The sequence below is a fragment of the Oerskovia merdavium genome (assembly GCF_014836755.1).
Taxonomy (GTDB): Bacteria; Actinomycetota; Actinomycetes; order Actinomycetales; family Cellulomonadaceae; genus Oerskovia; species Oerskovia merdavium.
Genome location: NZ_JACSQF010000011.1, coordinates 129,230 through 172,009 on the forward strand (window position 1 = coordinate 129,230; position 42,780 = coordinate 172,009).

Below are 42,780 nucleotides of genomic sequence, written 5' to 3' on the forward strand. Positions count from 1 at the left end.
GGGGGCCCCCCCCCCACGAGCGCGGCCCGGTGCGGTCCCACGGAGATCCGTCGGACCGCACCGGGCCTCATGACCGGACAGGTGGTGGTCAGGGCCCGGGCAGGCGGCCCCGCGAGAGCCTCGTCAGGAGTGCATGTCCATGACGACGCGGCCGTCGATCTTGCCCGCCTCCATCTCGCTGAAGATGTCGTTGATGTCGCTCAACGGGCGCACGGTGTACGTCGGGTTGACCTTCCCGCGGGCGAAGAAGTCGAGCGCCTCGGCCATGTCCTTGCGCGTCCCGACGATCGAGCCGCGGACCGTGAGGCCGAACAGGACGGTCGTGAAGATGTCGAGCGGGAACTTCTCGGGCGGCAGCCCGACGAGGGCGACCGTGCCACCGCGGCGCAGCGCACCGACGGCCTGCGGGAAGGCGTGGGCGTTGACCGCGGTCACGAGCGCGCCGTGCACGCCGCCCCCGGTCTTCTCCTGGAGCTCGGCCGCAGGGTCTGCCGAGGTGGCCGCGTTGACCGTGACCTCGGCGCCGTGCTTGCGGGCCAGGGCCAGCTTCTCGTCGTCCACGTCGACCGCGGCGACGCGGCGCCCCATGGCCACGGCGTACTGGACCGCGATGTGCCCCAGGCCGCCGATGCCCGAGATCAGGACCCACTCGCCGGGCTTCGTGTCCGTCTGCTTGAGGCCCTTGTAGACCGTGACTCCCGCGCACAGGATGGGGCCGACGGCCGCGTCCTCGACGCCCTCGGGGATGATCGGGGCGTAGCGCGAGTCGACCAGCATGTACTGGCCGAACGAGCCGTCGACCGAGTACCCGCCGTTCTTCTGCTGGGGGCAGAGCGTCTCCCACCCGGTCTCGCAGTACTCGCACTCGCCGCACGCGCTCCACAGCCAGGCGTTGCCGACCTTGTCGCCGACCTTGACGCGGGTGACCTGGTCGCCGACCGCGACCACGGTCCCGACGCCCTCGTGCCCGGGGACGAACGGGGGGCTGGGCTTGACGGGCCAGTCGCCGTGGGCGGCGTGCAGGTCGGTGTGACACACGCCCGTGTAGTCGACCTTGACGAGTGCTTCGTGGGGTCCGGGGGTGGGGACCTCGATCTCGTCGATCGTGAGCGGCTCGGCGAACGTGTGGACGACGGCTGCCTTCATGGTGCTCATGGCTCTCCTCCAGGAGCGGACACCGGGCGGGGTCCACCCGCGGGTCGACGGGTGCGACGGGACGCGCTCCGCGTCCTGTGGTGTCCGACGACTCGACCGTAACCGAGGGGGCGGAGGGGCGCCCGTCCAGCGTCGGACAGAAAGGACGAACTCCGTTGTGAAAACTGTCACAAGCGATGTCTGCGCAGGTCAGGGGGTGCTTCTGGACCGCCCCGTCGCCCGGCGGCGCTCGACCACGAGCGCCAGCAGCGCACCGACGAGCGCGACCCACTCGCTGACGGCCGCCGTGACCTGCTGGACCCCGCCGGCCGTCTCGTTCACGCTGAAGAACCCGACCGTCGTCGAGAGGTAGAACGCGCCGAGCGTCGCGACCGAGAACCCGATCGCCCCCAGCAGCGGCAGCCAGTGGCGCCAGACCAGCACGAGCAGACCGAGCACGAACCCCGCGACCGCGTTGAGCAGGAACAGCGGTCCGACGACCTCGATGTCCTGGTACCCCTGGACGTAGAGGAACAGGTGGACGTCGGCCGAGAGCAGCAGCCCCGCGGCCGTCACGCCGCGCAGCAGCCACGCGCCGCGCGGCAGCGGCGGGGGCACGGGCGGCGTGCCCGACGGCGGGGATCCCCCCGGGCTCGAGCCTGCGGCGGGCGGGGGTTCGGACGCGGCCATGGGGTGCTCCGAGTGCTCTGGTGCGGGTGGGCGGGATGCCCGGACGGGACGTCGCGCGCTCGCGCGTGGCGCCGGGCCCGATGCTTCAATTGAAAGACTTCTCGACCCCGGACGCACGGCGGAGGGTGACCATGAGGACCTCGACCACGCAGGCGACCTCTCTCGCGACGCAGGCGGGGGCGCCCGCCACCACGCCGGCGACCACGCCGGCCAGGGCGCCCGGCCCGGAGCGGCCGCCCACGGCCGCTCCGCCGACAGCTAGCCCGGCTCCTGCTCGGAACGTCGGCCGTCCGGCGTGCGACCTCCTCTCGCGGCGCTCGCTCCTCGTGTCGGCGGGAGCGGGCGCAGGCGCCCTGGTGCTCGCGGCCTGCTCGGGCGGCGGGGGCGGGGGCGGTACTACCGGGACCACGGGCGGGGGCAGCGGGACGAGCGGGACGGCAGCCGCGCCGTCGGGCACCGTGGTCACCGCCACGGGCGACGTGCCCGTGGGCGGTGCCGTGTCGGTCCAGGTCGACGGTGCGCCCTACCTCGTGACCCAGCCCGAGGAGGGGACGTTCGAGGCCTTCAGCGCGATCTGCACGCACCAGGGCTGCACGGTCGCGCCGGGAGACGGCGAGCTCGACTGCCCGTGCCACGGTTCCCGCTTCGACCTGAGCACGGGCGACGTGATCGCCGGCCCGGCGCCCACGCCCCTGCCCCGCCTCGCCGTCACGGTGAGCGGCACAGACGTCGTCACCGCCTGACGTGCTCACGGCGTGGTCGCGCCGTCGGCTCACTGCGTAGTCACGCCGTCGGCTCACTGCACGGTCGCGCCGTCGGACGACCGTCGGCACCGCCCGCGGCGGGCAGGTCCACCGACCGCCTGCCGGACGTCCACCCGTCCGGCACGGACGGCTTCGTAGACTGTCCTGGTGACCACTCCTCTTCTCGAGTCCCCGGACGACGCACCCCGGGCGGGTGCCTCCATCTCGCAGGCCCGCACGCACGCCGTGGCGCAGGTGCGCCTCCCGGTGCGACCCGAGCACGCGGGGATCGAGCCGTACGGGGCCCCGCAGCTCGACGTGCCCGTTCTGCTCAACGTCAACGAGAACCCCTACGCGCCCTCGGCCGAGGTCGTGGCGACCATCGCCGCGGACGTCGCCGAGGCCGCTGCCACGCTCAACCGTTACCCCGACCGCGACTTCCTCGGCCTGCGCCAGGACCTCGCCGACTACCTCGCGGGGGAGTCGGGCGTGCGCGTCGCCCCCGAGCAGGTCTGGGCCGCGAACGGCTCCAACGAGGTCATGCTCCACCTGCTCCAGGCCTTCGGCGGACCCGGGCGCACCGCGCTGTCGTTCGCGCCGACCTACTCGATGTACCCCGAGTACGCCCGCGACACCTCGACCGCCTGGGTGACGGGGCGGCGTGCGGAGGACTTCACGCTCGACCCCGAGGCCGCGCGCGCAGCGATCGTCGCGCACGCCCCCTCGGTGATCCTCCTGGCCAGCCCCAACAACCCGACGGGTACGGCCCTGACACGCGAGGTCGTCGAGGCCGTGTGCGAGGCGGCGCTCGCGGTCACCCCGCACGGCGCCGAGCCGGGGACCTCGGCCGTCGTCGTGGTCGACGAGGCCTACGGAGAGTTCCGCCGCGCGGGCGTCCCCTCGGCGCTCGAGCTGCTCGAGCGCTACCCCAACCTCGCGGTCTCGCGCACCATGTCCAAGGCGTTCGCGCTCGCGGGTGCACGCGTCGGCTACCTCGCCGCGTCGACCACGCTGGTCGACGCGCTGCGCGTCGTGCGCCTGCCGTACCACCTGTCGGCGGCGACCCAGGCGGTCGCGCGCGCTGCCCTCAAGCACTCGTCCTCGCTGCTGGCCCAGGTCGACGCGCTGCGGGCCGAGCGGGACGCGACCGTGACCTGGCTGCGGGCCCAGCGCCCCGCGGCCCTGGGCGGCGCCCCGCTGCAGGTCGCCGACTCGGACGCGAACTTCGTCCTGTTCGGTACCTTCCCGGACCGCCACGCGGTCTGGCAGGGCCTGTTGGATCGAGGCGTCCTCATCCGGGAGACTGGTCCCGAAGGTTGGCTGCGGGTGTCGATCGGCACACCGCAGGAGATGACGGCGTTCAAGGACGCCCTGGTGGAGGTGGCAGGACTGTGAAGCGCACCGCGCGCATCGAGCGCGCGACGTCGGAGTCGAGCGTGCTCGTCGAGCTGGACCTCGACGGGACCGGGAAGACGGACATCTCGACGACCGTCCCGTTCTACGACCACATGCTGACGGCCCTCGGCAAGCACTCGCTCATCGACCTCACGGTCCGGGCCACGGGCGACACGCACATCGACGCGCACCACACGGTCGAGGACGTCGCGATCACGATCGGCGAGGCGCTCAAGATCGCGCTCGGCGACAAGGCGGGCATCTCCCGCTTCGGCGACGCCATGGTGCCGCTCGACGAGGCGCTCGCGCTCGCGGTCGTCGACGTCTCGGGCCGCCCGTACCTCGTGCACGAGGGCGAGCCCGCAGGCCAGGAGTACCACCTGATCGGCGGGCACTTCACGGGGTCGCTCACGCGCCACGTGCTCGAGTCGATCGCGCACCACGCCGCGATCTGCATCCACGTGCGCGTGCTCTCGGGCCGCGACCCCCACCACATCGTGGAGGCGCAGTTCAAGGCCCTCGCCCGTGCGCTGCGCTTCGCCGTGGCGCCCGACGCCCGGGTCGACGGCATCCCGTCGACCAAGGGCGCGTTGTGAGCCCCGCGCCCACGAACCCCGCACAGCCCGACGGGTCCGAGGGCGGCCACGAGCCCAGCCACGGACCCGTCGACCAGCCCCGCGGCGACCACACGCCGCGGACGACCGAGACGGACGACATGACCACCCCGCAGAACCCCGAAGAGCCCGAGCTGGACCTGGTGATCCCGGACGACATCTCGAGCCTGCTCTCCCCGTCCTCCGACCCCGAGCTCGCGGTCCTCGTGACCCAGATCGCGGGTGCCGAGCCCCTGGCAGCCGCCTGCTCGCTCGCGCAGCTCGAGATCGACGCCGTGCCCACCGAGATCGGTGCGCTGGCGGTCCTGCGCGACCTGTCGGGCGACGCGCCGCAGCGTGCCGCGGCCGCCGTCTCGACCCTCGTCAAGGGCGTCCCGCTCATCCTGCTCACGCGCCGCGGCGAGCAGCTCAGCGCGACGCGCTGGCAGGACGGCGTCGAGGGCGACGTGCTCGCCCCGGGGCTCGTGCTCGGCGGTGCGCCCGAGGAGCTCGAGGACCTCGTCACGGGCCAGACGACCGTCGCCGAGCTCTCGGGAGTCGTCCCGAGCTCGGGGATCTCGCGCTGGAAGGCCATGCGCCTGCTGACGTCGACCGCCCGCAAGGCGCGCAAGAAGTGAGCGTCGGACCCGCGGTCGTCGTCCTCGACTACGGCTTCGGCAACGTCCGCTCGGCCGTCCGTGCGCTCGAGCGGGTCGGGGCGCAGGTCGAGCTCACGGCCGACCGGGCGCGCGCCTCGGAGGCCGACGGGCTCGTCGTCCCGGGCGTGGGCGCGTTCGCTGCCGTCATGGCCGGGCTCAAGGCCGTGCGGGGCGACCAGATCGTCGAGCGCCGCCTGGCCGGCGGCCGTGCGGTGCTCGGGATCTGCGTCGGCATGCAGGTCATGTTCGACGAGGGCGACGAGCACGGGACCCTCACCGAGGGGCTCGGCGAGTGGCCCGGCATCGTCGACCGCCTCGACGCGCCCGTCGTCCCGCACATGGGCTGGGACACGGTCCAGGTGCCCGAGGGTTCGGTGCTCTTCGACGGCATCGCCGACGAGCGCTTCTACTTCGTGCACTCGTACGCGGCCCGCCGCTTCCCGCTCGGGGTCGACGAGCCCGTGGGGCCCGCGTTCCGCGCCCCGCTCGTCACCTGGTCCGACCACGGGGGCCCGTTCGTCGCGGCCGTCGAGAACGGCCCGCTGAGCGCGACCCAGTTCCACCCGGAGAAGTCCGGCGACGCCGGTGCGGCCCTCCTGGAGAACTGGGTCCGCTCGCTCTGAACCGTCCCGGGTGGGGTCCACGACCCCGCCCGACCCTCCCTCTCGTCCATCGTTCTCGTGCATTCCCTCGGAAGGACCCCTCATGACCGATCGTCTCGTCCTGCTGCCCGCCGTCGACGTCGCCGCCGGGCAGGCGGTGCGCCTCGTCCAGGGGGAGGCCGGCTCGGAGACCTCGTACGGCGACCCGCTGTCGGCCGCTCTCGACTGGCAGGCCGGGGGAGCCGAGTGGGTGCACCTCGTCGACCTCGACGCGGCCTTCGGTCGCGGGTCCAACGCCGAGCTGCTGGCCGACGTCGTCGCGCGCCTCGACGTCAAGGTCGAGCTCTCGGGGGGCATCCGTGACGACGAGTCGCTCGCTCGCGCCCTGGCGACGGGTTGCTCGCGCGTCAACCTGGGCACGGCCGCCCTCGAGAACCCCGAGTGGACCGCGAAGGTCATCGCCGAGCACGGCGACGCGATCGCCGTCGGGCTCGACGTGCGCGGCACGACCCTCGCGGCGCGCGGCTGGACCCAGGAGGGCGGTGACCTCTGGGAGGTCCTCGAACGTCTCGACGCGGCCGGTTGCTCGCGCTACGTCGTGACCGACGTGACCAAGGACGGGACGCTGCGCGGCCCGAACGTCGACCTGCTGCGCGAGGTCGCCTCGCGCACCGACGCGCCCGTGATCGCCTCGGGCGGGATCTCGAGCCTGGCGGACCTCGAGGCGCTGCGCGCCCTGGTCGGCGAGGGCATCGAGGGTGCGATCGTCGGCAAGGCGCTCTACGCGGGTGCCTTCACGCTGCCGCAGGCCCTCGACGTTGCAGGCCGTCCGTGACCTCGGACCCGCACGCCGGTCACGCCCACGCGTCCGAGCACGGTGCGGCGCCGCTGTCGAAGGGCAAGGCGCTGCCGCCGTCCTCCGGTTTCTCCGGGGACGACGGCTCGGCCGACCCGGCGCTGACCGCGGTCCTCGCGGCGTTCGTCGAGGGCGGGGCGAGCCTGACCCAGGTCGTCGCGCAGCTCGGCCGCTCGCGCCTGCTGATCCCGATCCTCGCCGAGCTCGTCACGGCGGGCGAGGGTGAGCACGGGCAGAAGGTCGACAAGGAGGCCGCGGCCGGTGTCGTCGCGCTCGAGGCCCCCGACGGCCGGCGTGCGCTCCCGGTGTTCTCGAGCGTCGCGAGCATGGCCGCCTGGCGGCCCGACGCTCGCCCGGTTCCCGTGGACGCGCCGCGCGCCGCGCTGTCGGCCGTGAGCGAGGACTGGTCGCTGCTGGTCCTCGACCCGTCGGGCCCGGTCACGGTCCTGATCCCGCGTCCCGCGGTGTGGGCGCTCGCGCAGGGCAAGGAGTGGGCCCCGGCCGTGGCCGACGGTCAGGTCGTGGAGGACGTCGCGGACGCGATCGCGGGCGCGGTCTCGGGAGTCGAGCACGTCGCGGCCGTCCGCGCCGAGACGGGGCGCAGCGCCGAGGTCGCGGTCGTCCTGGCGATCGACTCGGGCCTGGACCGACGAGGTCTCGACGCGGTCCTGGCCCAGGTCAACACGGCCCTCGCGGGCAGCGACGTGATCTCCGAGCGCGTCGACTCGCTCGAGCTGCGCATCGGCCGCGCCGACTGACCCAGCCGTGCTGCGCCGTCGGGCCTCCTGCGAGCTGCCCGCCGGCGCGGACCGCGCAGCGGCGGCGTCCCAGGACCCAGCCGCCCACCAGGGCGAGCACCACGGCCACGACCTGACCGCCCAGGACGACCCTGTTGAGGTCGAGCGCGGGGTGCCACCGTGCACCGTCGGGGCCCACGACGTACACGCCCAGCGGGCGCACGCTCATGCCGTAGCCCCCGCCGCCACCGGCCCCCTCGCCTGCGTCGGGAGCGGCGGCCGCGCCCTCGTCGCCCGGCTTGCCGACGCCGTCCGCCGAGGATCCGACCCCGTACCCGTAGCCCGTGCCGGTGCCGCCCGACACCTTGGCCACCGGCACCACGAGCGTCCCGTCGCGCTCGTAGGCCTCACCGAAGACCTTGCGCACCGAGAAGGCGTCGTTCGCCGCTCGCGTGACGAACGTGGGGTCGGGCCGTCCTGCCGTGCTCGCGTCGTTGCTCATGCTTCGCAGCCTACGAGCAGGCGGGCACGGGTGCGAAGGCCGAGGTGTCGTCGAGCATCGACCGCAGCGTCGAGACCGGGACGAGCAGCGAGGCGTTGCTCGACTTCGCGTACACGACGCCGATCACCTCGCCGTCCGCGTTGAGCGCCGCGGAGCCCGAGCTGCCGGGCTCGACCTGCGCGTCGGTCACGAGGACCTCGCCGAGGTTCGAGTGCAGCGGGTCCGTGGTGGTGCCCACGACCGTGCCCTGCGTGACCGTGAGCTGCCCGCCCTCGGGGTACCCCACGACCGTCACGGCCTCGCCCTGGACCGGGTCCGCCGCGGCGAGGGTCGGGGCCGAGGGCAGGTCGTCGCTCGTGCGGACGATCGCGAGGTCCGCGAGACCCGCCGCGCTGGCGGTCTCGACCTTGATGTCGCGCCCGTCGTACGTCAGCACCTGGAGCGACTTGGAGCCCTCCACGACGTGCTTGTTCGTGATGAGCGTGCGGTCGTCGAGCGCGAACCCCGACCCGGTCGAGAGCGACGAGCACCCGACGTTGCGGATGCGCACGGCCATGCGCTTGACCGCGTCGAACCCGTCCGGGGAGAGGTTCTCCGAGCCCACGGGCTCGGCCTGCTGGGCGAAGCTGGGCACGACCGAGCTGGGCATGGGCTCGGGCAGCTCGGGCAGCACCCCGCAGCCCGTGACCAGGGCCGCGAGCAGCGGGACGCCCGCGAGCAGCGCGGCCGGTCGCCGCGGACGGCGCCGCCCGTCGGTCGTCGGCCTCACTTGTTGAGCTCCTTCTGGAGCTCGGTGTTCGCGTCGGTCGCGGCCTTGCACAGCCCGTCGACCTGGGTAGCGAACTGGGCGAGGTCGTCGGGGTTGTAGGCGTCACGGTTGTTGAGGTAGCCGATGAGCTCGTCCTGCGCCGTGGTGCACTGCCCGAGGGCGGCGGCGACCGTGCCGGCGGCCTCGGAGATGCGGGCCTGGTAGTCGAGGTACTGCTGCGAGGCCACGTTCTCGTCGCCGAGCTGCGCCTTCTCGTTCGCGAGCTCGGTGATGCGCTCCTGCGTGGTCGCGAGCTGCGTGCGGGCCGACTCGAGCTCGGTGTTGGCGCCGTCGAGGTCGGCCGTGAGCTGGGCGACGTCCTCGCCCAGCCCCCGCGCCTCGGACTCCCACTGCGCGCTGCGGTCCTGCCAGCTCAGCGTCGTGACCAGGAGGTACGCGCCGACGCCGAGCGACGCGAGCAGCGCGAGGCTCAGGACCACGATCGCGACGGTCTTGCCGCGCCCCGGGCGTTGGCCCTTCGTGCTGCCCGACGGGGTGCCGCCGGTGGGGCTCGCAGAGCCCGCACCGGGCAGCGTGGCCGCTGCCTGGTAGGCGGACATCTGCGGGGAGACGTCGTCAGAGGCCCAGGGGTGTGCCGGCGCCGGGGTCTGCGCCTGCGCCGGTGGGACACCGGGAGGTGCGGGCGGGGGAGGGGTCGCCTGACCGCCGGGCGGGGGCACGACGCCGTGGCCCCCGTGCGCGCTGGACGGCGGGGGAGGCGTCGGCTGCCCGCCCGACGGGGTGCTCAACTGACCGCGCCCGTGTACTTCTCGCCCGGGCCCTCGCCGAGGGCGTCGGGGTAGACCGAGGCCTCGCGGAACGCGAGCTGGAGCGTGCGGAGGCCGTCGCGCAGCGAGCGTGCGTGCTGGTTGCCGATGTCCGGGGCGGACGCGGTCACGAGGGCCGCGAGCGCGTTGATGAGCTTGCGCGCCTCGTCGAGGTCCAGGTGACCCTTCTCGGCGGCGTCCTCGGCCAGGCCGCACTTGACGGCCGCGGCGCTCATGAGGTGGACCGCGGCCGAGGTGATGACCTCGACGGCCGCGACGTCCGCGATGTCCCGGGTGGCGTCCTGGGTGGTGGGGTCGTTCTCGGTTGTCATGGCTCCATCCTTCCAGAGCATGGGCTGTGCGGGGACCCCGGGCGGACCGTCGCCGGCCCGGGCCCGGCCCAGGGGGACACGCGCGGTCGAGGCGGGCTGCGCCGTCGGGCCTCGCGCGCCTCGCGACAGGAATAGTGTGCCAAGCGCTGACCTGGAAGGTGCTCGCCACGGCGGGCGGGCGGCGGCCGCACGCCCGGAGGCCGGGCCCGCTGAGCGGACCCGGCCTCCGGGGTGGTGCACAGGGCTCCTGCCCGACGACGTCGCGCCGGTCAGGGGACCCGCGTCAGGAGTGCGCGGGCTCCGACGTGACGCCGTCCTCGTCCGCAGCGAGCGGAGCGGCCTCGAGGGCGCTGCGCAGGGCCGCCCCGAGGTTCGCGTCCACGTTCGTCCAGTACTGGATCGCGCGCTCACGGATCACAGGGCTCTGGACACCGCCGACGGCACCCGTGATGGTCTCGAGGAAGCGAGCCTTGGCCGCGTCGTCGAACACCTCGCGGTAGAGCGTGCCGGCCTGGCCGAAGTCGTCGTCCTCGGCGTGCAGCGTCGCCGCGGCCCGCGTCAGCTCACCGTCCGACTCCCAGGAGCCGACCCCGGCGCGCGCCTCGTCGGCCACGGGGCCGCCCAGGCTGTTGGGGGCGTAGACCGGCGTCGAGGGGGAGTTGAACCCGTGACGCTGGGCGCCGTCCTGCGAGTAGTTGTGCACCGGCGCGGCGTGCGGGGCGTTGACCGGGATCTGGTTGTAGTTGGTGCCCACGCGGTAGCGCTGCGCGTCCGGGTAGGAGAACACGCGGGCCATGAGCATCTTGTCGGGGCTGATGTCGATGCCCGGGACCGTGTTGGCGGGCGAGAACGCCGCCTGCTCGATCTCCGCGAAGAAGTTCTGCGGGTTGCGGTTGAGCGTGTGCGTCCCGACCTTGATGAGCGGGTAGTCGGCGTGCGGCCAGACCTTCGTCAGGTCGAACGGGTTGAAGCGGTACGTCTTGGCGTCCTCGTACGGCATGACCTGGACGTGCAGGTCCCACGACGGGAAGTTGCCGGCCTCGATGGCCTCGTACAGGTCGCGACGGTAGTAGTCGGCGTCGGCGCCCGCGATGAGCTCGGCCTCCGAGCCCTCCATCTCGACGTTGCCCTGGTTCGACGTGAAGTGGTACTTGACCCAGAAGCGCTCGCCCGCCGCGTTGATCCACTGGTAGGTGTGCGAGCCGAAGCCCGGCATCTCGCGCCACGAGCGCGGCAGGCCACGGTCACCCATGAGGTAGGTCACCTGGTGCGCGGACTCGGGGGACAGGGTCCAGAAGTCCCACTGCATGTCGGCGTCGCGCAGACCCGAGCCCGGCAGGCGCTTCTGCGAGTGGATGAAGTCCGGGAACTTGATGCCGTCCCGGATGAAGAAGACGGGGGTGTTGTTGCCGACGATGTCGTAGTTGCCCTCGGTCGTGTAGAACTTCACCGAGAAGCCGCGCACGTCGCGCCAGGTATCGGGGGAGCCCTGCTCGCCCGCGACGCTCGAGAAGCGCTGGAGGGTCTCGGTCCGCGCGCCCGGCTGGAACACGGCCGCACGCGTGTAGGCCGAGACGTCCTCGGTCACGACGAACTCGCCGAACGCGCCGCCGCCCTTGGCGTGGACGATGCGCTCCGGGATGCGCTCGCGGTTGAACTGCGCGAGCTTCTCGACCAGGTAGCGGTCGTGCAGCGCGGTCGCGCCGTCCGCCCCGGAGGTCAGGGAGTGGGCGTCGCTCGGGACGGGGGTGCCCGTCTGCGTGGTGGTGAAGGGGGTGTTCGTCATCGTCTTCTCCTTCAGGTGAGGGGCTCTGGGCCCGGTGCCTGCTCGTGGGTAGGGGGCGGTAGGGACAGGTGCTCCGGGGAGCGCTGGGGGGGCTCGGGGTGGCCGTGGTGCGGTGGCGGGCGTCAGGCCGCGCAGTCGGGGCACAGGCCCCAGTACGTGACCTCGGCCGTGTCGATCGTGAAGCCGTTGTTCCCGCTCGGCGTCAGGCAGGGTGCGTGACCGACCGCGCAGTCGATGTCGGCGACCGCACCGCACGAGCGGCACACGACGTGGTGGTGGTTGTCGCCCAGCCTGCGCTCGTAGCGCGCCGGGTGGCCCGCCGGCGCGATCCGCCGGAGCAGACCGTGGTCCGTGAGCGCGTTCAGGACGTCGTAGACCGCCTGGACGGACACCGACCCGAGGGCCTCGCGGGTGGCCCGCAGGACGTCGTCCGCGTCGGCGTGCTGCTGCCGGGTCACGACGTCGAGCACCGCCAGACGGGCAGCCGTGACGCGGAGCCCGCTGTCGCGGAGCTCGGTCTCGTGGTCCGCGGGGCGGAGCGTCTTGTCGATCGGCACGGTACTACTCTAACCACACTTTCTGGAATAGTTCCAACAATGGAGGATGTCCAGTGCGTGTCGTCGACGTGAACGCTCGTCGCGCCCCGCGGGGCGGCGCGGATCGTGGGTGGGTCGGGCGGGCCGGGCATCCGCCCTGCGGTGACGAAGGCTCCGGCCGGTGCGTGCTATTGTTGGTCGCTGACCGACCCGTAGGTTCTTGTCGAGGCTCCAGCAGGCGCTTCGAGAGACGTACGGGTGCGCAAAGTGGATTCCATCCCACCTGAGCTTCAACTGCTGACGATCGTCACGACAGAGGCCGGGTCTCGGTCCGGAGCGTCGCCGTTCTTCACGGTGACGCGACGGTGTGTTCGTCGCACCCGCGACGACCCGATCGATGGCCTCCTCCCTGCGCTCTGGGACGGGGGCCTTTCCCGTTCCTGGTGGTCTACCGACGACTTCCTAGGAGCATCACATCAGCGAGCCTCGCATCAACGATCGGATCCGTGTCCCCGAGGTCCGACTTGTCGGCCCAGGTGGGGAGCAGGTCGGCGTCGTCCGCATTGAGGTCGCCCTGAGCCTTGCCCAGGACGCTGACCTCGACTTGGTGGAGGTCGCCCCCGACGCACGCCCGCCGGTGTGCAAGCTCATGGACTTCGGCAAGTTCAAGTACGAGTCGGACATGAAGGCCCGTGAGGCTCGCCGCAACCAGGCGAACACGGTCCTCAAGGAGATCCGTTTCCGTCTGAAGATCGACCCGCACGACTACGGCACCAAGAAGGGCCACGTCGAGCGCTTCCTCGCAGCGGGCGACAAGGTCAAGGTCATGATCATGTTCCGCGGCCGTGAGCAGTCGCGCCCGGAGATGGGTATCCGTCTCCTGCAGCGCCTCGCGGAGGACGTCGCGGAGCTCGGCTTCGTCGAGAGCGCGCCCAAGCAGGACGGGCGCAACATGATCATGGTGCTCGGCCCGGTCAAGAAGAAGGCCGAAGCCAAGAACGAGCAGCGTCGTCGCGCCCAGGAGGCCGAGCCTCGTCAGACGAAGTCGGCCGCCAAGGCCGCCCCCGTCGAGGTCTCCGAGGAGCCCGCGGACGGCAACGACGTGCCTTTCGAGGTACAGGTCGCCGAGGCCGCAGAGATGGTCGCTTCCGCCGAGGCCGCTGCTGCGGTCAAGGCTGCCGCCGCTCCCGAGCCCGCACCGGCGCCCGTCGCCGAGGCCGCTCCCGCAGCAGCCCCCAAGGCAGCAGCGCCCCGCGCTTCTGCCCCCAAGGCCGCGCCTCGCACCTCGGCTCCCAAGGCTCCTGCAGCCCCCAGGACCGCTGCTCCGGCCGCACCGGCAGCCGCGCCCAAGCCCGTCTCGGCCCCCAAGCCGATCGCGGTGCCGAAGCCGGCCGCCATGCCCAAGCCTCCGGCCCCGCGGCCGGCAGCGCCCAAGCCCGGCACGGCTGCCAAGCCGAAGCCCGGCGGCAAGCCCAGCTGACCAACTGACACCGAGCCAGGCCCACCGGCCCCGGCCCGAACACGTCGGGTCCCTCCCGGGATCTCGACCAGACAAAGGAGAAACGGCAGCCATGCCGAAGAACAAGACGCACTCCGGCGCCAAGAAGCGGTTCCGCATCACCGGCAGCGGCAAGGTCATGCGCGAGCAGGCCAACAAGCGCCACCTGCTCGAGCACAAGTCGAGCACGCGCACGCGTCGCCTGTCTGCTGACCAGGTCGTCGCCCCCGCAGACGTCAAGAAGATCAAGAAGCTGCTCGGTAAGTGATCTGCCTGGTGGTCGCACCCCGGTGCTGATCATCGCTGAATCCCTACCTGAGCCCCGAACTGCAAGGAGCATCACGTGGCACGCGTGAAGCGGGCGGTCAACGCCCAGAAGAAGCGCCGTACAACTCTCGAGCGCGCTGCGGGTTACCGCGGCCAGCGTTCGCGTCTCTACCGGAAGGCGAAGGAGCAGGTCACCCACTCCCTCGTCTACTCCTACCGTGACCGCAAGGCGCGCAAGGGCGACTTCCGTCGTCTGTGGATCCAGCGCATCAACGCTGCGTCGCGCGCCCAGGGCCTGACGTACAACCGCCTCATCCAGGGCCTCAAGGCCGCTGGCATCGAGGTCGACCGTCGCGTGCTCGCGGACCTCGCGGTCAACGACGTGACCGTCTTCAACGCGCTCGTCCAGGCCGCCAAGGACGCGCTGCCTGCTGACGTGAACGCCCCCAAGGCTGCTGCCTGATCATCGAGCAGCGACTCTTCTCACCGGACGCCCGCACAGTGAACGATCTGTCCTCAGGTCGCCCCGTACCGTTCTCCCACCGCGTTCCCGAGGTCTGGAATCCTCGGAGCGACAGGGTCAAGGCGGTCCGGGCACTGTCCGGGCGTCCGGCGCGTCTGCGCCACCAGCAGTTCCTCGTCGAGGGACCGCAGGGGGTGCGCGAGGCCGTCCGGCACGGCGCGCACCTGGTGCGTGACGTGTACGTGACCCCGTCGGCGGCCGAACGCTACGCGGAGATCGTCGACGACGCCCTCGACCAGCGCCTGTACGTGCACCTCACGACGCCCGAGGCGTTCGAGGCCATGAGCCAGGACGCCCAGGGCATCCTGGCCGTGGTCCGGATCGAGCAGCTCACGCTCGACGACGTGCTCACGCGGCGCCCCCGGCTCGTCGCGGTCCTCGCGACCGTCCGCGACCCGGGCAACGCCGGGACGGTCGTCCGGGCGGCCGACGCCGCCGGGGCGGACCTGGTGGTGCTCGCAGGCGAGAGCGTCGACGTGCACAACCCCAAGGTCGTGCGCTCGACGGCGGGATCCCTGTTCCACCTCCCGGTCGTGACCGGTGCGGGTCTCGCGGAGACCGTCGACGCGCTGCGCGCCGCCGGGCTCACGGTCCTCGCAGCGGACGGCGGCGGCGACCACGACCTCGACGACCTCCTCGACGTGGCGGGCGCCGCGCCCACCGGCACGCCCGACCTCGCCCGTCCCACCGCGTGGGTCTTCGGCAACGAGGCCTGGGGGCTGCCGCCCGAGGACCGCGAGCTGGCCGACGAGGTCGTGAGCGTCCCGCTCCGCGGCCTGGCCGAGTCGCTCAACCTCGCCACGGCCGCGACGGTGTGCCTCTACGCCTCGAGCAGGGCGCACCGACCGCGCACCACGGACGGGAACGCGTGAGGGGACGGTCGGTGCGTCTCTTCGCCGCCCTGTATCCCTCGGACGAGGCCCTCGCCCACCTCGACCTCGCGCTGTCAGCGCTCGGTGCGGTCGCACCCGACGACGGTCGACCCTCGGTCCGCTGGACGCCGCGCGACCTCATGCACCTGACGGTCGCGTTCTTCGGCGAGGTCGCGGACGGTGCGGTCGACGATCTGGGGCGTGCCCTCGACGAGGTCGCGGAGGCGACCGAGCCCCTGACGCTGCACCTGCGCGGGGCCGGGACGTTCGAGGACCGCATCCTGTTCGCGGGGGTGGGTGGCGACGCGGAGGCGCTCCGTCGCCTGAGCGCCGCGACCGCGGAAGCGGCCTCCGACGTCGGGCTGCGCCTCGACCGGCGACCGCGCCAGCGCGCCCACCTGACCGTGGCGCGTGCCTCCGGGCCGCGCAAGAACGGCCGGCGCAAGACCGACCCGCGCCCCACGGGGCCGGGCCTCGCCGAGCTGGCGCACGCTCTCGCGGTCTACGAGGGACCGCGCTTCACGGCCGACGAGCTGTGCCTGGTCGAGTCGACCCCCGGGGCGGGGCGCAGCGGCGGCCCGCTCTACGAGGTCGTGCGGACGTCGCCGCTCGGCGTGCGTCGCTGACGAGCCGGGTCAGCCCTGGGCGCCGGCCCAGACGAACGCGGCGACCATGAAGCCGAGCAGCAGCCCGTACGCGCGGGTCCAGCCGCGCAGGGCGCCGGGCACAAGGAGAGCGTCCGTGCGACGGCGGGTCGTGACGTACCGGGCGACCCAGGCCACGACGACCGCGACCGTCGAGACGCACAGGGCCATGCCTCCGGCCCCGACGGGCAGGAACACCGCCGCGTCGTCGAGCGTCAGCCCGCGCGCCGAGCACGTCCCGAGGTAGACCGCGCCCACCACGGCGCCGAGCACGAGCGCCCACCGGGCCGTCCGCCAGAACCCGGCGGGCGGCTCGTCGTCCGTCGTCGGGCGAGGGTTCGTCCGCCTCGTCCGTGCGGCCGGGTCGGCGTCGGGCACGCGCGCCTCGTCCGAGCCCGACGGCGGAGCGTCCGGCGCACGGTGGAGTGCGGCGTCCGCGGGGCGCGTCTCGGGTGGGGCAGCCGCCGGGCCGGTGAGCTCCGCGTCCCGGGTCGCCGAGAGCGGGTCGGGCGGGCCGGGAGCACCGGCGGGGTAGGTCGGCCAGGCGTCGTCCGGACCGTCGCGGCCCGGGCCGTACCGGTGGTGGTCCGTGTCGTGCCGCCGTCTCACGTCGTCCAGTCTCTCACCGCCACCGCCGACCTCTCGGTCTGCGCCTGGCAGTGCCGATCTGCGCCGCGCCGCACTCTCGCTCGCGTCCGGACCGAGGCTCCGTCACGTCCGGACCGCGTGTGGGACGATGGGGACATGCAGCGCGATGATCGCCGATTTACGTGGCCCGCTCGAGGGCCGCGCGGCTGACGCTGCGCACGTCGACCACCGGTCGCCGCACGGCGGCCGCGGATCGACCGGTCGTGCCCCGGCGGGCGCTCTAGAATCTTCAGTTGGACGCGCGAGGTGACCTCTGCGCGTCCGGTCCCGATCCCGCCAGGAAGGCACGCATGTCCACCCCTGATCCGGTACAGCCCGCTGCGCCGTCGCCCCTCGACGGCCCCGCGCTCGAGGTCGTCCTCTCCGAGGCCCTCGCGGCCGTCGAGGCCGCCCGCGACCTCGACGAGCTGAAGTCGGTGCGTCTGCAGCACACCGGCGACCGCAGCGCCCTCGCTCTCGCCAACCGCCAGATCGGCCAGCTCGCCCCCGCCGACAAGGCTGCCGCGGGCAAGCTCCTCGGCCCGATCCGCGGGCGCCTCAACCAGGCGCTCGCCGCGCGCACCCAGGTCCTCGAGGCCGAGCGCGACGAGCGGGTCCTCGTCGAGGAGTCCGTCGACGTGACGCTGCCCGTCGACCGTGCCCCCTCGGGGGCACGTCACCCGCTCGAGACGCTCCAGGAGCGCGCGGCCGACTTCTTCACGGCCATGGGCTGGGAGATCGCCGAAGGCCCGGAGATCGAGGCCGAGTGGTTCAACTTCGACGCCCTGAACTTCGGTCCGGACCACCCGGCCCGTCAGATGCAGGACACGTTCTTCCTCCAGACCCCGGCGGGTCCGGACGGCGAGCCGGGCGAACCGTCGAACCTCGTGCTGCGCACGCACACGTCGCCGGTCCAGGCCCGTACGCTCCTCGAGCGCGAGCTCCCCGTGTACATCGCGTGCCCCGGCAAGGTGTTCCGCACCGACGAGCTCGACGCGACCCACACGCCCGTGTTCCACCAGGTCGAGGGCCTCGCGGTCGACAAGGGCCTGACCATGGCGCACCTGCTCGGCACCCTGGACCACTTCGCGAAGGCGATGTTCGGTCCCGAGGCCCGCACGCGCCTGCGCCCGTCGTTCTTCCCCTTCACCGAGCCCAGCGCCGAGATGGACCTGTGGTTCCCCCAGAAGAAGGGCGGGGCTGGCTGGATCGAGTGGGGCGGCTGCGGCATGGTCAACCCCAACGTCCTGCGCTCGGCGGGGATCGACCCCGAGGTCTACTCGGGCTTCGCGTTCGGCATGGGCATCGAGCGCACGCTCATGCTGCGCCACGGAATTGCTGACATGCACGACATGGTGGAGGGCGACGTCCGCTTCTCGACCCAGTTCGGAATGGGGATCTGATGCCGAACATCGTCATCGACTGGCTCGGCGAGCACGTCGAGCTGCCTGCTGACCTGACGGCCGAGACGCTGGCCGCCGCGCTCGTGAAGGTGGGCCTCGAGGAGGAGGCGATCCACGGGTCGTCCGTCACCGGCCCGCTCGTCGTGGGCCAGGTCGTCTCGGTCGAGCCCGAGGAGCAGAAGAACGGCAAGGTCATCAACTGGTGCCAGGTCGACGTCGGGGCGCACAACGTCGACGGCGTCCCCGTGGCTGAGGGCGGGACGCCGCGCGGCATCATCTGCGGCGCGCACAACTTCGGCCCGGGTGACCGCGTCGTCGTCGCCCTGCCCGGGGCCGTGCTGCCAGGACCGTTCCCCATCGCGAGCCGCAAGACCTACGGCCACGTCTCGGACGGCATGATCTGCTCGGCCAAGGAGCTCGGCCTGGGGCAGGACCACGACGGCATCATCGTGCTCGACCGCTACGGGTACTCCCCGGAGACGGGCTACGACACGACGCCCGGCACGGACGCGCTCGAGCTCCTGGGCCTCGGTGACGAGGTCCTCGAGATCAACGTGACGCCGGACCGCGGGTACTGCTTCTCCTACCGGGGCGTCGCGCGCGAGTTCTCGCACTCCACGGGCGCGGCCTTCACGGACCGCGGCCTCCCGTCGGGCGACCTGCCGGGCGTGACGCCCGACGGCTTCCCGGTCGAGGTCGAGGACGAGGCGCCGATCCACGGCGTGACCGGTTGCGACCGGTTCGTCACGCGCATCGTGCGGGGCATCGACCCGCAGGCGCCGACGCCGGCCTGGATGCAGCGACGCCTGACGCAGGCGGGCATGCGGCCCATCTCGCTCGCGGTCGACATCACGAACTACGTCATGCTCGACCTCGGCCAGCCGCTGCACGCCTACGACCTCTCGAAGGTCGCGGGCCCGATCGTCGTGCGCCGGGCGCACGCGGGGGAGCGGCTCACGACGCTCGACGGTGTCGACCGCGGCCTCGACGTCGAGGACCTGCTCATCACCGACTCGCCCGAGGGCTCTCGCGCGTCGCGGGTGCTCGGGATCGCGGGCGTCATGGGTGGGGCCTCGAGCGAGGTCGGCGAGAGCACGACCGACGTCCTGGTCGAGGCCGCGCACTTCGACCCCGTCACGGTCGCGCGCTCGGCCCGTCGCCACAAGCTGCCCTCCGAGGCGGCCAAGCGCTTCGAACGTGGCGCCGACCCCGCGCTGCCGCCCGTCGCGGCCCAGCGCGTGGTGGAGCTGCTCGTCGAGCTCGGTGGAGGCACTGCGGACCCGGCGGTGAGCGACCTCAACACGGTCGCCCCCGTCACGCCCGTCGTCTTCCCGATCGGCGAGGCCGAGAGGCTCGTCGGGGTGGCGTACACCTCGGAGCAGGTCCGCGGCGTCCTCGTCGAGATCGGCTGCACGGTCCGCGACCTCGACGGCGGCACGACCCTCGAGGTCACCCCGCCCACGTGGCGCCCGGACCTGACCGGGGCCGCCGAGCTCGTCGAGGAGATCGCCCGCCTCGTCGGCTACGACAAGATCCCGTCGATCCTGCCGCCGGCCCCGGCCGGTCGTGGGCTGACGACCGCGCAGCAGCTCCGCCGCTCGGTCGCGCGCGCCCTCGCGGAGGCCGGGTTCGTCGAGACGCTGAGCTACCCGTTCGTGAACCCCCAGGCGCACGACGACCTGCGCCTGCCCGCGGACGACGAGCGCCGTCGCGCGCTGCGGCTGGTCAACCCGCTCGCGGACGACCACCCCGAGATGCGGACGAACCTGCTCACGACGTTGCTCGGCACGGTCAAGCGCAACGTGGGACGAGGCAACGCGGACCTCGCGATCTTCGAGATCGGCCTCGTGACCCGTCCGGTCGCCGGTGCTCCCGCCGCCCCGCAGCTGCCGGGCGGTGCTCGCCCGAGCGAGGCCGACCTGGCCACGCTGCAGGCAGCGGTCCCGCCGCAGCCGCGCCGTGTCGCGGGAGTCCTCACGGGGCAGCGCGAGGCGTCGGGCTGGTGGGGCGCCGGCCGCGCCGCGGACTGGACGGACGCGCTCGCGGCCGCCGAGCTCGTGGCCGAGCGTGCGGGCGTCGACGTGGTCGTCGTCGCCGACCACGACCACGCGCCGTGGCACCCGGGCCGGACGGCGAGGCTCGAGCTGTCGGACGGGACCGTCGTCGGGCACGCAGGCGAGCTGCACCCCAAGGTGCTCGAGACGCTCGGCCTGCCCGCGCGGACCGTCGCGTTCGAGGTCGATCTGGACGCCCTGATCGCCGCCGCCCCGGAGCAGCCGGTCCAGGCGGCTCCCGTCTCGTCGTTCCCGCTCGCGAAGGAGGACCTGGCGCTCGTCGTCGACGCCTCCGTGCCGGCCTCGGCCGTGCGTGCCGCGATCGAGGAGGGGGCGGGCGACCTGCTCGAGGACCTCGCGCTCTTCGACGTCTACACCGGCCCCCAGGTGGGCGAGGGCAAGAAGTCGCTCGCGTTCTCGCTGCGCCTGCGGGGCGCCGACCGCACGCTGACCGCGGAGGACTCCGCGGCCGTGCGCGCTGCAGCGGTCGCCGCGGCGCACGAGCAGCTCGGGGCCGAGCTCCGTGGCTGACGTCACCACGGTGGCTCCCGCGCGCACCGCCCTCGTCACGGGCGGTACGCGCGGGATCGGCCGTGCGGTCGTGCGGGGGCTCGCCGCGGCGGGCCTCGACGTCGCGGTCCTGGGCCGGGACGCGTCCCGCGTGGACGACGTCGTCGCGGAGGTCCGCGCGCTGGGTCGCCGGTCCGTGGGCCTGGTCGCGGACGTCTCCGACGTCGCGGCGGTCGACGCGGCGGTCGCGCGCGCCGAGGCAGAGCTGGGAGGCATCGACCTCCTGGTCAACAACGCCGGGCGGATCGACGCCGAGGTCCCGCTGTGGGAGGCGGACCCCGACGAGTGGTGGTCCGTCATGGAGACCAACCTGCGCGGGCCGTTCCTGCTCTCGCGCGCGGTCGTCCCCGGGATGCTCGCGCGAGGCGGCGGCCGGGTCGTCGACCTCAGCTCCGGTGCGGGCTCGCACGACATGAACGGCGCGACCGCGTACAACGCGAGCAAGACCGCGCTGCTCCGCATGGGCTCGAACCTGCACCTGTCGGGCCACGCCCTCGGTCTGCGCACGTTCGAGGTCTCGCCCGGAGTCGTCCAGACCGACCTGACGGCGTCCATGGACATGCACGTGGGGCGTACCGAGTGGACCCCGGTCGAACGGACGGTCGAGATGATCGTCGCGATCGCCCGTGGAGAGCTCGACGCGTGGTCGGGGACGTTCGTGCGCGTCACGCACGACACCCCGGAACTGTTGCGGGCCGCTGCCTCGGGCACGCCGGGGGACGCGGAGGCCGTGCCCGGTCCGGAGGCACGCCGACTGCGCGTGACGCGGTTCGGTGACGCAGACCCCATGCCGGGGGCGCTGCCGGCGCGCTGAGGAGAACTCCTCGCACCTCGACGAGAAGGGCCGCTGTTCCTCCGGGAGCAGCGGCCCTTCTCGTCGTTCGTCGTGGCCAGGAGGTGGCCAGGTTCACCCCTCGGTTAGTTGAACTTTCTACTACTCATGGGGAATGCTCGAGGGGCACACCGACCCGGTCGGTGCGGACACCGCTGTTCTGCACCTGCGAGAACGAGCGAGAGGCCCTGCCCGGATGACGATCGACCACCCGACCCGGTACTGGAACGGCATGACGATCCCGGATGCGGGGACGTTCCTGCTGGACGAGGCCCACAAGCGGGTCGGGTTCCTCGGGAAGCACATGATGGTCTCCCCGGTCCGCGGCGAGCTCACGCGTGCGAGCGCCACGATCGTCGTCGGGGCCGACCCGCTCGCGTCGGCCGTCTCCGCGACCATGGACGCCACGAGCCTCACGACCCACCACGACGAGCGGGACGTGCACCTGCGCAGCCCTGACTTCCTGGACGTCGAGCGGTTCCCGACCGTCGACTTCCGCAGCACGTCGGTGCGCTGGCAGGGCCCGCAGGACGACGCCATGCTCAGCTGGGCGCGCCTGCGCAACCGTTCGCCCGAGCGCTCCGAGGTCCCTGCGGCCAGGATCCAGGGAGCGGGCGCGGGGCACTTCGTCGTGAGCGGCCTGCTCACGATCCGGGACGTCACCCTCCCGATCGACCTGACCATGCAGTTCGGCGGGGCGCGGCGCGACCCGTACGGCCGCGACATCTTCGGGTTCAGCGCCTCGGGCACGTTCGACCGCGAGGCCTACGGGCTCGTCTGGAACGTCGTGCTGGAGACCGGCGGTCTGCTGGTGGGCAAGAAGGTCGAGATCGAGATCGCCGGCGAGGCGATCCGGCAGGACTGAGACCCAGCAGGACCGAGAGGTTCGCCCGACGGCGCACGCGGTCAGCCCGTCAGGAGTGACGGCGTCCGCGGGAGGCCCCGAACGGCCCGCCCACGAACAGCCCCAGGCCGAGCACGAACCCGAAGTCGTACCAGTTCCCGTTGTTGTGGACCTCGTAGATGTTCACCGTGTCGGTGAACAAGGAGATCACGAACGTCACGGGCACGATGATGCCCTGCCACAGACCGAGCCAGAACCCTGCGGGACTGCCGTCCGCGGTGGGGGTGCCGACGTCGGGGTTGGGCCCAGGGGCGCAGGCCGCGAGCGCCAGCGCGGCGAGGACCAGTGCTGCGGCGAGGGCGACGCGTCGGCCTCGTGGTGACGTGCGCGCGGTGCGGTGGGACGTGACGTCCTGCGTCGGGTGCATGGCCGACCTCCTCGTGGCTGGACCGGACGGTCGCCACCAGCATCCGCCGTGCCGCGCCCCGGCTCAACCGCAGGCTCGCCTCCGCCACCCGGCGCAGGCGCTGACCGCGAGTCGCTGCTGCACCTGGCCGGGCGGCCTCGGCACGACGTGGAGCGCCTCGTGGTGCGCTCCACCATGACGTTCGTCGCGGTCCTGCTCCGACCTGTCGTCGGGGCGGGCCCGAGGCTCCGCGGTCAGGTCGTGGGGCGTGTGCTCGTGGTGTCCGCCGCACGGACGCGGCGCACGCGTTGCCAGGTCTTCAGGGCACTGCGTGCTGCGCTCGCGACCGTGCTTCCGTTCGCGATGGCCGCGGTCTCCTCCGCAGGGTCTGCTGCGACGACGAGCAGCGGCTCGTGGACCAGGTCGCTCCCGGTGCGCCCGAGGGCACGGACCGCCCAGTACCGGGTTCTGGTGTCCGGACTGGCGGCCTGGTCGAGGAGCCAGGTCGTCTGGTCGGGCTCGATCGCGCCCAGGGCGTTCGACACGTAGCCCAGGAGCGCGAACCGAGGCTCGACGAGCTCGCGGCGCAGCCCGAGCGCGGCCCCGGACCCGCCGAGGTCGGCAAGGGCAGCGGCCGCGCTCTCCCGGACGCGGTGGTCCGTGTCGCCGAGAACGTCGACGAGTGTCGGCACGGCCTCGTGCGCCCCCAGGACGCCGAGCACCTCGCAGCCGACCGTCCGCTCGTAGGCGACGTGGGAGTCGAGCAGGGCGAGGGCGTAGGGCACGGCTCCCCGGAAGCCCGCGCGTCCGCAGGCTGCCGTGAGGTACCAGGGTGCCGACACCCCGTTCTCGAGGGCGCGCAGCATCGCCGGCTCGAGCGACGCGTCGGCGAAGGCGTAGAGACGGTTGAGAGTCCGCTCGAACGTGCTGATCGGGAACCGCTCGAAGTGCAGCACGACGTCGCGCAGGGCGTCGGCTGCCTCCCGGTCGCCGGCCAGGGCTCGTCCGGCGGCGGCGTCGACAGCGTCCTCGTCGACCGCGGGATCCGGGTCGAGGAGCTGGGCGAGCAGGTCGTCGGTCATCGCGAGGCCGAGCCGCGCGACGGACGCGGGTGGACGAGAACGCAGCGAACCATGGGGCGAGCATAGGGGCCGGCCGACCGCCGGGCTTTCTCCCAGCGGGTCCGCTACGGTGGTCGCACCGACGTCGACGACGACCACCGAGGTGACCGCCATGCCCCGCCGCACCGTCCTGCTCGCCGGAGCCGTGGCGGCGTCGTGCGGCTCCCTGGCGCTGGCCGCCGCGCTGGGCGCGACCGGGCCGGTCGCGATCCCGCCGCAGGGGCCGTGGATCGTCGGGGTCGACGCGTGGCCCGACGGGATCGACGTCTGCATCGAGGACCCTGCGGTCGAGTACGCCGTGACACCGCTCCCTCTGCCGCCGCTCCCGACGACGGTCGCTTTCGTCCCCGGCGCCGTCCGCGAGGACGTCGAGCGGGTCGTGACGTGCCTGGACCGGTACGTCCCGCTGTCGAGCATCGACGTGATGACCGTGCCGGCCGGGGTCTCGTAGGCGCCCCCCGCTGATCCGCCCCCGGGCGACACCTGGTGGTCTCCGCCGACCGTCCGGTCCGGGTGCCCGCTATCCTTCCCCCGAAGACACGGGGTGCCCGCTCCCACGAGCCGGGCTGAGAACACACCCGTCGAACCTGATCTAGCTAGCACTAGCGAAGGGATGTCGGCAATGTCGCTTGCTGCCACCACACCTGTCCTGCCCCGACCCGAACCCGCGTCCAGCACCGCACGAGAACGCGTCGGGTCGCCCGGGGCCGAGGCCTCCCGCCCCCGCGTCCTGTCCATCGCGGGCACCGACCCGACGGGAGGCGCCGGGATCCAGGCCGACCTCAAGGCGTTCGCGGCGCACGGCGCGTACGGCATGGCGGTCACGACCGCCCTGGTCGCGCAGAACACGCACGGCGTCCGCACGGTCCACGTCCCGGGCGCGGACTTCCTGACCGAGCAGCTCGACGCGGTCTCGGACGACGTGGTGATCGACGCCGTGAAGATCGGCATGGTCGCCGACGAGGCCAACGCGCGTGCCATCGCGACGTGGCTCGGCCGGGTGCGTCCGCCGTTCGTCGTGCTCGATCCCGTCATGGTCGCCACGAGCGGCCACCGCCTCCTCGACGAGGGGGCCGAGCAGGCGGTGCGCGACCTGGTAGCGCTCGCCGACCTCGTGACCCCAAACCTCCCCGAGCTGGCCGTCCTCCTGGGCGAGCCGGCCGCGACCACCTGGCCGGACGCCCTCGCCCAGGCGAGGCGCCTGCACGTGGCGAGCGGCGCCGTCGTGCTCCTGAAGGGTGGTCACCTCACAGGGGAGGAGTCGCCCGACGCGCTCGTGGGGCCCGACGACGTCACGACCTTCTCCGCGCCCCGCGTCGACACCGTGCACACCCACGGGACGGGGTGCTCGCTGTCGGCTGCGGTTGCGGCGCTCCGACCCCGGCGCGACGACTGGGCGGGCGCCGTGCGCGATGCGAAGACCTGGTTGACCGGCGCGCTGCGGGCCGGGGGAGCGTTGACGGTGGGCACGGGCCGCGGACCCGTCGACCACCTGGCGCACCTGCCCACGCTGGGCCTGCGGGCGTTCTCCGAGGAGGCCTGGGAGCGGATCGCGGGCTGGCGCGAGGCCGTCGAGGGCATGGGATTCGTGCGGGCGCTCGCGGACGGGAGCCTCGCCGTCGAGGACTTCGGGTTCTACCTCGCGCAGGACGCCGCGTACCTCGCCGAGTACTCGCGCGTGCTGTCGCGGGCGAGCCAGCTCGCGCCGACGCCCGAGGCCCGGCAGTTCTTCGCGGGCGCGGCAGTCGAGTCGCTCGAGGTCGAGCAGACGCTGCACCGTGACTGGTTGGGCGAGCACGCCGGGATGGACCGGGGGGCGGTCGAGAGCGTCGACCCTTCTCCCGTGACCGCCGCCTACACCAACCACCTGCACGCGGCGTCGAACGGGTCGTACGCCGAGACCGTCGCGGCGCTGCTGCCGTGCTACTGGCTGTACGCGTACATCGGCGACGTCCTGGTGCGCCGGGCGGGGGACCTCGACGGGCATCCGTACGCGCGCTGGATCTCGCTCTACGGCGACCCGGCCTTCCAGGAGGCGACGCGCACCGCGTGCTCGTTCGCCGACGAGGCCGCGCGCTGGGCCTCGCCCGCCGAGCGCGAACGCATGCTCCGCGCGTTCGAGCTGTCCTCGATGCACGAGTACCTGTTCTTCGAGCAGGGGATCGACCGGCCGACCTGGCCCGAGGCGCCGGTCGGGGGCGCCGAGAAGTGAGTAGATGCCCCTGATCCGGGGGGACCGGGGGCATCTGCTCACTTCTCGGCGCGAGCGGCCGTCCTCACGCGCTCGTCGTCCCACCGTCCGGGTACGAGCAGTCGTACCCGGGCGGCCACCAGCGCCACGACGTGCTGACCTCGTTCGACGACACCCCCTCGGGGCGCTCGGTGACGCACTGCGCACGCATCTGGTCGAGCCCGACCGTCAGGTAGTAGACCGCGAGCACGCCCGTGAAGACGACCATGAGGACGGTCAGCGCCAGGCGCAGGCGGCGGTCCGTGCGCCGGGTGGGTTCGTCCTCGCCGGGGCGCGGCGGCACCCAGTCCCAGCTCACGAGGCGGCGCTCGGGACGAGCAGGACCTTGCCCGTCGTCGCGCGGCCCTCGAGCGCGCGGTGCGCGTCGGCCGCACGGGCGAGCGGGAACGTCGCGCCCACGCGCACGTCCAGGTCCCCCGAGGCGACGAGCGCGAAGATCTCGTCGGCGCGCTCGATGAGCTCGGCGCGCGTCGCGGTGTAGTCGTCGAGCTTGGGACGCGTCGTGAACAGCGACCCGCCCTTGTTGAGGCGCTGCAGGTCGAACGGAGGTACCTGGCCCGAGGACCCGCCGAACAGCACGAGCATGCCGCGGCGGCGCAGCGACGCGAGCGACGCCTCGAACGTGTCCTTGCCGACCGAGTCGTAGGCGACCGCGACACCCCGGCCGCCCGTGAGGTCGCGCACGATCGCGGGCAGCTCGGTCGTGAGGTCGTCGAGCTCGGCGTAGTTCACGACGTCGGCCGCCCCGGCCGCGCGCGACAGCTCGGCCTTGGCCTCGGTCGAGACGGTCGTGATGACGCGCGCGCCGCGGCGCACCGCGAGCTGGGTCGCGAGCAGCCCGACGCCGCCGGCCCCCGCGTGCAGCAGGACGTCGTCCCCGGGCTGGACCGGGTAGGTCGAGGTCACGAGGTAGTGCGCCGTGAGCCCCTGGAGGGCCACGGCCGCCGCGAGCCGGAGGTCGACCGACCCGGGGACCGGGATCGCGACGTCCGCGGGGACGATCACCTGCTCGGCGTACGAGCCGGACGCGTTGGTCCAGGCGACGTGGTCGCCGGGCTCGAAGTCCGTGACGCCCGGGCCGACCGCCCCGACGACGCCCGCGCCCTCGGTGCCGACCACGTGCGGGAACTCCATCGGGTAGACCCCCGCCCGACGGTAGGTGTCGATGAAGTTGACCCCGGCCGCCGCGACGTCGACGAGGAGCTCGCCGGGGCCGGGGACCGGGGTCGGGAGCTCGACGAGCTCGAGGACGTCGGGGCCACCTGCCTGGAGTGCCTGGATCGCGCGCATGGGGTCAGCCTAGGCGGGACGTCGGCTCAGGCGGTGGCCGGACCCGCCGAGGCCCGCCAGCGTCCGTGGCGGCGCTCGACGTGGATCGGGTGCGCGAAGCAGCGCGAGACCGCCTCGGAGGTCAGGACCTCGTCCGCACGGCCGGACGCGGAGACCCGCCCCGGCGCGAGCAGCAGCGCGTGGCTCGTGGACCTGGGCAGCTCCTCGAGGTGGTGGGTCACGAGGACCGAGGCGACCTCGGGGTGCGCGACCCGCACCGCGTCGATCGTCGCGAGGAGCTGCTCGCGCGCCGCGACGTCGAGCCCTGTGCTCGGTTCGTCGAGCAGCAGCAGCGCGGGGTCGGCGACGAGCGCCCGGGCGATGATGGTGCGACCGCGCTCTCCCTGCGACAGCGTGGTCCACGGCTCGTGCTCCTTGCCGCCCAGCCCCATGTCGGCAACGAGGGCGCGCGCCCTGTCGACCTCGGCCCTGGTCGGCTCCCAGCGCTGGCGCCAGTCGATCGTCCCGGTGATCCCGGTCAGGACGACCTCCTGGATCGTGAGGGGCGTGCGCAGCGGGTGGCGCGGGTTCACGTGGCCGATCCGGCGGTGCAGCGTCTGGACGTCGACGCGCCCGAGCGTGTGCCCCAGCACGTCGACCCCACCGCGCGTGGGGTGGTTGCGCGCCGCGCACAGGCTGAGGATCGTGCTCTTGCCTGCACCGTTGGGACCGACCAGCGCCCAGTGCTCGCCCGCGCGGACCGTGAGGTCCACGTGCTCGAGGATCGTGCGGCCGCTGCGGACGAACGCGACGTCGCGCATCGCCAGCACGACGGCGGCGCCCGCCTCGGCCGTCGAGGCACCCGGGGGAAGGGCCACCCGGGCGTCGCCGGGCGCCGGGCGCGGAGGCGTCACGGTCCCGGGTGCGGCGGAGGCGGTGTCAGTGCTCACGGGTGACCTTCTCGTGGACGGAGTCGAGGTGCCGGCGGCTCGTCGCGGCGGCGCGGTCGGCGTCGCGGTCGCGGACGGCGTCGAGGATCGCCTCGTGGGCGTCCTGGTCGTGCCGGTGGCGCTCGCCCGCGCCGTCGAGCTCGATCATGTCGACCATCGCCCGACGCAGGCGCGGGACGAACGTCGCGAACAGGTCGGTCAGGACCGCGTTGTGCGCGGCGTCGACGACCGCGCGGTGGAAGACCAGGTCGGCGTCGACGTACTCCCGGGCGCGCGCGGTCGGGGAGACCTCGCCACGGCCCGCGAGCGCCCGGGCCATCGCGCGGAGGTCGGCCGGGGTGCGGCGGGTCGCGGCGAGCCGGGCGGCCTCGGTCTCCAGGGCGCCGCGGACCTCGAGCACGTCGACGATCTCGCCGCGCCGCAGGACCTCCTCCCAGTCCTCGCTCGCCTCGGCCCGGACGACGTACACGCCCGAGCCCTGGCGGCTCTCGAGCACCCCCCTGCCGGCGAGCTGGCGGACGGCCTCGCGCACGGTCGAGCGCCCCACGCCGAGCTCGTCGGCGAGCGCCTGCTCGCCGGGCAGCTTGTGGTCGAGCGGCCAGGTGCCGGTGCGGACGCGGTCGAGCAGGAGCGCGGCGGCCTGGTCGGCGAGGGGGAGCCGGCGGAGCGTGGGCATGGGAGTCAACCTCTCAGGTTGTCTGAGGACTTTATCGCCGCTAGCGTACCTCCCATGTCGTGGAGCGCACTCCTTCTTGGTCGCCGCGGCGGGGCCTGAGCCGACCGGCTCCCCGCCGTGGGGAACTGCCGTGCGCCGGTCGGACGCCGCCTGCCGCGCACCGCGCGGCCCGCACCAGGAGACACGACCATGACCACCAGCCCGTTCCCCACGCTGCGCACCCCCGACGGCGCACCGGCCCCCGGCCGGCCGGCGTGGAATCGCCAGCGCGCCTCGCGCATGCCCTCGCACCGTTACCAGGACGTGTTCTCGCGCGTCGCCGTGCCGCTCACGGACCGCCTGTGGCCCACCCGCCGCCTCACGTCGGCACCGTTGTGGGTCCCCGTCGACCTGCGCGACGGCAACCAGGCACTGACCGAGCCCATGGACCCCGCCCGCAAGCGCCGCTTCTTCGAGCTGCTCGTCGCGATGGGGTACACCGAGATCGAGGTCGGCTACCCGTCGGCCTCGCAGACCGACTTCGACTTCGTCCGCCTGCTCGCCGAGACGGACCTGGCCCCCGAGCACGTCACGATCGTGGTCTTCACGGCCGCCCGGGCGGACCTGATCGCCCGGACGTTCGAGTCGGTCCGCGGTCTGCGCAACCCTGTCGTGGTGCACCTGTACACCGCGACCGCCCCGACCTGGCGCGACGTCGTGCTGGGCAGGGACCGGGCCGAGCTCTCGGACCTGATCGCCGCCGCGGGCGCCGAGGTCCTGCGGCACGCGGGCGACGACCCGCGCGTGCGCTTCGAGTTCTCGCCCGAGGTCTTCAACCTCACCGAGCCCGACTACGTGCTCGAGGTCTGCGCGCGCATGACGACCCTGTGGGACGCGACGCCCGAGCGGCCCGTGATCCTCAACCTCCCGGCGACGGTCGAGGTCGCGACGCCCAACGTCTACGCCGACCAGATCGAGCACATGCACCGCAACCTCGACCGGCGCGACGCGGTGATCCTGTCCGTCCACCCGCACAACGACCGCGGCACGGGCGTGGCGTGCGCCGAGCTGGCGGTCCTCGCGGGCGCGCAGCGCGTCGAGGGCTGCCTGTTCGGCAACGGTGAGCGCACGGGCAACGTCGACCTGGTGACGTTGGGACTCAACCTGCACGCGCAGGGCGTGGACCCAGAGATCGACTTCTCCGACGTCGACGAGATCCGGCGCACGGTCGTGGACTGCAACCGGATCGATGTGCACGAGCGCCACCCGTACGCGGGCGACCTGGTGCACACGGCCTACTCCGGGACGCACCAGGACGCGATCCGCAAGGGTCTCGCGCGCCATCGCGCTGATGCGCGAGCGGCGGGCCTCGACCCTGCGGACGCCCCCTGGAAGGTGCCGTACCTGCCCGTCGACCCTGCCGACGTCGGGCGCTCGTACGACGCCGTGGTGCGCGTCAACAGCCAGTCCGGCAAGGGGGGCATCGCCTACCTGCTCGAGTCCGCGTACGGGCTCGAGCTGCCTCGACGGCTCCAGGTCGACTTCGCGCGCCGCGTGCAGGAGCACGCGGACGGCAGCGGGGGAGAGGTGACGGCGGAGGGCTTGTGGCGCCTCTTCGAGGAGGCGTACGTCCTGCCCGACGGCGGAGGTCGCCAGGTCGTGCCGCTCGCCTGGTCGGTCGCGCGGCCGGGCGAGACGGACGACGGCGGCGAGCGCCTCGACGTCGTGCTGTCCGTGGAGGTTGAGCGGGTCGAGCGGTCCGCGGTCGGTGCGGGACCCGTCGACGCGCTCGCGAGCATCCTGGCCGGGCTGGGGCTCCCGGTCGAGGTGCTGGGGCTGACGCAGCAGTCCGTCACCGCGGGCAGCGACGCGGGGGCCGTGACCTACCTGGAGCACCGTGCCGCGGACGGCTCGGCGGCGTGGGCCGTGGGAGGGACGCGTCGGTGCTGGGCGCGAGCGTGCGGGCCCTGGTCGCGGCGGCGAACCGCTCCTGATCCGCTCGCGCTCGACCTGCCGGCCGTCGGGGGCCGGCAACGACGTCTCGAGCGCGGCTCGCCTGGAGGCCGAAGGCCGCCTCGGGGCCGCCGACGGCCGGCCCACCCGACGTGCCCAGAGGCCAGCGGCTGACGGGCCACCACCTCTGGCGCGGTCCGCGGCTCCGTCCGGTGTCGGTACCCCGTGGCACGCTGCCTGCATGGCTACCCATGCGCATGGCATCCATCACTCGATCGACTACCTCGAGCTGTCCGTCACGGACATGGCCGAGGCGCAGTCGTTCTACGCCGAGGCCTTCGGGTGGGAGTTCGTCCCCTACGGTCCGGGGTACGCGGGCTTCCGCACCGCGGCCGAGGAGGGGGAGGCAGAGGCGGGTGGTCTGGCGCTCGCCGACCAGGTCACACGGGGTGGCCCGCTCGTCCTGCTCTTCTCCGCGGAACTCGACGAGTCGCTCCTGCTGGTCCAGGACGCGGGCGGAGAGATCCTCGAGGGACCGTACGACTTCCCCGGTGGGCGGCGGTTCCACTTCCTCGACCCGAGCGGCAACGAGCTGGGCGTCTGGGGTCGGTAGTTCCCGATTCGACTGCATAACTATGTATAGTTCTGCATATGACGATCACAGTGGCGGTTGCCGGGGCTTCCGGGTACGCGGGAGGGGAGATGCTCCGGCTGCTGTCCGGGCACCCCGAGGTCCAGGTCGGTGCGCTCACGGCGCACTCCAACGCGGGGTCGGTCCTCGGGCTGCACCAGCCGCACCTGCGATCCCTCGCGGACCGCGTGCTGCTGCCGACGAGCGTCGAGCACCTGGTCGGCCACGACGTCGTCGTGCTCGCGCTGCCGCACGGCGCGTCGGGTGAGATCGCGGCGCAGCTGCCCGACGACGTCCTGGTCCTCGACCTCGGCGCCGACCACCGGCTCTCCTCGGCCGCGGACTGGACCGCGTTCTACGGGTCCGAGCACGCGGGCACCTGGCCCTACGGGCTGCCCGAGCTCCTGATCGCCGAGCAGACGGGCGCCGGGGTCGAGTACACCAAGCAGCGCGAGGTCCTGGCGGGCGCGCGCCGCATCGCCGTCCCGGGCTGCAACGTCACGGCCGTGACCCTGGGCCTGCAGCCCGGCGTGGCCGCGGGCCTCCTGGACCCGGTCGACGTCGTCGCGGTCCTCGCCAACGGGTACTCGGGCGCGGGCAAGTCCCTCAAGACGCACCTGCTCGCCTCGGAGGCGCTCGGCTCGGCCCAGCCCTACGCCGTGGGCGGCTCGCACCGGCACATCCCCGAGATCGCGCAGAACCTGCGCTCGGCAGGCGCAGCCGAGGTGACCATCTCGTTCACCCCCACCCTGGTGCCCATGTCCCGCGGCATCCTCGCGACCGCGACGGCGCGCCTCGTTGCGGGCCACGAGGACCTGAGCGTCGACGCCCTGCGCCAGGCCTACGAGCAGGCGTACGCGGGCGAGCCGTTCGTCCAGCTCCTGCCCGAGGGGCAGTGGCCCACGACGGCCATGACGCTCGGCGCCAACACGGCCCTGGTCCAGGTCGCGATCGACCGCGCCGCGGGCCGCGTCGTGACCGTCACCGCGATCGACAACCTCGTCAAGGGCACCGCAGGCGGCGCCGTCCAGTCCATGAACATCGCCCTGGGTCTGCCGCAGACCCTGGGGCTCACCACCGAAGGGGTCGCACCGTGACCGTCACCGGACCGCTCGGCTTCCGGGCCGCAGGAGTCGTCGCCGGGCTCAAGTCCACCGGCAGCAAGGACGTGGCCCTCGTCGTCAACGAGGGGCCGCTCGACGTCGCCGCGGCCGTCTTCACGACCAACCGCGTGTTCGCGGCCCCCGTCGCGTGGTCGCGCCAGGCCGTCGCGGACGGGATCGCGCGCGCCGTCGTCCTCAACTCGGGTGGCGCCAACGCGTGCACCGGCCCCGAGGGCTTCGCCGACACGCACCACACGGCCGAGTACGTGGCCGACCTCCTCGAGGTCTCCGCGGGCGACGTCCTGGTCTGCTCGACGGGACTCATCGGCGAGCGCCTGCCCATGGACAAGCTCCTCGCGGGCTGCGACGCGGCGGCAGGGGCGGCCGACGCCGAGGGCGGCCCCGACGCGGCCCTCGCGATCATGACGACCGACACGGTCCCCAAGACCGTGCTCGTCACGCGCGAGGTGCGCGACGAGCACAGCGTCGACGGCGCCTCGAGCTGGTCGGTGGGCGGCATGGCCAAGGGGGCGGGCATGCTCGCTCCCGGCCTCGCGACCATGCTCTGCGTGCTGACGACCGACGCCGTGGTCGACGCCGCGACCGCCGACGCCGCGCTGCGCGCCGCGACGGCCACCACGTTCGACCGGGTCGACTCGGACGGCTGCATGTCGACGAACGACACGGTGATCCTCCTGGCCTCCGGTGCGTCCCAGGTGCCGGTGTCCCTCGAGGAGCTCACGGCGGCCGTGACCGAGGCGTGCGCGGACCTCGCCCGCGCCCTGGTCGCGGACGCCGAGGGCGCGAGCCACGACATCGCGGTCGTCGTGAAGAACGCGAGCGACGAGACCGCGGCGCTCGCGGTCGCGCGCGCCGTGACGCGTTCGAACCTCTTCAAGGCCGCGGTGTTCGGCAACGACCCCAACTGGGGCCGGGTGCTCTCGGCCGTGGGGACCGTCCCCGAGGACGTCGCGCCCTTCGACGCGCTCGAGCTCGACGTGTCGATCAACGGGGTCCAGGTCTGCCGGGCCGGGGGAGTGGGCGAGCCGCGCGAGCTCGTCGACCTGGCCTCGGCACGCGAGGTGCACGTCGAGATCGACCTGCACGCGGGCGACGCGCAGGTCACGGTCTGGACCAACGACCTCACGCACGACTACGTCCACGAGAACAGCGCGTACTCCTCATGAGCACCCCGACCTCCGAGGACGTCGTGTTCGACACCCGCACCGACCTGACCCCCGGCCAGAAGGCCGAGGTCCTGCTGGAGGCCATGCCCTGGCTCCAGGAGTTCCGCGGCGCGCTCGTGGTCGTCAAGTACGGCGGCAACGCCATGATCGACGACGAGCTCAAGGCCGCGTTCGCGCGCGACATGGTGTTCCTGCGCCAGGTCGGCCTGCACCCCGTGGTCGTCCACGGCGGCGGCCCGCAGATCTCCGCGATGCTCGCGCGGCTCGGCATCGAGAGCGAGTTCCGCGGCGGGCTGCGCGTCACGACCCCCGAGGCCATGGACGTCGTCCGCATGGTCCTCACGGGCCAGGTCTCGCGCGAGCTCGTCGGGCTCATCAACGCGCACGGGCCCTACGCGGTGGGGCTCTCGGGCGAGGACGGCGGTCTGCTCCAGGCGCAGCGCCGGCACGCGATGGTCGACGGCGAGCCCGTCGACGTCGGCCTGGTCGGAGACGTCGTGGAGGTCCACCCGTCCGCGGTCCAGGACCTGCTCGACGCCGGGCGCATCCCCGTCGTCTCGACCATCGCCCCGGACCTCGACGACCCCACCCAGGTGCTCAACGTCAACGCCGACACGGCCGCCGCGGCGCTCGCTGTCGCGCTCGGAGCCAAGAAGCTCATCGTCCTGACCGACGTCGAGGGCCTGTACACCTCGTGGCCGGACAAGACCTCGCTCGTCAGCCAGATCACGCGGACCGAGCTCGCCGCGCTGCTGCCCTCGCTCGAGGCCGGCATGGTCCCCAAGATGGAGGCCTGCCTGCGCGCGGTGTCCGGCGGGGTCCCGCGCGCGACCGTGATCGACGGCCGCGTGGCCCACTCGGTCCTCCTGGAGGTCTTCACGACGCGCGGCAACGGGACCATGGTCGTCCCGGACCCGCTCTCGTCGAGCACCACGACGCCCCCCACCGCCCACGTCACCTCGCAGGAGCAGGCATGAACGGCACGACCGGCGAGATCTCGCCGACCACCTCGGACAGCGTTGCCGACCCGGCGGCCACGGGCGTCGAGGGCGCTCCGGGCCGCGAGGGCACCGCGGACACGACCCTGACGGGACCGGGCAGCGTCGCGCAGTGGACCGAGCGCTACACGCACGCGGTCATGGACACGTTCGGCGCCCCGCAGAAGGTCCTGGTCCGCGGCGAGGGCGCGTACGTGTGGGACGCCGACGGCAAGCGTTACCTCGACCTGCTCGCGGGCATCGCGGTCAACGCCCTGGGGCACGCGCACCCCACGCTCACCGCGGCCGTCAGCGCCCAGCTGGGCACGCTCGGGCACGTGTCGAACTTCTTCGGCACGCCCACCCAGATCGCGCTCGCCGAGCGCCTCCTGAACCTCGCCCAGGCCCCCGAGGGCTCGCGCGTGTTCTTCACCAACTCGGGCACCGAGGCCAACGAGGCCGCCTTCAAGATGGCGCGCCGCAACCGTGACGGGGCCGCCGGCCCGGGCACGCGGACCAGGATCCTCGCGCTCGAGGGCGGCTTCCACGGCCGCAGCATGGGCGCGCTCGCCCTCACCTCCAAGGCTGCGTACCGCGAGCCGTTCGAGCCCCTGCCCGGTGGCGTCGAGTTCGTGCCGTTCGGCGACCTGGTCGCGCTCGAGGAGGCGTTCTCGGACGAGGCCGTCGCCGCGCGCGGCGAGGTCGCCGCGCTGTTCGTCGAGCCGGTCCAGGGCGAGGCGGGCGTGCGCCCGCTCCCGCCGGGCTACCTGGTGGCCGCACGCGAGCTGACCGCGTCGTCGGGCGCGCTGCTGGTCCTCGACGAGGTCCAGACGGGCGTGGGGCGCACGGGGACGTGGTTCGCGTTCCAGCAGCAGGAGATCGGCGGGGGCGTCGTGCCCGACGTCGTCACGCTCGCCAAGGGGCTCGGCGGCGGGTTCCCCGTGGGAGCCGTCGTGGCGTTTGGCGAGCGGGCCGCGACCCTCCTGGGACGGGGCCAGCACGGCACGACCTTCGGCGGAAACCCTGTCGCCGCGGCGGCGTCGCTCGCGACGCTCGCCGTGATCGAGCGCGACGGCCTGCTGGCCAACGTGCGGGCCGTCGGCGAGCAGCTGCGCGAGGGGATCGCGGCGTGCGGCAACCCCGTGGTCGCGGGCACGCGCGGCCACGGCCTGCTGATCGCCGTCCAGCTCTCGGCGCCCGTCTCCGCCGAGGTCGCGCGCCTGGCCCTCGATGCCGGGTTCATCGTCAACGCCGTGCAGCCCGACGCGATCCGCCTCGCCCCGCCCCTGATCCTGACCCGTGACCAGGCGAGCGAGGTCGTCGCGTTCTTCGCGGGCCTGCCTGCCGACCTCACTCGACGCGTACCCACCCCCACCCCCACCCCCGCCCCCACCGCCTCCGCCACGCCTCCGAAGGGCTGACAGTGACTGCCTCGACCGCCCCCGTCCGACACTTCCTGCGCGACGACGACCTCACCCCCGCCGAGCAGCGCGAGGTCCTCGAGCTCGGCCTCGGATTCCGCGAGGACCGTTTCATCCGCACGCCCCTGCGCGGCCCCCAGGCCGTGGCGCTCATCTTCGACAAGCCCTCGACCCGGACCCGCGTGTCGTTCTCGGCGGGGGTCGCCGAGCTCGGCGGGTACCCGCTGACGATCGACGGCGCGACGAGCCAGCTCGGTCGCGGCGAGCCCATCGCGGACACCGCCCGGGTCCTGGACCGCCAGACGTCCGCGATCGTGTGGCGGACCTTCGGCCAGGAGCGCATCGAGGAGATGGCGCGGGTCGCGAGCGTCCCGGTCGTCAACGCGCTGACCGACGAGTTCCACCCGTGCCAGATCCTCGCCGACCTGCTGACGGTCGCCCAGCTGCGCGGCGGCGTCGGCGCGCTGGCCGGCACGTCGCTCGCCTACCTGGGCGACGGGGCCAACAACATGGCCCACTCCTACCTCCTGGGCGGCGCGACCGCGGGCATGCACGTGCGCATCGGCGCACCGGCGCAGTACCTGCCGGACCCGGCGATCGTCGCCGACGCCGAGCGCATCGCGCGCGAGACGGGCGGCTCGGTCCTGGTGACGACCGACGCGCTCGAGGCCGCGCGGGGCGCCGACGTCGTCGCGACCGACACCTGGGTCTCGATGGGCGACGAGGCGAGCGCCGCCGAGCGCGAGCTGCCGTTCGTGCCGTACCAGGTCAACGCCGAGGTCATGGCCGTGGCGGCCCCCGACGCCCTCGTGCTCCACTGCCTGCCGGCCTACCGGGGCAAGGAGATCACCGCCGAGGTCATCGACGGTCCGCAGTCGGCCGTCTGGGACGAGGCCGAGAACCGCCTGCACGCCCAGAAGGCGCTGCTGACCTGGTTGCTGGAGCGATCGTGACGACCGGGGGCCTGGGACCGGGCAGCGTGCCGACCACCAAGGCAGCACGTCACGCGCGCATCGCACAGCTCGTCGCGCGGCACGAGATCCACTCGCAGGCCGAGCTGGCCAAGGCGCTCGCGGAGGACGGCGTGAGCGTCACGCAGGCGACACTCTCGCGCGACCTGATCGAGCTGCGCGCCGAGAAGGTCCGCAGCGCCTCGGGCTCGCTGGTATACGCGGTGCCGGGGGAGGGCGGGGACCGCTCTGTCCAGGTCGCGAACGACGCCGAGTACGTCGCCGCCCGGCTCGCGCGCCTGTGCGGCGAGCTCCTGGTCTCGGCCGAGGCCTCGGGCAACCTCGTGGTGCTGCGGACCCCGCCGGGGGCGGCGCAGTACCTGGCCTCGGCGATCGACCACTCGGTGTTCGTCGGGGTGCTCGGCACGATCGCGGGCGACGACACGGTCCTGGTGATCTCGCGCGAGGTCGACGGCGGCGAGGAGATGGCCGCGCGCTTCCTGGCCCTGAGCAACCCGGTCGGGCCGTCCGCCTCCTGACGTCCGACGGCCTGCGGGCTGACAGACTGTGACAGGACACCAGAGGCCGTGACGCGCACGGGGCCGCCTGCCGCACCCGCGTCCGCACGGCCGCACTCGCACGACAGACAGACACGAACGACCCTGCCGACGACGAGGGCGACCCGCTCGCCCGGTCGCCGGCGGGGAGAACCCTCGAGGTCCTCGGCCGACGGCCGGGGCCTCGGCCGCCCGCGACGAGACGTCCGGGAGCGGCATCGACCTCGGTACCGGGAGCCTGAACCATGAGTGACGACCTGAACGACAACACCCCCGCGCCCGGGGACGAGCAGCCGGCGGCCGCCGCGCCTGCCGCCCCGGTCAGCCTGTGGGGTGGCCGCTTCGCCGGTGGCCCCGCCGAGGCGCTGGCGGCGCTGTCGCAGTCGACGCACTTCGACTGGCGGCTCGCGCAGCACGACATCGCAGGATCCCGGGCGCACGCCAAGGTCCTGGCCGCGGCCGGCCTGCTCGACGAGGACGAGCTCACGGCGATGCTCGAGGCGCTCGACGTGCTCGCGGCCGACGTCGAGTCGGGGGCCTTCCTGCCGGTCCTGGCCGACGAGGACGTGCACACGGCCCTCGAGCGCGGGCTCATCGAGCGCGCGGGTCCGGAGCTGGGCGGCAAGCTGCGCGCGGGCCGCTCGCGCAACGACCAGATCGCGACGCTCGTACGCTCGTACCTGCGCGAGGAGGCCCGCGCGATCGGTGTCCTGGTCCTGGACGTCGTCGACGCCCTGATCGAGCAGGCCGAGGCGCACCCGGGGGCGCCCATGCCGGGGCGCACGCACCTGCAGCACGCGCAGCCCGTGCTGCTCGCGCACCACCTGCTGGCGCACGCGTGGCCGCTGCTGCGCGACGTCGACCGCTTCATCGACTGGGACGTGCGTGCGGGGCGTTCGCCGTACGGCTCGGGCGCCCTCGCGGGCTCGTCGCTGGGGCTGGACCCGGCAGCGGTCGCGGCGGACCTGGGCTTCGACGGTCCGGTCGAGAACTCGATCGACGGCACGGCCTCGCGCGACGTGGTCGCGGAGTTCGCGTTCGTGTCCGCGATGCTGGGTGTCGACCTCTCGCGCTTCGCGGAGGAGATCATCATCTGGAACACCAAGGAGTTCGGTTTCGTCCGCCTGGACGACGCCTACTCCACGGGGTCCAGCATCATGCCGCAGAAGAAGAACCCGGACATCGCGGAGCTCGCACGCGGCAAGGCGGGGCGCCTCATCGGCGATCTGACGGGCCTGCTGGCGACGCTCAAGGGCCTGCCGCTCGCGTACAACCGCGACCTGCAGGAGGACAAGGAGCCGGTGTTCGACCAGGTCGACACCCTCAAGGTCCTGTTGCCCGCGTACGCGGGCATGGTCCGCACGCTGACGTTCGACACCGAGCGCATGGCGTCGCTCGCGCCGCAGGGCTTCTCGCTCGCGACGGACGTCGCGGAGTGGCTCGTCCGTCAGGGCGTGCCGTTCCGCGTGGCGCACGAGGTCGCGGGGGCGTGCGTGCGGGTGTGCGAGGAGCGCGGCATCGAGCTGTGGGACCTCTCGGACGCGGACCTCGCGGAGATCTCGGAGCACCTCACGCCGGGGGTCCGGGACGTGCTGACGGTCGAGGGCTCGCTGGCCTCGCGCGACGCCGTCGGGGGCACCGCGCCCGCGCGCGTCGCGGAGCAGCTCGAGGAGGCGAAGGTCCGCTCGGCGGAGTACCGCTTCTGGGTCCAGGGCTGAGGCCTGCATGAGCGTGAGTGCTGAGGTCCTCGCGGACCTCGTTTCCCGCGCGCACGACGGCGCAGCCCGCCTCGGCGCGGGACGTCCGGCAGGTCCGGGCGTCCCCGTCGGGCCGGGGTGCCGTCTGGTCGTCGTCGACGGCCCGGCCGGTTCGGGCAAGACGACGCTCGCGGCGCAGCTGGGCGAGGCGCTGCCGGCGCAGGTGGTCCACATGGACGACCTGTACGAGGGCTGGACCGGGATGACCGCGGGGACCGGGCGGCTCGTCGAGCAGGTGCTCGGCCCGTTGTCGCAGGGCAGGCCGGGGTGCTACCAGCGCTACGACTGGACGCTCGGTGACTTCGCGGAGTGGCACGACGTGCCCCTGGCCCCGTTCCTCGTCGTTGAGGGGTGCGGGGCCGGGGCCCGCAGGATCGCCGACCTGACGACGCTGCTGGTGTGGGTCGAGGCCGACGACGAGATCCGCCTCGCCCGGGGGATCGCGCGCGACGGCGACGACGCGTACGACGCCTGGATCGACTGGATGGTCTCGGAGCGTGAGGTCTACGCGGTCGAGGGGACGGCCGAGCGGGCCGACGTCGTGCTCGACGGCTTCGGGGAACCGGTGCTGCGACCCGACCGGGCCGCCGGAGGCGTCGCGGACGTCTGAGGCGACGACCGTCCCGGGCGTGCTCCTGAGTCGGTCGGTGGGAAGCACCCCCGAAACATGCGGGGCGTAGATTGCGGGGGAGACCCGCGCCGAGCCAGGGAGGCCACCGTGCCCGATCCCCTCCGATCCAGCACCGCCGACCTCCGCCCCGTGCAGGATCCGGACGGACCCGTCCTGGACGTGCCGGCCCGGGGCTGGTTCGGGCGGTCGAGCCTCGAGGTCGCGCGGGACCTGCTCGGGTCGTCGATCACGCACCGCACGCCCGAGGGCACCGTCACGGTCCGCCTCACCGAGGTCGAGGCCTACGACGGCGAGCGCGACCCGGGCTCGCACGCCTTCCGGGGGCGCTCCGAGCGCAACCGGGTCATGTACGGCGAGCCCGGTCACCTCTACGTGTACCGGCACCTGGGCCTGCACCACTGCGTCAACGTGGTGTGCGGGCCGCTCGGACAGGCGTCGGCGGTCCTGCTGCGGGCGGGCGAGGTGACCGACGGCGTCGAGCTGGCCAGGGCGCGTCGTCTGGCGGTCGGGGTGTGCGACTCGGACCGGCAGATCGCGCGGGGGCCCGCCCGGCTCGCGGTGGCGCTCGGGCTCGACCTCGACCACTACGGGCTCGACGTGACGGACGTGGCGGGCGACGTCGTCGTGCACCGGGACACGCGCACGCTGCGGCCCGCGATCGCGACCGGACCACGTGTGGGCGTGAGCGGCGACGGGGGAGACGCGAGCGTCTACCCGTGGAGGCTGTGGCTCACCGGCGACCCGACGGTCTCCGCCTACCGTCCCGCGTATCGCCGGACGCGCTGAGGCCTGCGTCCGGCGCGGGCCGGACGGCCCCGCTCACCCCCGGGCGCCGCCCCGGACAGCGACGCCGATCGCGATCCAGCCCGCCCGCGTGCGACGCGCGGCGTCCACGGAGCAGGGGAAGTCGGTGCTCGGGGGCGGGACACGGCAGACTAGGACATCGGGCGTGCGCCGGGACGGACGGCGCCCCCGATCCACGCCCTGCGCCGCACCGCGCGCGGGCACGACGAAGGAGATGCAGTGAACGACGTTCTCGACGAGTTGCAATGGCGAGGCCTGGTGGCGCAGTCCACCGACGAGGCCGCGCTGCGTGCTGCGCTGGCCGAGGGACCCGTCACGTATTACTGCGGCTTCGACCCGACCGCGCCGAGCCTGCACCACGGTCACCTGGTCCAGCTCATCCTGCTGCGCCACCTGCAGCTCGCCGGGCACCGGGCGATCGCGCTCGTCGGCGGTGCCACGGGCATGATCGGTGACCCGCGTCAGTCGGGAGAGCGGATCCTCAACACCAAGGACACGGTCGCGGAGTGGACCGAGCGCCTCAAGTCGCAGGTGTCGCGCTTCCTCGACTTCGAGGGCGACAACCCGGCGCGCATCGTGAACAACCTCGACTGGACGGCCGAGCTCACGGCGATCGACTTCCTGCGGGAGATCGGCAAGCACTACCGCCTGGGCACCATGCTGGCCAAGGACACCGTGGCGCGCCGCCTGAAGTCGGACGAGGGCATCAGCTTCACCGAGTTCAGCTACCAGATCCTGCAGGGCAACGACTACCTCGAGCTCTTCCGACGAGAGGGCGTCACGCTCCAGACCGGCGGCAACGATCAGTGGGGCAACCTGCTCTCGGGCGTCGAGCTGATCCGCAAGGCCGAGGGCGCGTCGGTGCACGTCCTGACGACCCCGCTCATCACCAAGGCCGACGGGACCAAGTTCGGCAAGACCGAGGGCGGCGCCGTGTGGCTCGACCCGGACATGATGAGCCCGTACGCGTTCTACCAGTACTGGGTCAACGCGGACGACGCCGACGTGGTGGGCTGGCTCAAGATCTTCACCTTCCGCACCGCGGAGGAGATCGCCGAGCTCGAGCGTGCGGTCGCCGAGCGCCCCGCGGCGCGCGAGGCGCAGAAGGCGCTCGCAGCCGACGTCACCACGCTGGTGCACGGTGCGGCAGCGACCGAGGCAGTCGTCGCCGCGAGCCAGGCGCTGTTCGGACGTGGTGACCTGGCCGCGCTGGACGCGGGCACGCTCGCCGCGGCCGTGGCCGAGCTCCCGCGCACGACGGCGGCTGCCGGCGACGCGGTCGTCGACCTTCTGGTCGGGTCGGGTCTGGTGGCGTCGAAGGGCGCCGCACGTCGTGCGATCGCGGAAGGCGGCGCGTACGTCAACAACGTCAAGGTGACCGAGGAGGACGCTGTCCTCGGCGCGGACGACCTGCTCCACGGACGGTTCGCCGTCCTGCGTCGCGGCAAGCGGACGCTGGCGGTCGCGGCTGCCGCGTAGGGCCGTGACGAGCGGGGCCCGGTGAGCTGTCGACCGGGCCCCGCAGGCTTCCCTGGCGCGGGAGCGCGCCGCGTGGGCGCTGCGGTGACGGGCGTCACGACGGCGCGGTTTGACCTTCCTGGCAACCTCCACGTAATGTTCTGGATGTCAGCCCGACAGGGAGGAACAGACACCACTGCGAAGCTCCTCGGAGCCGCCGCGAAGTGGCTGGTCCCGCAGGCTGGCTCCTCCAAGAAGTTCAGATCCTCGATCTGGCGTCTCGTGAGGCAGATCAGCAGAGAACGTCTCCGCCTCGGCGGTAGACACGGACTCTCCGGTCTGGTAAGGTAGAGAAGTTGCCCCGAGTGAAGGCCTGGAAACGGGTTGGAGTCGGTGCGTGTCGGTTGCTTGAGAACTCAACAGTG

General features: G+C 73.2%; 45 protein-coding genes and 1 riboswitch. Of the genes, 30 read left to right on the forward strand and 15 right to left on the reverse strand.

Annotation, left to right across the window (positions count from 1 at the left end; all coding sequences use genetic code 11):
• Positions 1-123 precede the first annotated feature (123 nt).
• Entirely contained in the window at positions 124-1,155 is a 1,032-nt protein-coding gene (gene adhP, locus H9641_RS12010; protein ID WP_191804044.1) for an alcohol dehydrogenase AdhP, read from the reverse strand.
• 189 nt (positions 1,156-1,344) lie between these two features.
• On the reverse strand, positions 1,345-1,824 hold the full coding sequence (locus H9641_RS12015; protein WP_225220362.1) for a hypothetical protein: 480 nt from the start codon (positions 1,822-1,824) through the stop codon (positions 1,345-1,347).
• 131 nt (positions 1,825-1,955) lie between these two features.
• Here H9641_RS12015 and H9641_RS20490 point away from each other — a divergent pair, with 131 nt between their 5' ends.
• The 7 genes from H9641_RS20490 (at position 1,956) to H9641_RS12050 (ending at position 7,430) form a co-directional block, all read left to right on the forward strand.
• Positions 1,956-2,567 carry a Rieske (2Fe-2S) protein gene (locus tag H9641_RS20490; protein ID WP_263600598.1) on the forward strand — a complete coding sequence of 204 codons (612 nt, stop codon included), beginning with the start codon at positions 1,956-1,958 and terminating at the stop codon, positions 2,565-2,567.
• Positions 2,568-2,813: 246 nt separating this feature from the next.
• Positions 2,814-3,962 (forward strand): histidinol-phosphate transaminase, encoded by a 1,149-nt coding sequence (locus tag H9641_RS12025; protein ID WP_191804125.1) that lies wholly within the window; start codon positions 2,814-2,816, stop codon positions 3,960-3,962.
• Positions 3,959-4,558 (forward strand): imidazoleglycerol-phosphate dehydratase HisB, encoded by a 600-nt coding sequence (gene hisB, locus H9641_RS12030; RefSeq protein WP_056648875.1) that lies wholly within the window; start codon positions 3,959-3,961, stop codon positions 4,556-4,558. The genes H9641_RS12025 and hisB overlap by 4 nt, the downstream gene beginning before the upstream one ends.
• On the forward strand, positions 4,555-5,193 hold the full coding sequence (locus H9641_RS12035; protein ID WP_318244545.1) for a hypothetical protein: 639 nt from the start codon (positions 4,555-4,557) through the stop codon (positions 5,191-5,193). The genes hisB and H9641_RS12035 overlap by 4 nt, the downstream gene beginning before the upstream one ends.
• Entirely contained in the window at positions 5,190-5,837 is a 648-nt protein-coding gene (gene hisH / locus H9641_RS12040) for an imidazole glycerol phosphate synthase subunit HisH (RefSeq protein WP_191804046.1), read from the forward strand. Before H9641_RS12035 ends, hisH begins: the two co-directional genes overlap by 4 nt.
• 82 nt (positions 5,838-5,919) lie before the next feature.
• On the forward strand, positions 5,920-6,651 hold the full coding sequence (priA, locus tag H9641_RS12045) for a bifunctional 1-(5-phosphoribosyl)-5-((5-phosphoribosylamino)methylideneamino)imidazole-4-carboxamide isomerase/phosphoribosylanthranilate isomerase PriA (RefSeq protein ID WP_056648878.1): 732 nt from the start codon (positions 5,920-5,922) through the stop codon (positions 6,649-6,651).
• Positions 6,648-7,430: an SseB family protein gene (locus H9641_RS12050; RefSeq protein WP_318244546.1), complete on the forward strand. Its 783-nt coding sequence runs from the start codon at positions 6,648-6,650 to the stop codon at positions 7,428-7,430. Before priA ends, H9641_RS12050 begins: the two co-directional genes overlap by 4 nt.
• Here H9641_RS12050 and H9641_RS12055 read toward each other — a convergent pair.
• From H9641_RS12055 to H9641_RS12080, 6 genes are all read right to left on the reverse strand, one after another.
• On the reverse strand, positions 7,351-7,911 hold the full coding sequence (locus tag H9641_RS12055; RefSeq protein ID WP_191804048.1) for a spore germination protein GerW family protein: 561 nt from the start codon (positions 7,909-7,911) through the stop codon (positions 7,351-7,353). The two genes, H9641_RS12050 and H9641_RS12055, sit on opposite strands and share 80 nt — an antisense overlap.
• Positions 7,912-7,921: 10 nt before the next feature.
• Positions 7,922-8,680: a serine protease gene (locus H9641_RS12060; protein ID WP_318244547.1), complete on the reverse strand. Its 759-nt coding sequence runs from the start codon at positions 8,678-8,680 to the stop codon at positions 7,922-7,924.
• Positions 8,677-9,279, reverse strand: a complete 603-nt coding sequence (locus H9641_RS12065; RefSeq protein WP_225220363.1) for a hypothetical protein — start codon at positions 9,277-9,279, stop codon at positions 8,677-8,679. Before H9641_RS12065 ends, H9641_RS12060 begins: the two co-directional genes overlap by 4 nt.
• 185 nt (positions 9,280-9,464) lie before the next feature.
• Positions 9,465-9,818 (reverse strand): DUF1844 domain-containing protein, encoded by a 354-nt coding sequence (locus tag H9641_RS12070; RefSeq protein ID WP_056648882.1) that lies wholly within the window; start codon positions 9,816-9,818, stop codon positions 9,465-9,467.
• A gap of 283 nt (positions 9,819-10,101) precedes the next feature.
• The gene (locus H9641_RS12075) at positions 10,102-11,604 is read right to left on the reverse strand and encodes a catalase (protein ID WP_191804051.1); all 1,503 of its coding nucleotides are present in this window, start codon (positions 11,602-11,604) and stop codon (positions 10,102-10,104) included.
• Positions 11,605-11,726: 122 nt separating this feature from the next.
• Entirely contained in the window at positions 11,727-12,161 is a 435-nt protein-coding gene (locus tag H9641_RS12080; protein ID WP_318244548.1) for a Fur family transcriptional regulator, read from the reverse strand.
• A 481-nt stretch (positions 12,162-12,642) separates the two neighbouring features.
• Here H9641_RS12080 and infC point away from each other — a divergent pair, with 481 nt between their 5' ends.
• The 5 genes from infC to thpR all read left to right on the forward strand — a co-directional run bounded on the left by infC (position 12,643) and on the right by thpR (position 15,926).
• Positions 12,643-13,620: a translation initiation factor IF-3 gene (gene infC / locus H9641_RS20740; protein ID WP_318244555.1), complete on the forward strand. Its 978-nt coding sequence runs from the start codon at positions 12,643-12,645 to the stop codon at positions 13,618-13,620.
• 91 nt (positions 13,621-13,711) lie between these two features.
• Positions 13,712-13,906: a 50S ribosomal protein L35 gene (rpmI, locus tag H9641_RS12090; protein ID WP_030150472.1), complete on the forward strand. Its 195-nt coding sequence runs from the start codon at positions 13,712-13,714 to the stop codon at positions 13,904-13,906.
• A 75-nt stretch (positions 13,907-13,981) separates the two neighbouring features.
• Positions 13,982-14,368: a 50S ribosomal protein L20 gene (gene rplT, locus H9641_RS12095; protein WP_030150471.1), complete on the forward strand. Its 387-nt coding sequence runs from the start codon at positions 13,982-13,984 to the stop codon at positions 14,366-14,368.
• Between the two features lie 38 nt (positions 14,369-14,406).
• The gene (locus H9641_RS12100; protein ID WP_318244549.1) at positions 14,407-15,300 is read left to right on the forward strand and encodes a TrmH family RNA methyltransferase; all 894 of its coding nucleotides are present in this window, start codon (positions 14,407-14,409) and stop codon (positions 15,298-15,300) included.
• 11 nt (positions 15,301-15,311) lie between these two features.
• Positions 15,312-15,926 (forward strand): RNA 2',3'-cyclic phosphodiesterase, encoded by a 615-nt coding sequence (gene thpR, locus H9641_RS12105; RefSeq protein WP_191804053.1) that lies wholly within the window; start codon positions 15,312-15,314, stop codon positions 15,924-15,926.
• A 9-nt stretch (positions 15,927-15,935) separates the two neighbouring features.
• Here the strand turns inward: thpR and H9641_RS12110 are convergent, their stop codons facing one another.
• Positions 15,936-16,553, reverse strand: a complete 618-nt coding sequence (locus H9641_RS12110; protein WP_191804055.1) for a hypothetical protein — start codon at positions 16,551-16,553, stop codon at positions 15,936-15,938.
• A gap of 329 nt (positions 16,554-16,882) precedes the next feature.
• Between H9641_RS12110 and pheS the strand changes: the two genes are divergently transcribed.
• From pheS to H9641_RS12130, 4 genes are all read left to right on the forward strand, one after another.
• A complete protein-coding gene (gene pheS, locus H9641_RS12115) occupies positions 16,883-17,974 on the forward strand; it encodes a phenylalanine--tRNA ligase subunit alpha (protein ID WP_191804057.1) in 1,092 nt (363 codons plus the stop codon).
• Entirely contained in the window at positions 17,974-20,559 is a 2,586-nt protein-coding gene (pheT, locus tag H9641_RS12120) for a phenylalanine--tRNA ligase subunit beta (protein ID WP_191804059.1), read from the forward strand. Before pheS ends, pheT begins: the two co-directional genes overlap by 1 nt.
• The gene (locus H9641_RS12125) at positions 20,552-21,412 is read left to right on the forward strand and encodes an SDR family NAD(P)-dependent oxidoreductase (RefSeq protein WP_191804061.1); all 861 of its coding nucleotides are present in this window, start codon (positions 20,552-20,554) and stop codon (positions 21,410-21,412) included. Before pheT ends, H9641_RS12125 begins: the two co-directional genes overlap by 8 nt.
• Before the next feature lie 214 nt (positions 21,413-21,626).
• A complete protein-coding gene (locus tag H9641_RS12130) occupies positions 21,627-22,295 on the forward strand; it encodes a YceI family protein (RefSeq protein WP_191804063.1) in 669 nt (222 codons plus the stop codon).
• Between the two features lie 49 nt (positions 22,296-22,344).
• On the opposite strand, the gene H9641_RS12135 is transcribed toward H9641_RS12130, so the two are convergent.
• On the reverse strand, positions 22,345-22,701 hold the full coding sequence (locus H9641_RS12135) for a hypothetical protein (RefSeq protein ID WP_225220364.1): 357 nt from the start codon (positions 22,699-22,701) through the stop codon (positions 22,345-22,347).
• 233 nt (positions 22,702-22,934) lie between these two features.
• Positions 22,935-23,762 (reverse strand): HEAT repeat domain-containing protein, encoded by an 828-nt coding sequence (locus H9641_RS12140; RefSeq protein WP_191804065.1) that lies wholly within the window; start codon positions 23,760-23,762, stop codon positions 22,935-22,937.
• Positions 23,763-23,913: 151 nt separating this feature from the next.
• Here H9641_RS12140 and H9641_RS12145 point away from each other — a divergent pair, with 151 nt between their 5' ends.
• Both H9641_RS12145 and thiD read left to right on the forward strand, forming a co-directional pair.
• Positions 23,914-24,252, forward strand: coding sequence for a hypothetical protein (locus tag H9641_RS12145; protein ID WP_191804067.1), 339 nt, complete (start codon positions 23,914-23,916; stop codon positions 24,250-24,252).
• Positions 24,253-24,331: 79 nt separating this feature from the next.
• Positions 24,332-24,432, forward strand: a riboswitch (TPP riboswitch).
• Positions 24,424-26,013, forward strand: a complete 1,590-nt coding sequence (gene thiD / locus H9641_RS12150; RefSeq protein ID WP_191804070.1) for a bifunctional hydroxymethylpyrimidine kinase/phosphomethylpyrimidine kinase — start codon at positions 24,424-24,426, stop codon at positions 26,011-26,013. (Overlaps the previous riboswitch by 9 nt.)
• 64 nt (positions 26,014-26,077) lie before the next feature.
• Here thiD and H9641_RS12155 read toward each other — a convergent pair whose 3' ends face one another.
• Genes H9641_RS12155 through H9641_RS12170 form a run of 4 tightly spaced genes read right to left on the reverse strand, consistent with a single transcriptional unit; the run spans position 26,078 to position 28,947 of the window.
• Positions 26,078-26,350, reverse strand: coding sequence for a hypothetical protein (locus H9641_RS12155; RefSeq protein ID WP_191804072.1), 273 nt, complete (start codon positions 26,348-26,350; stop codon positions 26,078-26,080).
• Positions 26,347-27,342, reverse strand: coding sequence for a quinone oxidoreductase family protein (locus tag H9641_RS12160; RefSeq protein ID WP_191804074.1), 996 nt, complete (start codon positions 27,340-27,342; stop codon positions 26,347-26,349). Before H9641_RS12160 ends, H9641_RS12155 begins: the two co-directional genes overlap by 4 nt.
• Before the next feature lie 26 nt (positions 27,343-27,368).
• Entirely contained in the window at positions 27,369-28,271 is a 903-nt protein-coding gene (locus H9641_RS12165) for an ABC transporter ATP-binding protein (protein WP_318244550.1), read from the reverse strand.
• Positions 28,261-28,947, reverse strand: coding sequence for a FadR/GntR family transcriptional regulator (locus H9641_RS12170; protein ID WP_191804076.1), 687 nt, complete (start codon positions 28,945-28,947; stop codon positions 28,261-28,263). The genes H9641_RS12165 and H9641_RS12170 overlap by 11 nt, the downstream gene beginning before the upstream one ends.
• A 189-nt stretch (positions 28,948-29,136) precedes the next feature.
• Here H9641_RS12170 and H9641_RS12175 point away from each other — a divergent pair, with 189 nt between their 5' ends.
• The 12 genes from H9641_RS12175 to tyrS all read left to right on the forward strand — a co-directional run bounded on the left by H9641_RS12175 (position 29,137) and on the right by tyrS (position 42,376).
• On the forward strand, positions 29,137-31,053 hold the full coding sequence (locus H9641_RS12175) for a 2-isopropylmalate synthase (protein ID WP_225220365.1): 1,917 nt from the start codon (positions 29,137-29,139) through the stop codon (positions 31,051-31,053).
• A 67-nt stretch (positions 31,054-31,120) separates the two neighbouring features.
• The gene (locus H9641_RS12180) at positions 31,121-31,492 is read left to right on the forward strand and encodes a VOC family protein (protein ID WP_191804078.1); all 372 of its coding nucleotides are present in this window, start codon (positions 31,121-31,123) and stop codon (positions 31,490-31,492) included.
• Between the two features lie 38 nt (positions 31,493-31,530).
• Complete coding sequence (gene argC / locus H9641_RS12185; protein WP_191804080.1) at positions 31,531-32,607, forward strand: N-acetyl-gamma-glutamyl-phosphate reductase; 1,077 nt, start codon at positions 31,531-31,533, stop codon at positions 32,605-32,607.
• Complete coding sequence (gene argJ / locus H9641_RS12190; RefSeq protein ID WP_191804082.1) at positions 32,604-33,800, forward strand: bifunctional glutamate N-acetyltransferase/amino-acid acetyltransferase ArgJ; 1,197 nt, start codon at positions 32,604-32,606, stop codon at positions 33,798-33,800. The genes argC and argJ overlap by 4 nt, the downstream gene beginning before the upstream one ends.
• Positions 33,797-34,777 carry an acetylglutamate kinase gene (gene argB / locus H9641_RS12195; RefSeq protein WP_191804084.1) on the forward strand — a complete coding sequence of 327 codons (981 nt, stop codon included), beginning with the start codon at positions 33,797-33,799 and terminating at the stop codon, positions 34,775-34,777. The genes argJ and argB overlap by 4 nt, the downstream gene beginning before the upstream one ends.
• Positions 34,774-36,198: an acetylornithine transaminase gene (locus H9641_RS12200; RefSeq protein WP_191804086.1), complete on the forward strand. Its 1,425-nt coding sequence runs from the start codon at positions 34,774-34,776 to the stop codon at positions 36,196-36,198. Before argB ends, H9641_RS12200 begins: the two co-directional genes overlap by 4 nt.
• Positions 36,199-36,200: 2 nt before the next feature.
• A complete protein-coding gene (argF, locus tag H9641_RS12205) occupies positions 36,201-37,151 on the forward strand; it encodes an ornithine carbamoyltransferase (protein WP_191804088.1) in 951 nt (316 codons plus the stop codon).
• Positions 37,148-37,687, forward strand: a complete 540-nt coding sequence (locus H9641_RS12210) for an arginine repressor (protein WP_318244551.1) — start codon at positions 37,148-37,150, stop codon at positions 37,685-37,687. Before argF ends, H9641_RS12210 begins: the two co-directional genes overlap by 4 nt.
• Positions 37,688-37,950: 263 nt before the next feature.
• Positions 37,951-39,423, forward strand: a complete 1,473-nt coding sequence (gene argH / locus H9641_RS12215) for an argininosuccinate lyase (RefSeq protein ID WP_191804090.1) — start codon at positions 37,951-37,953, stop codon at positions 39,421-39,423.
• 7 nt (positions 39,424-39,430) lie between these two features.
• Positions 39,431-40,072 carry a uridine kinase family protein gene (locus H9641_RS12220; RefSeq protein ID WP_191804092.1) on the forward strand — a complete coding sequence of 214 codons (642 nt, stop codon included), beginning with the start codon at positions 39,431-39,433 and terminating at the stop codon, positions 40,070-40,072.
• Positions 40,073-40,246: 174 nt separating this feature from the next.
• A complete protein-coding gene (locus tag H9641_RS12225) occupies positions 40,247-40,879 on the forward strand; it encodes a DNA-3-methyladenine glycosylase (protein ID WP_225220406.1) in 633 nt (210 codons plus the stop codon).
• A 237-nt stretch (positions 40,880-41,116) separates the two neighbouring features.
• A complete protein-coding gene (tyrS, locus tag H9641_RS12230; RefSeq protein WP_191804096.1) occupies positions 41,117-42,376 on the forward strand; it encodes a tyrosine--tRNA ligase in 1,260 nt (419 codons plus the stop codon).
• The last annotated feature ends 404 nt before the right edge of the window (positions 42,377-42,780 follow it).

What these genes read in the sequence shown, in the direction of transcription:
- adhP (WP_191804044.1), bottom strand. Translation starts at nt 1,155, where the DNA reads ATGAGCACCATGAAGGCAGCCGTCGTCCACACGTTCGCCGAGCCGCTC.
- H9641_RS12015 (WP_225220362.1), bottom strand. Translation starts at nt 1,824, where the DNA reads ATGGCCGCGTCCGAACCCCCGCCCGCCGCAGGCTCGAGCCCGGGGGGA.
- H9641_RS20490 (WP_263600598.1), top strand. Translation starts at nt 1,956, where the DNA reads ATGAGGACCTCGACCACGCAGGCGACCTCTCTCGCGACGCAGGCGGGG.
- priA (WP_056648878.1), top strand. Translation starts at nt 5,920, where the DNA reads ATGACCGATCGTCTCGTCCTGCTGCCCGCCGTCGACGTCGCCGCCGGG.
- H9641_RS12055 (WP_191804048.1), bottom strand. Translation starts at nt 7,911, where the DNA reads ATGAGCAACGACGCGAGCACGGCAGGACGGCCCGACCCCACGTTCGTC.
- H9641_RS12065 (WP_225220363.1), bottom strand. Translation starts at nt 9,279, where the DNA reads ATGTCCGCCTACCAGGCAGCGGCCACGCTGCCCGGTGCGGGCTCTGCG.
- H9641_RS12070 (WP_056648882.1), bottom strand. Translation starts at nt 9,818, where the DNA reads ATGACAACCGAGAACGACCCCACCACCCAGGACGCCACCCGGGACATC.
- H9641_RS12075 (WP_191804051.1), bottom strand. Translation starts at nt 11,604, where the DNA reads ATGACGAACACCCCCTTCACCACCACGCAGACGGGCACCCCCGTCCCG.
- rpmI (WP_030150472.1), top strand. Translation starts at nt 13,712, where the DNA reads ATGCCGAAGAACAAGACGCACTCCGGCGCCAAGAAGCGGTTCCGCATC.
- pheS (WP_191804057.1), top strand. Translation starts at nt 16,883, where the DNA reads ATGTCCACCCCTGATCCGGTACAGCCCGCTGCGCCGTCGCCCCTCGAC.
- pheT (WP_191804059.1), top strand. Translation starts at nt 17,974, where the DNA reads ATGCCGAACATCGTCATCGACTGGCTCGGCGAGCACGTCGAGCTGCCT.
- H9641_RS12130 (WP_191804063.1), top strand. Translation starts at nt 21,627, where the DNA reads ATGACGATCGACCACCCGACCCGGTACTGGAACGGCATGACGATCCCG.
- H9641_RS12135 (WP_225220364.1), bottom strand. Translation starts at nt 22,701, where the DNA reads ATGCACCCGACGCAGGACGTCACGTCCCACCGCACCGCGCGCACGTCA.
- H9641_RS12140 (WP_191804065.1), bottom strand. Translation starts at nt 23,762, where the DNA reads ATGACCGACGACCTGCTCGCCCAGCTCCTCGACCCGGATCCCGCGGTC.
- H9641_RS12145 (WP_191804067.1), top strand. Translation starts at nt 23,914, where the DNA reads ATGCCCCGCCGCACCGTCCTGCTCGCCGGAGCCGTGGCGGCGTCGTGC.
- thiD (WP_191804070.1), top strand. Translation starts at nt 24,424, where the DNA reads ATGTCGCTTGCTGCCACCACACCTGTCCTGCCCCGACCCGAACCCGCG.
- H9641_RS12160 (WP_191804074.1), bottom strand. Translation starts at nt 27,342, where the DNA reads ATGCGCGCGATCCAGGCACTCCAGGCAGGTGGCCCCGACGTCCTCGAG.
- H9641_RS12170 (WP_191804076.1), bottom strand. Translation starts at nt 28,947, where the DNA reads ATGCCCACGCTCCGCCGGCTCCCCCTCGCCGACCAGGCCGCCGCGCTC.
- H9641_RS12175 (WP_225220365.1), top strand. Translation starts at nt 29,137, where the DNA reads ATGACCACCAGCCCGTTCCCCACGCTGCGCACCCCCGACGGCGCACCG.
- H9641_RS12180 (WP_191804078.1), top strand. Translation starts at nt 31,121, where the DNA reads ATGGCTACCCATGCGCATGGCATCCATCACTCGATCGACTACCTCGAG.
- argC (WP_191804080.1), top strand. Translation starts at nt 31,531, where the DNA reads ATGACGATCACAGTGGCGGTTGCCGGGGCTTCCGGGTACGCGGGAGGG.
- argB (WP_191804084.1), top strand. Translation starts at nt 33,797, where the DNA reads ATGAGCACCCCGACCTCCGAGGACGTCGTGTTCGACACCCGCACCGAC.
- H9641_RS12200 (WP_191804086.1), top strand. Translation starts at nt 34,774, where the DNA reads ATGAACGGCACGACCGGCGAGATCTCGCCGACCACCTCGGACAGCGTT.
- argH (WP_191804090.1), top strand. Translation starts at nt 37,951, where the DNA reads ATGAGTGACGACCTGAACGACAACACCCCCGCGCCCGGGGACGAGCAG.
- H9641_RS12220 (WP_191804092.1), top strand. Translation starts at nt 39,431, where the DNA reads ATGAGCGTGAGTGCTGAGGTCCTCGCGGACCTCGTTTCCCGCGCGCAC.